Source organism: Alphaproteobacteria bacterium (assembly GCA_016870095.1).
Taxonomy (GTDB): Bacteria; Pseudomonadota; Alphaproteobacteria; order Paracaedibacterales; family VGCI01; genus VGCI01.
Genome location: VGCI01000002.1, coordinates 1 through 57671, shown reverse-complemented (window position 1 = coordinate 57671; position 57671 = coordinate 1). Strand labels below are relative to the sequence as shown.

Annotated in this window: 54 protein-coding genes, 2 tRNA genes and 2 pseudogenes (1 of these 58 running past the window's edge); 35 read left to right on the top strand and 23 right to left on the bottom strand. The window is 40.4% G+C overall.

The annotated features are described in order from the left end of the window. Both FJX03_01780 and FJX03_01775 read right to left on the bottom strand, forming a co-directional pair. A protein-coding gene (locus FJX03_01780; GenBank protein MBM3632424.1) for a YifB family Mg chelatase-like AAA ATPase crosses the window boundary here: on the bottom strand, positions 1 to 339 show its start. The gene continues 1188 nt to the left of window position 1, outside the view; the window shows 339 of its 1527 coding nt (coding positions 1-339); its start codon is at positions 337 to 339; the stop codon falls past the left edge of the window. 114 nt (positions 340 to 453) lie between these two features. Further along, a complete protein-coding gene (locus FJX03_01775) occupies positions 454 to 1977 on the bottom strand; it encodes a hypothetical protein (GenBank protein MBM3632423.1) in 1524 nt (507 codons plus the stop codon). Between the two features lie 240 nt (positions 1978 to 2217). On the opposite strand from FJX03_01775, the gene glmU reads away from it, so the two are divergent. From glmU to FJX03_01760, 3 genes are read left to right on the top strand one after another with little or no spacing between them, the layout of a single operon-like run. After that, entirely contained in the window at positions 2218 to 3558 is a 1341-nt protein-coding gene (gene glmU / locus FJX03_01770; protein MBM3632422.1) for a bifunctional UDP-N-acetylglucosamine diphosphorylase/glucosamine-1-phosphate N-acetyltransferase GlmU, read from the top strand. A 4-nt stretch (positions 3559 to 3562) separates the two neighbouring features. Beyond that, positions 3563 to 5392: a glutamine--fructose-6-phosphate transaminase (isomerizing) gene (glmS, locus tag FJX03_01765; protein ID MBM3632421.1), complete on the top strand. Its 1830-nt coding sequence runs from the start codon at positions 3563 to 3565 to the stop codon at positions 5390 to 5392. Between the two features lie 9 nt (positions 5393 to 5401). Next, complete coding sequence (locus FJX03_01760) at positions 5402 to 6316, top strand: hypothetical protein (GenBank protein ID MBM3632420.1); 915 nt, start codon at positions 5402 to 5404, stop codon at positions 6314 to 6316. Here FJX03_01760 and FJX03_01755 read toward each other — a convergent pair. From FJX03_01755 to FJX03_01745, 3 genes are all read right to left on the bottom strand, one after another. Then, entirely contained in the window at positions 6308 to 8629 is a 2322-nt protein-coding gene (locus tag FJX03_01755) for a hypothetical protein (GenBank protein ID MBM3632419.1), read from the bottom strand. The genes FJX03_01760 and FJX03_01755 overlap by 9 nt on opposite strands. 164 nt (positions 8630 to 8793) lie before the next feature. Continuing rightward, entirely contained in the window at positions 8794 to 9129 is a 336-nt protein-coding gene (locus FJX03_01750) for a hypothetical protein (GenBank protein ID MBM3632418.1), read from the bottom strand. A 96-nt stretch (positions 9130 to 9225) separates the two neighbouring features. Then, entirely contained in the window at positions 9226 to 9942 is a 717-nt protein-coding gene (locus tag FJX03_01745; protein MBM3632417.1) for a triose-phosphate isomerase, read from the bottom strand. A gap of 186 nt (positions 9943 to 10128) precedes the next feature. Here FJX03_01745 and FJX03_01740 point away from each other — a divergent pair, with 186 nt between their 5' ends. Then, the gene (locus tag FJX03_01740; GenBank protein ID MBM3632416.1) at positions 10129 to 12033 is read left to right on the top strand and encodes a hypothetical protein; all 1905 of its coding nucleotides are present in this window, start codon (positions 10129 to 10131) and stop codon (positions 12031 to 12033) included. Between the two features lie 51 nt (positions 12034 to 12084). Continuing rightward, positions 12085 to 12711, top strand: coding sequence for a peptide deformylase (locus FJX03_01735; GenBank protein MBM3632415.1), 627 nt, complete (start codon positions 12085 to 12087; stop codon positions 12709 to 12711). A gap of 72 nt (positions 12712 to 12783) precedes the next feature. Here the strand turns inward: FJX03_01735 and FJX03_01730 are convergent, their stop codons facing one another. The 4 genes from FJX03_01730 to ispH form a co-directional block, all read right to left on the bottom strand. Next, a complete protein-coding gene (locus tag FJX03_01730) occupies positions 12784 to 13305 on the bottom strand; it encodes a hypothetical protein (GenBank protein ID MBM3632414.1) in 522 nt (173 codons plus the stop codon). 307 nt (positions 13306 to 13612) lie between these two features. Then, positions 13613 to 13706: transfer RNA gene (locus tag FJX03_01725), tRNA-Ser, on the bottom strand. An 80-nt stretch (positions 13707 to 13786) separates the two neighbouring features. After that, positions 13787 to 14308, bottom strand: a complete 522-nt coding sequence (rnhA, locus tag FJX03_01720) for a ribonuclease HI (protein ID MBM3632413.1) — start codon at positions 14306 to 14308, stop codon at positions 13787 to 13789. 117 nt (positions 14309 to 14425) lie between these two features. Further along, entirely contained in the window at positions 14426 to 15370 is a 945-nt protein-coding gene (gene ispH, locus FJX03_01715; GenBank protein ID MBM3632412.1) for a 4-hydroxy-3-methylbut-2-enyl diphosphate reductase, read from the bottom strand. Positions 15371 to 15577: 207 nt separating this feature from the next. Between ispH and FJX03_01710 the strand changes: the two genes are divergently transcribed. Genes FJX03_01710 through FJX03_01690 form a run of 5 tightly spaced genes read left to right on the top strand, consistent with a single transcriptional unit; the run spans position 15578 to position 20553 of the window. Then, positions 15578 to 16156 carry a hypothetical protein gene (locus tag FJX03_01710; protein ID MBM3632411.1) on the top strand — a complete coding sequence of 193 codons (579 nt, stop codon included), beginning with the start codon at positions 15578 to 15580 and terminating at the stop codon, positions 16154 to 16156. Positions 16157 to 16191: 35 nt separating this feature from the next. Then, on the top strand, positions 16192 to 17307 hold the full coding sequence (gene gcvT / locus FJX03_01705; protein ID MBM3632410.1) for a glycine cleavage system aminomethyltransferase GcvT: 1116 nt from the start codon (positions 16192 to 16194) through the stop codon (positions 17305 to 17307). A gap of 12 nt (positions 17308 to 17319) precedes the next feature. Then, on the top strand, positions 17320 to 17694 hold the full coding sequence (gcvH, locus tag FJX03_01700) for a glycine cleavage system protein GcvH (GenBank protein MBM3632409.1): 375 nt from the start codon (positions 17320 to 17322) through the stop codon (positions 17692 to 17694). Next, on the top strand, positions 17695 to 19017 hold the full coding sequence (locus tag FJX03_01695) for an aminomethyl-transferring glycine dehydrogenase subunit GcvPA (GenBank protein MBM3632408.1): 1323 nt from the start codon (positions 17695 to 17697) through the stop codon (positions 19015 to 19017). Positions 19018 to 19020: 3 nt separating this feature from the next. Further along, entirely contained in the window at positions 19021 to 20553 is a 1533-nt protein-coding gene (locus FJX03_01690; protein MBM3632407.1) for a glycine dehydrogenase subunit 2, read from the top strand. Between the two features lie 17 nt (positions 20554 to 20570). Here the strand turns inward: FJX03_01690 and FJX03_01685 are convergent, their stop codons facing one another. The 8 genes from FJX03_01685 to FJX03_01650 form a co-directional block, all read right to left on the bottom strand. Continuing rightward, positions 20571 to 20981: a low affinity iron permease family protein gene (locus tag FJX03_01685; GenBank protein MBM3632406.1), complete on the bottom strand. Its 411-nt coding sequence runs from the start codon at positions 20979 to 20981 to the stop codon at positions 20571 to 20573. A gap of 43 nt (positions 20982 to 21024) precedes the next feature. Next, positions 21025 to 21612: a glycerol-3-phosphate 1-O-acyltransferase PlsY gene (gene plsY, locus FJX03_01680; GenBank protein MBM3632405.1), complete on the bottom strand. Its 588-nt coding sequence runs from the start codon at positions 21610 to 21612 to the stop codon at positions 21025 to 21027. A gap of 4 nt (positions 21613 to 21616) precedes the next feature. Next, complete coding sequence (locus tag FJX03_01675; protein ID MBM3632404.1) at positions 21617 to 22795, bottom strand: beta-lactamase family protein; 1179 nt, start codon at positions 22793 to 22795, stop codon at positions 21617 to 21619. Continuing rightward, complete coding sequence (locus FJX03_01670) at positions 22789 to 23391, bottom strand: GNAT family N-acetyltransferase (GenBank protein ID MBM3632403.1); 603 nt, start codon at positions 23389 to 23391, stop codon at positions 22789 to 22791. Before FJX03_01670 ends, FJX03_01675 begins: the two co-directional genes overlap by 7 nt. Before the next feature lie 26 nt (positions 23392 to 23417). Next, entirely contained in the window at positions 23418 to 24800 is a 1383-nt protein-coding gene (locus FJX03_01665) for an NAD(P)(+) transhydrogenase (Re/Si-specific) subunit beta (protein MBM3632402.1), read from the bottom strand. A 23-nt stretch (positions 24801 to 24823) separates the two neighbouring features. Next, positions 24824 to 25234 (bottom strand): NAD(P) transhydrogenase subunit alpha, encoded by a 411-nt coding sequence (locus tag FJX03_01660; GenBank protein ID MBM3632401.1) that lies wholly within the window; start codon positions 25232 to 25234, stop codon positions 24824 to 24826. Position 25235: 1 nt separating this feature from the next. Then, complete coding sequence (locus FJX03_01655; protein ID MBM3632400.1) at positions 25236 to 26384, bottom strand: Re/Si-specific NAD(P)(+) transhydrogenase subunit alpha; 1149 nt, start codon at positions 26382 to 26384, stop codon at positions 25236 to 25238. A gap of 73 nt (positions 26385 to 26457) precedes the next feature. Continuing rightward, complete coding sequence (locus FJX03_01650) at positions 26458 to 28374, bottom strand: DUF3857 domain-containing protein (protein ID MBM3632399.1); 1917 nt, start codon at positions 28372 to 28374, stop codon at positions 26458 to 26460. A gap of 236 nt (positions 28375 to 28610) precedes the next feature. On the opposite strand from FJX03_01650, the gene FJX03_01645 reads away from it, so the two are divergent. From FJX03_01645 to FJX03_01630, 4 genes are all read left to right on the top strand, one after another. Further along, positions 28611 to 29594, top strand: a complete 984-nt coding sequence (locus FJX03_01645; protein MBM3632398.1) for a hypothetical protein — start codon at positions 28611 to 28613, stop codon at positions 29592 to 29594. 12 nt (positions 29595 to 29606) lie between these two features. Then, positions 29607 to 29682, top strand: a tRNA-Thr gene (locus FJX03_01640). Positions 29683 to 30121: 439 nt separating this feature from the next. Continuing rightward, positions 30122 to 30391: a hypothetical protein gene (locus FJX03_01635; GenBank protein MBM3632397.1), complete on the top strand. Its 270-nt coding sequence runs from the start codon at positions 30122 to 30124 to the stop codon at positions 30389 to 30391. 816 nt (positions 30392 to 31207) lie between these two features. Further along, on the top strand, positions 31208 to 31420 hold the full coding sequence (locus FJX03_01630) for a helix-turn-helix domain-containing protein (GenBank protein MBM3632396.1): 213 nt from the start codon (positions 31208 to 31210) through the stop codon (positions 31418 to 31420). A gap of 107 nt (positions 31421 to 31527) precedes the next feature. Here the strand turns inward: FJX03_01630 and FJX03_01625 are convergent. Then, positions 31528 to 31683: pseudogene (locus tag FJX03_01625) on the bottom strand (DNA-binding protein). A 499-nt stretch (positions 31684 to 32182) separates the two neighbouring features. On the opposite strand from FJX03_01625, the gene FJX03_01620 reads away from it, so the two are divergent. Genes FJX03_01620 through traW form a run of 10 tightly spaced genes read left to right on the top strand, consistent with a single transcriptional unit; the run spans position 32183 to position 40532 of the window. Beyond that, on the top strand, positions 32183 to 32452 hold the full coding sequence (locus tag FJX03_01620; protein MBM3632395.1) for a helix-turn-helix domain-containing protein: 270 nt from the start codon (positions 32183 to 32185) through the stop codon (positions 32450 to 32452). Continuing rightward, positions 32449 to 33786, top strand: a complete 1338-nt coding sequence (locus FJX03_01615; GenBank protein MBM3632394.1) for a hypothetical protein — start codon at positions 32449 to 32451, stop codon at positions 33784 to 33786. The genes FJX03_01620 and FJX03_01615 overlap by 4 nt, the downstream gene beginning before the upstream one ends. Then, positions 33776 to 34075, top strand: a complete 300-nt coding sequence (gene traL, locus FJX03_01610) for a type IV conjugative transfer system protein TraL (protein ID MBM3632393.1) — start codon at positions 33776 to 33778, stop codon at positions 34073 to 34075. Before FJX03_01615 ends, traL begins: the two co-directional genes overlap by 11 nt. Further along, positions 34072 to 34632: a conjugal transfer protein TraE gene (locus FJX03_01605; GenBank protein ID MBM3632392.1), complete on the top strand. Its 561-nt coding sequence runs from the start codon at positions 34072 to 34074 to the stop codon at positions 34630 to 34632. The genes traL and FJX03_01605 overlap by 4 nt, the downstream gene beginning before the upstream one ends. Continuing rightward, positions 34625 to 35305, top strand: a complete 681-nt coding sequence (locus FJX03_01600; protein ID MBM3632391.1) for a hypothetical protein — start codon at positions 34625 to 34627, stop codon at positions 35303 to 35305. The genes FJX03_01605 and FJX03_01600 overlap by 8 nt, the downstream gene beginning before the upstream one ends. A gap of 15 nt (positions 35306 to 35320) precedes the next feature. Next, the gene (locus FJX03_01595; GenBank protein MBM3632390.1) at positions 35321 to 35629 is read left to right on the top strand and encodes a hypothetical protein; all 309 of its coding nucleotides are present in this window, start codon (positions 35321 to 35323) and stop codon (positions 35627 to 35629) included. Between the two features lie 18 nt (positions 35630 to 35647). Next, positions 35648 to 36979, top strand: a complete 1332-nt coding sequence (locus FJX03_01590; GenBank protein ID MBM3632389.1) for a hypothetical protein — start codon at positions 35648 to 35650, stop codon at positions 36977 to 36979. Further along, positions 36980 to 37273 carry a hypothetical protein gene (locus FJX03_01585; GenBank protein MBM3632388.1) on the top strand — a complete coding sequence of 98 codons (294 nt, stop codon included), beginning with the start codon at positions 36980 to 36982 and terminating at the stop codon, positions 37271 to 37273. It abuts the gene before it with no gap. Positions 37274 to 37285: 12 nt separating this feature from the next. Further along, positions 37286 to 39910, top strand: coding sequence for a type IV secretion system protein TraC (gene traC, locus FJX03_01580; protein MBM3632387.1), 2625 nt, complete (start codon positions 37286 to 37288; stop codon positions 39908 to 39910). Further along, complete coding sequence (traW, locus tag FJX03_01575) at positions 39882 to 40532, top strand: type-F conjugative transfer system protein TraW (GenBank protein MBM3632386.1); 651 nt, start codon at positions 39882 to 39884, stop codon at positions 40530 to 40532. The genes traC and traW overlap by 29 nt, the downstream gene beginning before the upstream one ends. Positions 40533 to 40536: 4 nt before the next feature. Here traW and FJX03_01570 read toward each other — a convergent pair whose 3' ends face one another. Both FJX03_01570 and FJX03_01565 read right to left on the bottom strand, forming a co-directional pair. Beyond that, complete coding sequence (locus tag FJX03_01570; protein ID MBM3632385.1) at positions 40537 to 40803, bottom strand: type II toxin-antitoxin system RelE/ParE family toxin; 267 nt, start codon at positions 40801 to 40803, stop codon at positions 40537 to 40539. Further along, a complete protein-coding gene (locus FJX03_01565; protein MBM3632384.1) occupies positions 40787 to 41029 on the bottom strand; it encodes a ribbon-helix-helix domain-containing protein in 243 nt (80 codons plus the stop codon). Before FJX03_01565 ends, FJX03_01570 begins: the two co-directional genes overlap by 17 nt. A 56-nt stretch (positions 41030 to 41085) precedes the next feature. Between FJX03_01565 and FJX03_01560 the strand changes: the two genes are divergently transcribed. From FJX03_01560 to FJX03_01535, 6 genes are read left to right on the top strand one after another with little or no spacing between them, the layout of a single operon-like run. Beyond that, on the top strand, positions 41086 to 42060 hold the full coding sequence (locus FJX03_01560) for a conjugal transfer protein (protein MBM3632383.1): 975 nt from the start codon (positions 41086 to 41088) through the stop codon (positions 42058 to 42060). A 22-nt stretch (positions 42061 to 42082) separates the two neighbouring features. Beyond that, entirely contained in the window at positions 42083 to 42721 is a 639-nt protein-coding gene (gene trbC / locus FJX03_01555) for a type-F conjugative transfer system pilin assembly protein TrbC (protein MBM3632382.1), read from the top strand. Next, positions 42718 to 44316 carry a conjugal transfer protein TraN gene (locus FJX03_01550; protein ID MBM3632381.1) on the top strand — a complete coding sequence of 533 codons (1599 nt, stop codon included), beginning with the start codon at positions 42718 to 42720 and terminating at the stop codon, positions 44314 to 44316. Before trbC ends, FJX03_01550 begins: the two co-directional genes overlap by 4 nt. Continuing rightward, positions 44303 to 45100 carry a conjugal transfer protein TraF gene (locus FJX03_01545; protein MBM3632380.1) on the top strand — a complete coding sequence of 266 codons (798 nt, stop codon included), beginning with the start codon at positions 44303 to 44305 and terminating at the stop codon, positions 45098 to 45100. Before FJX03_01550 ends, FJX03_01545 begins: the two co-directional genes overlap by 14 nt. Next, on the top strand, positions 45090 to 46430 hold the full coding sequence (locus tag FJX03_01540) for a conjugal transfer protein TraH (GenBank protein MBM3632379.1): 1341 nt from the start codon (positions 45090 to 45092) through the stop codon (positions 46428 to 46430). Before FJX03_01545 ends, FJX03_01540 begins: the two co-directional genes overlap by 11 nt. Positions 46431 to 46442: 12 nt before the next feature. Beyond that, positions 46443 to 49157, top strand: coding sequence for a conjugal transfer protein TraG (locus FJX03_01535; GenBank protein ID MBM3632378.1), 2715 nt, complete (start codon positions 46443 to 46445; stop codon positions 49155 to 49157). Positions 49158 to 49189: 32 nt separating this feature from the next. Here the strand turns inward: FJX03_01535 and FJX03_01530 are convergent, their stop codons facing one another. Next, on the bottom strand, positions 49190 to 49762 hold the full coding sequence (locus FJX03_01530) for a DUF485 domain-containing protein (GenBank protein ID MBM3632377.1): 573 nt from the start codon (positions 49760 to 49762) through the stop codon (positions 49190 to 49192). Positions 49763 to 49887: 125 nt separating this feature from the next. Here FJX03_01530 and traD point away from each other — a divergent pair, with 125 nt between their 5' ends. Next, a complete protein-coding gene (gene traD, locus FJX03_01525; protein ID MBM3632376.1) occupies positions 49888 to 51597 on the top strand; it encodes a type IV conjugative transfer system coupling protein TraD in 1710 nt (569 codons plus the stop codon). Between the two features lie 329 nt (positions 51598 to 51926). Continuing rightward, positions 51927 to 52997: pseudogene (locus FJX03_01520) on the top strand (IS5 family transposase). A gap of 210 nt (positions 52998 to 53207) precedes the next feature. Here the strand turns inward: FJX03_01520 and FJX03_01515 are convergent. After that, a complete protein-coding gene (locus FJX03_01515; GenBank protein MBM3632375.1) occupies positions 53208 to 53957 on the bottom strand; it encodes a DUF4917 family protein in 750 nt (249 codons plus the stop codon). Positions 53958 to 53986: 29 nt separating this feature from the next. Beyond that, positions 53987 to 54223 (bottom strand): hypothetical protein, encoded by a 237-nt coding sequence (locus FJX03_01510; protein ID MBM3632374.1) that lies wholly within the window; start codon positions 54221 to 54223, stop codon positions 53987 to 53989. Between the two features lie 412 nt (positions 54224 to 54635). On the opposite strand from FJX03_01510, the gene FJX03_01505 reads away from it, so the two are divergent. The 3 genes from FJX03_01505 (at position 54636) to FJX03_01495 (ending at position 57564) form a co-directional block, all read left to right on the top strand. Next, positions 54636 to 55151 carry a hypothetical protein gene (locus tag FJX03_01505; GenBank protein MBM3632373.1) on the top strand — a complete coding sequence of 172 codons (516 nt, stop codon included), beginning with the start codon at positions 54636 to 54638 and terminating at the stop codon, positions 55149 to 55151. Between the two features lie 966 nt (positions 55152 to 56117). Further along, the gene (locus FJX03_01500) at positions 56118 to 56966 is read left to right on the top strand and encodes a hypothetical protein (protein ID MBM3632372.1); all 849 of its coding nucleotides are present in this window, start codon (positions 56118 to 56120) and stop codon (positions 56964 to 56966) included. A 1-nt stretch (position 56967) separates the two neighbouring features. Then, on the top strand, positions 56968 to 57564 hold the full coding sequence (locus tag FJX03_01495; GenBank protein MBM3632371.1) for a hypothetical protein: 597 nt from the start codon (positions 56968 to 56970) through the stop codon (positions 57562 to 57564). The last annotated feature ends 107 nt before the right edge of the window (positions 57565 to 57671 follow it).

The following is a 57671-nucleotide window of genomic DNA, read 5'->3' as shown; positions in this document are numbered from 1 at the left end:
ACCATCCAACCCAAGCTCGCCTAATGCTGTATATCCGGCAATATCTTCGGGACTCAAAATGCCCATAATAACCATAAGTCCAAGAGCAACGGGTAAGTCATAATGCGACCCTTCTTTTTGAACATCTGCTGGTGCTAGGTTCACGGTAATATGTTTGGCGGGAAGAGCAATGCCCAGTGTATAAAAACTGGCGCGTATGCGTTCACGAGATTCTGTGACGGCTTTATCTCCCAAGCCGACAATGTGAAAGGCCGGAAGGCCAGTGGATGTTTGGACTTGTACGTCAATTTCCAGGACATCAACGCCTTGAAAAGCAACCGAATAGACACGACCTACCATTCCGGAAACTCCTTTTTTTGTTCAGAGAATAACGAATAGGTATCGATTCGGCAAGACACAAATACATCCTATGGATGTGTGAATAAATAAATAGGAGTAACAATTGGCTAACTTTTAAAAGAGATCAGATCTTCGAGGTTCTTCTAATTTTTGACGCACGGCTTCGTGTTCAATAAATTTATCAATAATTTCATATTGCGTTTCGGCAGCTTCTTTCAATTCTTGAAAAATTTCAGAATTTGCTTCGTCAAGAGGAATAGTTCTCTTGAGTTTTGGGTTCAATCTAAAATTGTTTTCTGGTTTCAACAGAGTGACCATGGCTTGCTCTGTTCCTTTGACTTGACTGTTAATAGCAGCATTCAAAACCGGTTGCGCGGCACGCAACAGTCCCGCATTTGTTGCAAGTTTATTCTCAACATCTGCCCAACCGGTGCCAACAGACCAGAGAACAACGTTATCGAGGTTAAATCCATTAGGATTTCTTCTTTTTTCTTCTAAAATTCCAAGCATTGCTGGGTTGTTATATACAAGTCCGCCGTCACCAAGATAAGGTTGTCCATCAACGTTTCCATTGATATCGGGGCGAAATAGATTCCAGTAGGTGGGAGCTGCTGAAGTTGTACGGGCAACTTGCCAAGTTTTATAAAAGGGTGTTTTGTCGCTTGAAAAGATAAAAGGCGTATCATTATTGGGATCAAATGCAGTCGTTGAGGTTGGGATCAGGCAATCTCCTAAGGTATAATCCCCATAGTTTTTGCGACATAGGTTTTCAATAGGGGCAGAGGGATACTTTGAATAGAGAAGCCCCGATGCAGCATCATAAAATTTTCCGAGGTAATTATATTGCCAACGTGGATTCAGTAATTCTTCAAATTCTGCTTCAAACATAGCTTGTGTGCTGTTTCCATCCAGGATGGGTTTTTTGCCATCAGCAGATGTTGTATAACCAAGAACCATCATGCCTCCAATGGAAGTTCCGACAGCGCTATCCCCTATTTCACTAATATATCTATTCGTTAGTTTTTCTAACCTTTGGGTTAGGTTAGCTCCAATAGCTCCGCGAACACCTCCCCCATCATAAGAAATGACAATCCGTGAGGGTGGTTTCGAGCGCCTACTTCTGGAAGACAAATTTTCATAATTTTCATCAAGTGTGGGAGAGTAAAATGAAGTAGCTTGAGGGATCATTACAAAGTCGGAGCTAAGATCTGAGGAAAGAATAGGGGTTGATTGTGAGCGAGGAGGTGTTGTTTGTCCATATGGCAAACTATTTATAAAATAAGCTACTACCTTTCCCGGTACTGAAGCGAGAGAACTTAAAGAAGATGTGCGTGGGGGGGTTGAGACAGCTGTTTTGTCCCCTTCTAAACTGGAGCGTACTGTGGCAACTGTCGTATCGTGAACTATCTTTGCGCCATTTTGTATTGCACTTTCGAGTGTTGTCGGTGTTTTAAAATGGTGTTCATCAAATTTTAGGGTCGTTAAAACGTGACATAAATGATGGTGATGTTGCCTATCATCCTGTTCATGGGGATCTTTTGAGGGTAATAAATTTTCAGTAGCATTTATAGAAGATGAGGCATTTGCAAAAATATAGATTAGGGTAAAAAGTTTAAAGAAAATTAAATTTGTATTCATAAACTTGAATTCTCCTAGAAAATACTTATAATATTGATTCTTTATCTGGTTTATATTGTTATTATAATTTATTATTTAACTCTTATTATTACTTAAAAAGGTTAAGGATTAATTAACAATTGAAAGTTATTAAGATTTTGCTAGGGAAGCGAAATCTTTTGTCACAATTTTACTCACTTACCTGAATATAGGTTATGCTAAAACTAGGAATTAAGAGATACATCAATTAAAGGAAAAGATATGGATGCAATTTTAATACTTGCTGCGGGTCAAGGAACGCGTATGGTTTCTGATATGCCCAAAATCCTTCATTCCATTGGCGGCAAGGCAATGATTCATCATGTGATTGATGCGGCCTTAGGTGTGCGATCTGAAGAATTAGAGCCGCAAATTGTTGCCATTATTTCCCCAACTCTGGATCCGTTGATAGTGAAAGGAGGCCGTGCGATTCATACGGCTATTCAAGTAAAACCTTTAGGATCCGGTGATGCCGTTAAAGCAGGATTAGCCGTTCTGGCAGAAATGCCGAAAACTGTATTAATTTTATGTGGGGATACGCCGTTATTAGAAGCTTCCTTTTTGCAAGAGATTATAGCATCTCATAAAGCACGCCCCAATCCTTGCATTACGGTTGTTGGGATGAAGGTTGACGTACCCAATCAGTATGGTCGCATCCTGACAAATGATAAAGGTCAAATTGACCGGATTGTTGAGTATCGTGATGCTTCAAATTCGGAGCGTACCCTATCTTTATGTAACTCGGGAGTTATTGTTGTAGATGGGGAGCTTTTAACAAGACTGGTTGCTAAACTTGTTCCGCAAAATGAAGCAAATGAATATTATTTAACGGATATTGTGGCTTTGGCAAGAGATGAGGGCATTCCTTCTTGGGTTGTGACGTTTCCCTGTGAGGGCCTTCAAGGCATCAATACACGTGTTGATTTGGCATCGGTAACGGCTCTATTGCAGAATAGGTGGCGTCGTCGCTTTATGGAAAATGGGGTAACCTTAGTTGATCCTTCTAGTGTTTACTTCTGCCATGATACGAAAATTGGGCGAGATGTAACACTCCACCCTAATGTAACTTTTGGGTTGGGGGTTAGTCTTGGGAATGGCGTCACCATTTTGCCAGGATGCCATATTGAAAATTCAACATTGGCCCATAGAGTCACTGTAGGTCCTTTTGCTCATATACGTGAAGGAACGATTATAGGAGATGATGTTGTCGTTGGCAATTTTGTTGAAGTAAAGGGCACGACAATTGGCGCAAAAACAAAGGCAAAACATTTATCATATCTTGGAAATGCCATTATTGGTGAGAACGTTAACATTGGTGCCGGTACCATTACCTGTAATCACAACGGATTTGTAAAGTCGCAAACGCAGATTGGCGATGGTGCCTATATTGGATCCGATAGTTGTCTGGTTGCGCCTGTTTCCATAGGGGCTGGTGCCATTGTGGCCGCGGGAAGTGTTGTGAGTGCGGATGTACCCGATGATGCTTTGGCGATTGCTCGTCAACGACAAGAAAATAAACTGGAATGGGCATCTACCTTCAGAAATAGATATAAAAGGAGCTAAATTTATGTGTGGTATTGTGGGGATGATCAGTCAAAGCAGTGTAGGGCCAAAGCTATTAGAAGGTTTGAAGCGCCTTGAATACCGCGGCTATGACTCTGCAGGTATTGCGACCCTCACGCAAGGTCGTATTGAGCGTCGTCGCGCGCAAGGCAAACTCCAGCAACTCCAAGATTTGGTTGAGCGAAGTCCAATAGTAGGGACCTTAGGTATTGGTCATACGCGCTGGGCTACCCATGGTGCTCCAACGCAAGAGAATGCTCATCCCCATGCAACAGATCAGGTTGCTATTGTTCATAATGGTATTATTGAAAATTATGCCGACCTAAAAGCAGATTTAATCTCAAAAGGCCACGTATTTCATAGTCAGACCGATACGGAAGTTGTTGTTCATCTGTTAACCCAGTATTTGGATGAAGGCAATCCGCCCCTTATAGCTGTGCAATATGCATTAAAACAGCTTACAGGAGCTTTTGCGTTTGCCATACTATTCCGAGATTATGCGGATCTTATGATTGTTGCGCGCCGAGGAAGTCCTCTTGTTATTGGATATGGCGATGGTGAGATGACAATTGGATCAGATGCTTTGGCTCTTGCGCCTTGGACACAGCAATTATGCTATTTAGAAGAAGGGGACTATGCCGTTGTTACGAAAGACGGTGCAGAGATATATGATCATACGGATAAGCCTGTTGAACGCCCCATTCGTATTTCTGTTCTCTCGAGCGACACCGTGGGTAAAGGATCTTATCGACATTTTATGTTGAAAGAAATTTTTGAACAGCCTATTGCCATTAGCGATACGCTCAACTCCTTAATTGATCAATCTACGGGAACCATTCATACACCTAATCTTTCCTTTGATTGGGCCCAAATCCCAAGATTAACGATTATTGCATGTGGAACAGCGTATTTAGCGGGAATGACGGCTAAATATTGGTTTGAAAAGTATGCCAATTTGCCTGTTGATGTTGAAATAGCTTCTGAGTTTCGTTATCGGGATCCTTATCTGGTACCTGGAGGAGTTGCTTTGTTTATTTCCCAGTCTGGGGAAACGATTGATACTCTGTCAGCCCTACAATTGGCCCTTGAGAAAAAGCACCAAACCATTGCTATTGTTAATTCACCAGAAAGTTCCATGGCACGTCAGGCTAAAAACGTAATTTTAACGCAAGCTTGGCCGGAGATTGGAGTGGCTTCCACAAAAGCATTTACGTGTCAATTGACAGTATTAGCTTGTTTAGCCATTGCTGCGGGACGTGGACGGGGAAGTCTAACAGTAGAGCAAGAAAGCACGCTGATTCAAAGTTTATTCTCCGTTCCCGCCCATATTGTTAAAGTCCTTCAAAAGGATGATCAAGTCCACGCATTAGCAAATTACATTCGCTTAGCACATAGTTCTCTTTATTTAGGCCGGGGCACAAGCTACCCCATTGCTTTAGAAGGAGCTTTAAAGTTGAAAGAACTCTCTTATATTCATGCAGAAGGATATCCCGCAGGGGAAATGAAACATGGACCTATCGCTTTAATTGATGAGACTGTTCCTGTTATTGTGCTTGCCCCTCGAGATTCTTGGTTTGAGAAAACAGTCTCTAATATGCAAGAAGTCTTAGCGCGGGGTGCTTCTGTGATTTGCTTTACCGATGAGGCGTGTGCCAATTCTATTAAACTGTTGAGCGGTAAAATTACAACTTTTACTCTTCCCCTTATGGATGCATTTATTGCACCAATTATTTATACCATCCCTCTTCAATTATTGGCCTATCATGCCGCTCTGCTTCGGGGAACGGATGTTGATCAACCTCGAAATTTAGCCAAATCTGTGACAGTGGAATAGGGTTAATAGGTGGAAAATGACGTCCTGATCATTGTGCATAGGGGGTGTCGGGGTTTAAGAATTGAAAATACCCTAACATCTTTTAAACATGCGTTGGATATGGGTGTTGACGGCATTGAATTCGATACGCATTTGACGAAAGATGGTCAAGTGGTTGTTCATCATGATTATAAGTTAAACCCTGACTTAACCCGAACAGCTGCAGGAACATGGCTTAAGAAACCTGGTCGTTCTATAGATGCTATGACTTTTGAGGAAATCCGCTCCTACAAATTAGGAAAAATCCACCCCTCGACTTCCTATCGACATACCTTCCCAGATGTCAAAGAAACGGAAGATGAACAAATCCCAAGTCTGAAGGATGTCTTAAATTTAGCAAAAGGATATCCGAAAGCTAGAATTCTCATTGAAATGAAAACTATGCGACACGCAACCCCCGCTTTAAACGTTGTTTTACATTCCCAGGCTGTGCTGGATGCCATACAGAAATCAGGCTTAAAGAGTCGGTGTGCAGTTTTGGCATTTGATGTGCGCGTATTAAAGCATATAAATCAGATGGATCCGAGCTTATCCTGTTTTTTGAATTTTATTGATTTAAACCGGTCGAACAGCTCTTTCTCTAAGGTTGTAACGGCCCGTTGGTTTCAAATTTTAGATAAGCATTATAATATATCTGGTCCTATGATAGCGCATACGTTGGGCGCGGAGTCCTGGTCATCCCTATATAATCAATTATCTCCCGATAATATAAAACAAGCCCAAGATTTGGGTTTGAAAATTATGGCGTGGACAGTCAATACGATTGAAGACGCTAAAAAACTAATCAATTGGGGAATTCATATAATTGCAACGGATCGGCCAGATTTGTTACTGAGGGGCTTAAAGCGTAAACAAAACTCCTTACCTGATGAGACTTTACTTTAATTTTTCTAATGATTCGTGATAGTGTGCAAGTTTTTTAGCAACAGCTTTAAAAACCGCTTTTGCCGGTGTGCCCATTAAGATTTCTACGGCTTCTTTAATATTAGAAACGGGATAGATAGTAAAATCACCATTCTCAATGGCTTGAGCAATCTCGTCACGCAGAATGACATTGTTGATGTTGGTGTCAGGAATAATGACACCTTGCTTGCCTGTCAGCCCTCTATGTTTGCAAGTACGAAAAAAGCCTTCAATTTTATAGATAATTCCGCCAACCGGTTGAGCTTCACCAAACTGGTTAATGGACCCCGTAATCGCAATATCTTGACGAATAGGAATCTCTGCTAGTGAAGAAAGAATGGCTACAAGTTCTGCCAGGGAAGCACTGTCTCCTTCAACACCGCCATAGTTTTGCTCAAAAGTTATGGAACATCCGCAAGACAAAGGGAAATTTTGGGCAAACATGCCATTTAAGAACCCATCTAAAATCAAGACGCCCTTTTGTTGAATAGGGCCGCTCATTTCTGTCAGGCGTTCAATGTTAATTACACCAAGCTCTCCCGCATAGGTGCGGGCACTAATTCGACTTGGTAGTCCATATTGATGGTCACCTGTTGATAAGACCGATAAACCATTGACTTGACCAATAACATTACCAGTTGTATCAATGAGGACCTGTCCAGACTCAATGTCTTCATGAGAACGATCCTCCAAACGATTGGTTCGTTTACGCCGTTCCTGAATAACAGTTTTGATATCGTCAATCGTAATTAAGTCTGTTGAACGTTCAGTCGCTGCGGTGGCAACGGCGCCGGCTTCGTTCAAGACGTCCGCTATTAATTCAAACTTTGAGTTGAGTTTGTTTCTTTGACCAACCCAGCGTGAGCTATATCCCATAATATATTCAATGGCTTCAGGGGCAATTTCTTGTCCTGTGTGTAAGATAGAAGCTTGACGAATCAATCGAGAATAAATGCTTAAATTGTGAGGTGTGGTTGGTAAATCAGGATCAATTTCCGCTTTAATTTTAAAGTAAGTTTTAAAGTCTGGATCATGAAAAAATACAGAGTAGTACCACATAGGTGCACCAATGAGGAATACTTGAAGGTCTAAAGGAATGGACATAGGTTCAGGGGCATCTAGAAGTGGTAATGAGGAATCACGATGATGTTCTTCAATACGAATGCGTTGATCCCGTAAAGCAGCTTTCAAAGAGTCCCAGACTTCTGGAGTTTGAGCCAAGGCTTCCGCTCTTAAGATTAAAATTCCTCCATTCGCGCGGTGAAGGGCGCCGGGACGAATCATGGTGAAGTTCGTTTCCATTCCCCCACTCCCCATAGTGCGATACTTAATGGAGCCAAACAAGTTTTCATAAGTTGGCGAGGGTTCTAAAATAACTTCTGGATGGTTTAGGCCTTTATTATTAATCAAAAGGTTAACGCTATATCGTTCTTCGATAAGCGATGGAAGTTTTGATTGCGTTTCAGGGTCTTCAGACAGCAAATCGTCAATATGATTAAGAATGTCATCTGTAAATTCATCAATCCAGTCTTTAATATACTTGTCAAAATCATGGCGAAAGCGTTGAAGAAGTGGTTCAACCACTTGAGCAGCAATATTTTTCTTAGCTTCTTTAATTTGAATAGTCAGTTGGCGACCTGCTAAGTGTGCTGAAGTTGTAATGCGATTTAATCGGTCTTTAATTTCTTGAATATCTTTGGTTGAATAGGGGAGGTCTTCTTTTGTTGCCCCTTCATTAGATTCAATAAGCTGGATACTGAATCCTTCACTTGTTTCTTCAATAGATAAGCCCTTAGTCCGTGCAAATTCTTGGACAGATTGGAGCTCTTCTTGTACTTGCGTTTCAAGGGATGTGGTCATTGCATCAATTTGACTTGTGTAGTGGGGATGAGAAAATGTCTTTCCCAAAACAGAATGGAAACTCACAATGAGATCTGACAATGCTTGTTTTAATTGACATCCTTTGCCATTGGGCAATCGAAAGGGTTTGGGGCGATGCGGGGAGGCAAAATTATTGAGATAAACCCAATCAGACGGTGGGGGTAACTTTTGGATATATTGTTTAAGAAAAGCTAGGGTCGCAGTCATGCGTCCACTTCGGTCTTCGCCCACAACAAAAACATGAAAACCCTTGTTGCGCATTTTTAAGCCAAAGGCCATAGCTTCATTGGCACGAGCGTGTGAAGATAAGTCAAACAAGGTGACAGGACGATGCTTTCGCACCCCTTTGTCAGCGGCTCGAAGCGGGAATAAAGGAATGCCAACATCTTTGGCTTTTAAGGTTTTCTTTTTCATACCTTAGTGTATAAAAATAACTCTTAAAGCGGGGTTAAGAGAAAGAGAATGAATTAATAATTTTTTGTGATGAAGGTAATATTATAAAAGCTGAGCATTTGCCCCTCGTTTTACCAAAATGAGGGGCAAATTTGAAGTCCTTGAGGAATGGTGAATGGAGTTTTTTACCATCCCTTCATATTTTTTTTGACATGTTTTAATACGTCTTTAACTGTAGAAATTTCTAAGTAGTCGAAATTATTATAGGATTGAGACCAAAAATACTTGGGTTGTCCCTTACCAAGGGGGTGAGCCATTCTTTTATGAATTTTAATTTTGTTCTTTGATGAACTCGTCGCTTTTCCTTGTTTAAAACCAAAAAGATGAGGAGTATCGGTATCGGAAAACACGTCAATGATTTCAGAGAAGTCATTGAAATAATAGTATTTATTTTCCTCAATATTCTCCAAAATATATTTGTGAACGTCATCTTTGGCTATGGAATAAATTAATTTTTCCAATGGAGCCTCCTCATGGTTAGTTCGCGGTTTGTGCAGGGGCATATATTCAAAATAGTTTTGGGAGAAGATCCGTCAAGGGAGGGGAAAAAATATTTTTCAAACCCCCCTGACTATTTTTTGAAAAATTTCTACGTTCAGGCTTGCTCCTCCTACCAATACACCGTCGACATGCGGAAGAGATAAGATATCGGCAGCATTTTTTTCAGTGACTGAGCCACCGTATAGTAAAGGAATCGGTGACTTTAGAGCTTTGTAAAGGGCCGTATGCATTTGTTGAATCTCGTCTAGAGAAGGTGTCAATCCTGTTCCTATGGCCCAAATGGGCTCATAAGCTATAAGAGTATTTTGTGCGGTGGATGAGTCTGGTAAGCTGGCTTTGAGTTGACCAATGACTTCCTCTATAGCTTCACCTGACATGCGGACAATCTGGTTTTCTCCAATACAAATAATGGCAGTCATACCATTTGTATGAACAGAAGAAGCTTTGGCATTAACAGTAGCATCAGTTTCACCAAATAACGAACGCCTTTCAGAATGACCCACAATAACAGCTTGGCAGCCTATATCTGCCAACATGGTAGCACTGACTTCACCAGTAAAAGGACCCTGAGGTTCGGTATGGCAATTTTGGGCCCCCAAACGACTCTTTGTTCCCTTAAAAGTATCACGAAAAGATGCTAAAAAAGGAAAGGGAGGGCAGATGATAACCTGATTTTCTGTAAGGGGCAGAGTAAAGTCAAAACGGGCTGTAAATGTGTTAATAAAATCATGCGATCCATGCATTTTCCAATTTGCTACAATGATTTTTCCCATTTAAATCCTCCTATCTATTAACATGCCGTGCCAAAAACCATTGCATTTGCTAAATTCCTTTATTAGAGTATGGATAGTTTTTTATATCTTGCTCTCCCCTTTTGCGCAAGTTTATGTGCTCCAGGTGTGCTTGGTGATAAAATCCTATTATACATTAGCGTCTATATGAATGAGTTGTAAAAATCCATGCTACAAAAATTACGTGATCACTCGGGTCGTTGGTATGTGAAAGCACTTTTTGTGCTATTAGTGATTAGCTTTAGCATGTGGGGCGTTGCTGATATAGCCCTTAACTATGTAAACATGCGTCCCGTAGCAACCGTAGATGGTCATAATATTACTCAAGAAGAATTTACGGCTCGTTTTCAAAATATGTTAACGAAGGCACAAGAATTATCAAAAGGACAACTCAACTCTGAGCAAATTAAGGAAATGGGAATGCCTCAAAAAATTCTCGATTCTTTAATTGATCATAGTTTGATCATTGCCGACCTAAAGAAACGATATCTTGTTTCAACTGACGCAATTGTGCGTCGGCACATTCAAACGATTCCGACTTTTTTGAATGAGCAAGGAGCTTTTGATAAGCGTGCATTTGATTATTTGTTACACACAAATCATATTACAGAAAGTCAGTTTGTGGCGGATGTCCGTCAGCAATTGCAGCAGCAACAAGTATTTGGAGCGCTCTTTTCAGGCTTAAAATTGCCAAAAACATATGTAGAACTTTTGTTTCAAGGCTTTTTTGAACAACGTGTCTTTGCTGTTGTGACAGTTCCCTATAGCAAAATGGTTGTCAAAGATTCTCCGAAGGAAGCTGATTTAGAAAAATTCTACCAACAAAACCAAGAGCAATTTAAGCTTCCAGAGATGCGAAAAATTATGCTTTTGGAAATTGATCCTAAACTGTTAAAAGACAGGGTTATTATGACCCAAGATAAGTTGCAAGAAGAATATGAGCGACGAAAAGCTGAGTTTGAAATTGCTGAAAAAAGAGAAGTTAAACAAGTTAACTTTAAAGACGAAGAGAGCGCTAAAAAAGCTGTAGAGTCTATGAAAAAAGGTCGCCCTGTTCCCGCTGTTGCTCGGGATTTTTCTGCAGAATTTAAAGATTTAGGCATGGTTACTAAGCAACAATTACCCGATTTAGTCGCTGATAAATTATTTGAGTCCGAGCTAGGCCAGGTGACAGGGCCCATTTCAACGCCTTTTGGTTGGCAGGTCTATGTTATTTCTAAAATTGAACCCAGCTTTACAAAATCCTTTGGCGAAATGAGAGCTCAATTGGAATCAGAGCTAAAGATTCAGCTTGCAAATGATCAAATTTATGAATTGAAGAATAAAATTGAGGATGCGCTAGCGGGTGGCTCCACGGTGGCTGAAATTGCGAAAGAGCATGGCTTTAAGATACAGACCATAGAAGCTATATCTAAGTTTGGCAAAGACATGAATGAGAAATATGTAGTTCCAGAGATTGGAAGAACTGAAATATTAGAGCAAGTCTTCTCTCTGCCTGAAAAGACGGATAGTACAATGATTGATACGAAGGAAGGAACATCCTACCTTGTACATGTCGATAGCATTAAACCCGCCCATATTCCCCCGTTTTCGGATATTAAAGATAAAGTTTCTAAGGCATGGTTAGAGAAAAAGCGGCTTGAGTATAGTTTAGTTGTCGCCCAACAGCTGGCTACGGATGCTCGATCGGTGGCTGACCTTTCTCGTATGGCACTCAGTCGTAAGTTGTCGATTAAAATGTTAGATCCATTGAGTCGTGTGGATTCAGAAAAAGATGAAAAGATTCATAAACAATTTGCCCCTCAATTGTTGAGCCAGATGTTTGAATTGGCTTCTGGAAAGGCAATTTTTGGAGTTGCACCAGAGCCAAGCGGGTCTATACAGGTTGTGATGTTGCAAAAAGTTCTTCCCTTCAATTCTAAGGCATTGAAGGAAAAGAAAGAGCAAATGGAGAAAAAATTATCTGAATTGATTTTCCAGGATGCAACAACGCTTTATGTTAAGAACTTGCGTTCACATGCTAAAATTACAATAAATGAATCAATCTATAACTCAATGATAAACCGTGGATAAAACGCATTGCGTAATGGATGTCATTTCCTCTTAACTTTTATAGGCGTGATTATGGCGATAACGTTATCTTCCTGTACATATGTTCCGGGTGATCCTCTTCCAGATTATTCAGTGTTAAGTTATGAAAAAAATGAAAAACCGCAAGTTTTAATAACGCCTGCAAAAAAATTGTCTTTTCCCTTAGTTCCTGAAGATTTAAATGACGTAAAAATTCTTGAGGGAAAATTTGATAACGAAAAGAATTGCGCGGGTTTGGCGGCTCCTCAAATTGGAATTGCAAAACAAATTATTGTTTTTGCAGCTCCTTACAATCCTGATTTAGCAAAATGGCGTCAAGATTTCACACAAACGATGGAAAAAACGATTTGGATTAATCCGACTTACGTGGGTGTTGGGGAAGACAAACATGAGGATTATGAGGCTTGCTTTTCTGTTTTGGAAATGGCGGGCCCTGTGAGGCGTTTTAAAATCATAAAATATCAAGCTTATACAATTGATGGGGATTTGGTAGAGGGGCAAGCGGAAGGATTTCTGGCTCGCATTATTCAACATGAAGTGGATCATGTGAATGGAAAACTTTTTGTAGACTATGTTCCCAAAGATAAATTGCTCAAAATTGAAGAATATCGTCAACGGAGAGCCCAAGCAATAAAAGAGCAAGTGCAAAACAGCGAATAGACGTATCTTTGAAAAAAAATTGCCGCTTTTACGGCAATTTTTAAAGTCAAAATTAAGTTTTTGAAATATTTCTTATTTATTTATAGCTTCAAGTGCTGCTGCCATATTTCCTTCTTGGGCTTTTAATGCTGTTTGCTCATTTTTTAAGGCTGTCATCTCTTGCCGGATAGCCGCTGCACATAATTCATCCTTAGAAATTGGTTTTGCTTCATTTGGTTTTGTTATCTTATCCTTTTCATCAGTCTGAGGGAGAGCTTTTTCAACAGGTATTTCTATCTTATTCATATCAAGACATTTTGCGATTTCACTGCTAAAAAGCATCATATTTTTCTTTTTTTCATCTTTTGTCGTGCGAAATTCTTTATTGTTCTTGCTCAATTCAAGATTTGCAATCTGTTGCCAATCATTTGAACATCGTTTCTTACAATCGGATTTAATTGCCGCGTTCGTACCACATTGCGTTGTTGTACATATATTTAAACAGAAAGAGAAGTTATCAATTTTTTCTGCTAAAGCTTTATTAGCCAGGAAGAAGGAGGCAATGAGGAATAAAAATATCTTAGCTTGTGTTATGGGAAAAAACGTATTTTTCATGTTGGAAATAACTCCTTATGAAGTGAATTCGTAAAATAGGGTCATCCATAATATTAAAACAGAGATAAATTAATAATTCGTTATATAAGGTGATTTTGAAAACATATTTTTAACACTAGAAGATATTGGGGATGATGAGGGAACATAAGCAAACAACGAAGGGAGGTTGAAAGTTTTAAAAGAAAGGGATAACGTACGTAAACTCCCCTTATTTTGCATAAAAAAAGTTTTGCAGAAAATTTATTTTTTATAATTAAGTATACCCGAAGCACCCATTTATATTCGGGGCTAGGCCCCCAATATAAATTGGCGGAGGGAGAGGGATTCGAACCCTCGATACGGCTTTTCAACCGTATAACGGTTTAGCAAACCGCCGCCTTCAGCCGCTCGGCCATCCCTCCGTTACTTTGTTCTTTTCTAAAGCCCTTTATAAGCATTGTCAACAGGACTTACTCAAGAAAGGCTCAATCGCATTGTTAAATTAACCGACCCCATTTACCCTTTGGGCAATAATGGCGTTGCGGGCAAGAGCATCAGCATACTCATTTTCTGGGTGTCCGCTGTGTCCTTTAATCCAGTGCCACACAATCTCATGTTGAGTGGAAAGTTCGTCTAGTTGCAACCATAAATCTTTATTTTTTACAGGCTTTTTATCGGATGTCATCCAGCCATTTTTCTTCCAATTTACCATCCATCTTGTTATACCATCTCGCAAATATTGGCTGTCTGTATAAATCTCAATATAAGATGAATGGGGCAAGGTTTGTAAAACACCAATTGCTGCACTCATTTCCATACGATTGTTAGTCGTTTGCGGGTTTCCCCCGGATAAGTCTTGCTGAAGACCTTGGTAATAGAGAACGGCTCCCCAACCTCCTGGCCCTGGATTGCCACTGCAGGCACCGTCTGTATAGGCGGTTAAGCGTGGTTTTAGTGTAGCAGGGAGGTTTTTTAGAACATCAATGAGATTTGGAGTTTCTTTATGCAAGTTCGCGACCACCATTCCTATGTTCCTTGAGACAATTTTCTCTTAATTATTAATTTTATATTACGAGAAAACAAGGAAATATGCGATGTTAAAAATGGATATGACTTCACTTTTTTGCCTAAATTTTATTTTTTAAGAAGCGAGACTTTTGGGAATATTGAAGTGAATATTTTCTTCAATAACCCGAATTTCTTCTACCGTAATGTTAAATCGGTCCCGACAGGCTTGAATTAATTCATCAACTAGAATCTCAGGAGCGGATGCCCCTGCGCTGATGCCGAGTCGGTTTGCTCCTTCTAACCAGGACCAATTAATTTCAGATGCCCGCGGATAAAGACGGGTTTGGGAACATCCATGCAGCTTAGCTGTTTCAACGAGGCGTACGGAGTTTGATGAGTTGGGAGCACCAATAACAATTAATCTATCCACCTTAGCGGCAAGCGTCTTGATAGCAAGTTGACGATTTGTTGTGGCATAACATATATCTTCTTTTTTTGGCCCTTGAATGGCAGGATAGCGCTTTTTTAGGGTTACGATAATATCTGTAACTTCATCAACAGAAAGAGTGGTTTGTGTGGCATAAGCTAAGTTTTCCCCAGATTGAAAAGTTAGGTTGGCAACGTCAGCTGCTGTTTCAACTAATACAACGGCTCCTTCGGGAACTTGCCCCATGGTTCCAATAACTTCTGGGTGACCTGCGTGGCCAATTAAGATGACAGTGCGTCCAGATTCTTGATGATGTTCGACTTCTCGATGAACCTTACTGACTAGGGGACACGTTGCATCTAAATAATAAAGCGATCTAGCTTTTGCGGCATGGGGGACAGCTTTGGGAACACCATGCGCGGAAAAGACAACAGGGCGATCGTTCGGGACTTCATCAAGTTCTTTAACAAAAATAGCCCCCTTTTTTTCAAGACTTTCTACCACAAAGCGGTTATGAACAATTTCATGGCGAACATAAACAGGTCTTCCATGTTTTTCAATAGCTTTTTCGACAATTTGAATGGCACGATCCACACCCGCACAAAAACCTCTTGGGCTTGCAAGAATTATTGTAAGGTTGGGAAGTGTCATTTTGGTGCCTTTCTTCGCGTACAAAATGTGAGCGGTCTTTAATAATCTTGCTTAAAATGAGGTTAATATATCACAAAACTCATAAAAGAAGCCATTCTTTCTAAATTGAAGATAACTATATTTTGGGAAATTGATTTCACCTCTTGCTCTCTTGAACAAGATTTTCTAAAGTTTAAAGCATATCTTATCAAATTGAGGAATAGATTTATGACTTTTGCTCGCCCTTTGACTTGCATTGTTTGCTTATTTCTTTTTTTGGTGGGGTGTAGTTCTGTTCCGCCTAAAGATCCCGGCTGCATCAAAACATCAGTCATATCCACCTTATCTCGAGTTCCTTTATATACGGCTTTGGAAGAAGATTCACGTATAGCGACCCTTGCTGTAGAGAAAGTTGAGTGTGATGAATTGAGAATAGCTCCCTCTGAAGGAAAAGCTAATATAGGAATGAATCTCAAATTAACAATTCCTGCCACTAGAAAAGATAAGGGGAGCAATAAAAATGTGGTATTTCCAGTATTTGTCGCATTGATAAATTGTGAAGATGCTGTCATAGATCGCCATGACGAAATGATTAAAGTGCATGTAAAAAGGACAGCATTAAATCACACGCATAAAATAAAATATGAGCTTCCGGAGGGCGTAAGTACCCGTAAGCAAGATTACCGGATATTGGTCGGCTTTAATGGAAGCGTCCATACGATCTCAGTAGATGAAAAATCTTTATTAGAGGGTAAGAAAGTTATCCATAAAAATGTTAGCAAAAAGAAGAATAAACGAAAAAAATAGACAAAGAACTTATAAAAATGGCAGATAGTCTCAAAATGCAAAATGAAGCGCTTAATGCGTCTGATATTCTTTTGGCCAAAACACCTTTAGAAAAAATTCATCATCGTCTGGGTGCAAAAATGGTCCCCTTTGCAGGATATGAAATGCCTATCCAGTATCCTACAGGTATTATGGCAGAACATCATCATACGCGCCAATCAGCGGGTTTATTTGATGTATCTCATATGGGAGCTGTTGAGATAATCGGAGACCAGGCAACGAAGGCTTTAGAAAATTTGATCCCGTGTGATCTTGCTGAGATGTCTTGTGGGGAGATACGATATGGGGTTTTTCTATTAGAGTCTGGCTGCGTGTTGGATGACCTTTTGATTACTCGGCGAGAAAATGGATATTTGCTTGTCATTAATGCAAGTCGTAAAAGTGAAGACATAAAGTATTTACAATCACATTTGCCAGCGGACGTTATTCTTCGGGTTTGGGAAAATCCTGTCATGATTGCCTTGCAAGGGCCTAAAGCAGCAGATGTTTTAGAACGTTTTTATCCCAAAGTTTCCTCGCTATTATTTATGACGGGAAAGGCATTTGAGAATACTTGGATCAGCCGTTCAGGTTATACAGGGGAAGATGGATTTGAGATTCTCGCACCACAAGAAGAAGGTATTTCAATGACTGAAAAGCTGCTTGCAGAGTCAGAAGTTAAACCCATTGGCTTAGGCGCGCGAGATTCTTTGCGTCTTGAAGCAGGATTATGTTTGTATGGTCATGAATTAAATGAAAATACCACACCCGTTGAAGCTGGAATTGCCTGGTCAATTGGCAAACGAAGGCGACAGGTCGGAGAATTTTTGGGTGCTGATAGAATTTTAGCACAGCTTAAAGAAGGTGTTTCTTGTCGACGAGTCGGGATGGCTTTATTGCCTGGGAGCATTCCCCGTGAAGGAGCTGAAGTTTTGTCCGAGAAAGGGAATGTTATAGGATTTGTATCAAGCGGGGGTCACAGCCCAACATTGGGACATCCCATTTCAATGGGATATGTGGACCAGGTTCAGGCGGCTATTGGGACGGATGTCTTGATTCAAGTTAGGGGTCAGGCGAGGGCGGCAAAAGTGGTGAAAATGCCATTTGTTCCCCACGCATATTTTAAAAAATAAATGAGGAAATACATAATGATGAAATATACAGATCAGCATGAATGGATTCGAATTGAAGGGGATACGGGTACCATTGGGATTACAGAATATGCTGCCCATCAATTGGGTGATGTCGTTTTTACTGAATTGCCTTCATTGGGAAAAGTAATGGCTCAAGGGAGTGAAGCTGCCGTCGTGGAATCAGTCAAAGCAGCCAGTGAGATTTATGCACCCGTGAGTGGGGAGGTCATTGAAATTAATAAAGCTCTTGAAGGGCAACCAGACTTAATTAATACAGATCCTGTGGGTGCGGGGTGGTTTTTTAAAATCAAAATCTCAAATTTTGCAGAACTTGATAAGTTAATGGAAGAATCCGCCTATGAAGCTTTTATCGGGACGAGCCATTAAATGCGCTATTTAGCTCACACAGCTGCCTCTCGCAAAGCTCTTTTAGATTCGATAGGAATATCGTCTGTCGATGAATTATTTGTGGATGTGCCAGCACAGGCACGCTTAACAAAATTATTGGACCTTCCTTTACATCAAAATGAATGGGAAGTGGAGCGAGCATTCCAAAGCTTAGCTGCCAACACCCGCCAGGCTGGCGCAGGGCCTTTTTTTATTGGCGCTGGAGCCTATCGACATCATATTCCTGCAGCCGTAGATCATTTAATCCAACGGGGCGAATTTTTGACAAGTTACACACCCTATCAACCAGAAATTTCGCAAGGTACCTTGCAATACTTATTTGAATTTCAGACGCAAGTTGCCTTACTTGCGGGAATGGAAGTTGCGAATGCGTCTATGTATGATGGGGCCACGGCCACAGTGGAAGCCGTAATGATGGCCAATCGTGTAACCGGGCGTCGTAAAGCTCTCCTATCAAATAACGTTCATCCTCATTATCAAGGTGTTATTCAAACCTATGCTCGGTTTTGTGGCTTTTCTGAAGAAAAATGGGAGGAAACTCCTTTATTAGATGATCAGGTTTCGTGTGTCGTTGTTCAATATCCCAATTTCTATGGTGAAATAGAAGATTTTCGAAATCTAGCTGCCAATTGCCAATCAAAAGGCATTTTATTAATTGTTGTCGTGACGGAAATTATTGCGTTGGGTTTGTTGATGTCTCCAGGAGAAATGGGGGCAGATATTGTTGTGGCGGAAGGACAATCTTTAGGATGTGGGTTAAACTTCGGCGGGCCAACCGTGGGTTTGTTTGCTACACGGGAAAAATATATGCGTCAAATGCCGGGGCGCGTTGTTGGACAAACTGTCGACTGTGACGGGAAACGAGGTTGGGTTTTAACCCTCTCAGCAAGGGAACAGCATATTCGACGCGAAAAGGCGACCAGCAATATATGTACAAACTCAGGGTTATGTGCTTTGGCATTTACGATTCACCTCACTCTTTTGGGAGAGGTGGGACTTCAACGCTTAGCAAAATTAAATCACCAAAAAGCGATGGTTCTTGCAACGGAATTATCAAAAATTTCTGGTGTAAAACTTTTAAACAAAACTTTTTTTAATGAATTTACAATTCAATTGCCGATACCAGCTGAAACTGCTGTCAATGAGCTTGCTCAACAAGGTATTTTGGGCGGGGTCCCTGTCTCACGATTGCTTCCTAATCATCGACCCAATGATCTATTAATTGCCGTTACAGAAACAGTGACGGAAATAGATCTACAGCGATTGATTTTGACTCTAGATACGATGTGTAAGGGGTTATAATTTATGCCAAAATCACAAACTCTTCATTCCTTAAATCAGGATTTGCCTCAATCACAGTTAAAACACACTTACACAGGAAATCATGGGCTTGCCATTGAAGAGCTATTGATTTTTGAGCAAGATACACCCAGCTTAACGGGAGTCGATTGGCCAGACGTAACGTTGACAGAAAATCGCTTTGGTGGATTAGTGCGTAATTCGATTGGGCTTCCGGGGCTTTCTGAACCGGAAGTCGTGCGTCATTATACGCGGTTAAGTCAGAAAAATTATTCTATCGACACAGGTTTATATCCTTTGGGGTCCTGCACGATGAAACACAATCCAAGACTTAATGAGAAGGTGGCAAGATATTTTGGAGATGTGCACCCCCTGCAACCCATCTCAAGCGTGCAAGGTGCATTGGAAATCATTCATCAGTTGTCAGGTTGGTTAATGGAGTTGACAGGACTTCCAGCTGTGGCCATGACACCGGCTGCAGGTGCTCACGGGGAACTTTGTGGAATGATGACCATTAAAGCCGCTCTTGAAGCTCGAGGAGAAAAACGCTCCCTTGTTCTTGTGCCCGAATCGGCTCATGGAACAAATCCAGCAACAGCCGCGGCTTGCGGTTTTAAAGTGCAAACAATTAAAGCAAATAATCGAGGGCGTGTAGATTTAGAAGCCTTCAAGGCCGCCTTGTCGCCGGATGTTGCAGCAATTATGCTCACCAATCCTAGCACTTGTGGTTTATTTGAGTCGGATATTGTGGAAATTTCGCGTGCAATTCATGATATTGGGGCTTTCTTCTACTGTGATGGGGCAAATTTTAATGCGATTTTGGGCAAAGTACGCCCCGTTGATCTCGGTATAGATTGTATGCACATCAACTTACATAAAACTTTTTCAACCCCCCATGGGGGCGGAGGGCCTGGTAGTGGTCCTGTCGTATTATCAGAGGCTCTTGCACCCTTTGCTCCCCTGCCATTTGTTGTGAAAAATGCTAAAGGGCAATTGACTCTTGTTGAACAGGAGCATGATGCGCCCCAATCCATTGGAAGATTAAAAGCCTTTCATGGTCAAATGGGAATGTTTGTACGGGCCCTTGCTTATATGATGAGTCACGGTGCAGATGGATTACGTCAAGTTGCCGAAGATGCGGTTTTGAATGCCAATTATATATTATCTCAATTGAAAAATGATTTGACTCTTTCCTTTGAGGGTCCGTGTATGCACGAAGTTTTATTTGATGAGCGCTTTTTAAAAGGGACGGATATTACCACGTTAGATTTTACGAAAGCACTTATCGAAGAAGGGTTTCATCCGATGACAATGTATTTTCCGCTTGTGGTCAATGGAGCTCTTCTCATCGAACCCACAGAGTGCGAGAGTAAAGCAAGCCTAGATTTGTTTATTGGGACATTAAAACACTTAACGCAGTTAGCCAAAAACGGCGAAAAAGCCTATTTTGAAGGTGCTCCTTACTCAACACCGCGGCGCCGCCTCGATGAAACATTGGCTGCCCGTCAGCATGTATTGCGGTGGATAAAGGGAGAATAAAGCCTAATTTTTATTCGCTAGATCTCAGCTGTTAGTGTGTCTGTTTTTCCCTGTTTCAAATCAGCCCGTGCTAGTGTAGCTAAGTTTTCATATTTTTTTCTTATGTTATCAATTTGTTCTTGTGTTAGTTCTTCAAGGTCAAGAAGGACATTGTGTGCTCCAGCATGTGAACGAATGAGTTCATCTAATTTAATTTGTAAGGCAGCACTATCGCGATTTTGGGTATTTTGTATAAGGAAGACCATAAGAAAGGTGATGATGGAGGAACCTGTATTAACGACCAATTGCCAGGTGTCAGAATAGGCAAAGTAAGGTCCGGTTAATAGCCATACAATAACAGAACCGATGGCCAGAGAAAATGCGCGTGGGTGCCCCGTGGAGTCAGCGATAAAACGAGAAAATTTTGCAAAATTATTGGTGATCGACATTATAATTTTTCCTTTCATTCAACCTCATATCTAAGAAACATGTTTAGTCAGTGATAATCTTTATTTCCTTTTCCTCTCCTGAGATTAATCGTTGGATGTTGGATCGGTGAGTCCAACAAATAAGAAGAGTAATTGCTAGGCAAAAAAGGGCGATCGGGTATGAGACTGCTAATGCTGCAAAAAGCGGAGCCATTACAAACATACACAATGAAGATAATGATGAGATTTTTACGAATCGGGTAATAATGAGCCATGTGAGTATTGAAAATATTCCCAAAGGCAGTGATAAAGCCCAAAAAACGCCCAAAGAAGTCGCAACACCTTTTCCACCTTGATACTTGAGCCAGATGGGAAATACATGTCCAAGGACTGCTGCATAGGCGATGAAAAGCAAAGAACTACCTTCAATACCTAACTTCGATGCAAGATAAACGGGCAAAAATCCTTTAAAAAAATCACAAAATAAAGTTGCTGCCGCTATGCCTTTATGGCCCGTTCGTAAGACGTTGGTTGTACCTATATTGCCGGACCCAATTTTTCTTATGTCTACGCCCCGGAAAATTTTAGTAAGAATTAATCCGTAAGGGATAGAACCTGAGAAATAACTAACGAGAATAAAGAGATATTTCATAATTTTACTTAATCCATTCTTTTTGAGGTAATCCTAAGGCCCAGTCAAAAAATTGCATAGATAAATTATAGGCCAGAGAAGACTCTGCATTTTGTAAAATAACAATACCAAGTTGCTGCTCGGGTAGAAAAGCCAAGGTGCTACAAAATCCGCGAATCCACCCGCCATGAAATACTAAAGGATAATCCGCAAAAATTAAATGTCGCCAGCCTAAACCATATTCTGTTTTGGAAATTCGATCTCGGTGCTTTTGTGAACGCTGCCATTGATCGGGTGTATGAATGGTAGGTTGAATAAAATCTTTCAAATCGTTCTGGCTAATGATGTCCGGTCGGCTGCCCATAACGGCACATAAGAATTGGGCCATATCATGGATGCTGCTACTAAATCCTCCGGCAGCTGGAAAATTTGTATATTCTTTGCGGTACGGGACTTTTTGGACAGTACTTTTCGTCAAAATCTTTTTCTCTTTTCTCTTACCCTTTTTGGATTTTTTAGTCGCCAAACTTGTAAAAACGTGAGGAGAGGCGCGATTTTCTTGTGCGATAAAAGCTTCCCATGTTGAAGAGGTGCGCGTCATGTTAAGGGGATGGAATAGCTTAGATTGTAATGTCGCTTCAAAAGATGTTCCGACCACTTGTTCAATAACATTTGTTAAAAGATTGTAGACAACATTGTGATAAATAAACTTAGTTCCCGGAGGATCTTCAACATTCATGAGTTTAATTTTTTCAATGGATTGGGCAGGAGACATACCTTGTTCAATTAATCTGTTAAACCCACCAGAAGTGATACCCGTCGTATGGCTTAATACATGGCGTAATGTTCTTCCGGGCAAACAGTCGATGGGGTGTTCTAAGTTGAGGACTTGCTCTTTTGCTAAGATAGCAATCAATGTTGAAGAAATTGCTTTGGAAACTGACCCCAATTGGAAAAGTGTTTGTTGGTCAACTCCTTCAGACTTTCCAACTGTGCGGATACCAAAACCTTTAATATAGATAATTTTGCCCTTATGAACGATAGCAACAGCCAAACCGGGAATTTTTTTAGCATTCATTGACTTGTGGATAAGAGATTCAAACTTGGGTAAAATAGAATCAATAGGAACCGTTATTGCAGAATGCGCAGGGTTTGATGTTATGCAATAAAGTAAAAAAACAAGACCCCGAACGAAAATTACCATTTAACTTCCCATTTAGGCAAAGCTTCTTCGGAAAATAAGGAATAAATCTGCAAGTCAGCAAGTTGTCCCCCTAATTTTGGCCAGCCCCCTTTTTTAGAATATTCTAAAAGATAACCCAGGTCTTGGGGCACTTTCTGGCTTGCAATATTATCGGCATCACAAACAATTTCAACTTTTTTTGCTCGCAAATTCTGAAATGTTAAAAGGGTTAAAGCATGGATGGCTTCTTTTGCATAACCTTGATTGCGTGCACTTTTGCGCACAAAATAACTAATAGCAAATTGAGGAATTTCCCAAAGTGCATATACGGCCGGGAGTGCACATCTTCCCACAATACGATTTGTATCTTTTTCGACAAGCAGGTAACGAATAAAATCTCTTAAAATGAATTCTGAGTGGTGTTTTCGACAATCCTTTTCGACCTCTTCAATAGTGGGTGGCGTTTTGGGCCAATTCAGCCACTTTATTCCATCATCATACCCATCAATTATCGCTTCATGAAGATTTTTCCCATATCCTGCTTTTGGTACTTTTAAAAGAAGCCTGGATGTTTCAATAGATTCGGGTACGTCTATTAAAATAGGGTTAACATACATTGGGAACCGACTCCTTGAAGAATTTTCTAAAGACCTTTAGTAATATCTTCGCAAACTTTTTTGGCGTCGCCAAGTACCATAAAAGTATTGTCGCGATAAAAAAGGTCATTATCGACTCCTGCATACCCCGAAGCCAGAGACCGTTTGACAAATAAGACTGTCTTCGCTTTTTCAACATCTAAAATGGGCATGCCATAAATAGGGGATGAGGAATCTGTTTTGGCTGCAGGGTTTGTAATATCGTTGGCCCCAATAACAAATGCAACATCAGCCATTGCGAAATCATTATTAATTTCTTCAAGTTCATGAACTTCTTCGTAAGGTACATTTGCTTCTGCTAAAAGAACATTCATGTGGCCCGGCATACGGCCCGCAACAGGATGTATAGCATATTTAATTTTAATACCTTTCTTTTTCAAAAGATCACACATTTCGCGCAAAGCATGTTGAGCTTGAGCAACGGCCATACCATAGCCGGGGACTATGATAACGGATTGGGCATTAGCGAGAATGAAGGCCGCATCTTCACCACTACTGACTTTTACAGGGCGGTCAGGAGCGTCACTGGCGCCAGATGTTGTCGATGCGGAATCTGTACCAAAACCTCCAAGAATGACGTTGAAAATGGAGCGATTCATTCCTTTACACATTATGTAACTCAAGATTGCACCGGAAGCACCCACAAGTGCGCCTGTGATAATCAATAAATTATTGCTTAAGGTAAAACCAATTCCAGCTGCTGCCCATCCTGAATAGGAGTTTAGCATGGATATGACAACGGGCATGTCCGCTCCGCCGATGGGTAGAATTAATAGAAATCCTAATGTTAAAGCAACGGTGGTTAACAGCCAAAAAATGAAGTGTGATTCTGTCAATAAAAAGACAATGAGCAAAAAGACAATCGCTCCCCCTAAAGTAGCATTAAGAAGATGTTGACCATTAAAAGTTAATGGTTTGCCGCTAATGAGGGCCTGCAATTTTCCAAAGGCAACCAAAGAACCGGTAAATGTTATGGCGCCAATTGCGCTGCCTAGACCCATTTCAAAAAGGCTAGAACCTTTAATGAAACCAATCTTTCCAATTCCGTAGGCGTCAGGTGCATAAAGGGCAGCAGCGGCAACAAGAACAGCTGCCAATCCAACAAGACTATGAAACCCTGCTACCAGTTGAGGTAAAGCGGTCATGCGAATTTTTCGAGCAATCGTCGCCCCAATACCTCCCCCAATGGCAATGGCTAACAAAATGATGCCATATCGGGAAATGTGAGGCGTTAAGAGAGTCGTTAAGATGGCGACGGTCATTCCAAATATGCCATAGAGATTGCCCAGGCGGGATGTCGCCGCTGACGATAAGCCTCGCAAAGCCATAATGAAAGAGACCGCTGAGATAAGATATAAAAATGATGACATATTCGCAGACACAATTGTGCTCCTTATTTATTTTTTGAAAACATCGCCAACATTCTTTGTGTGACAATAAAACCACCAAAGATGTTGATTGAAGCGAGAATAACGGCCAAAAACCCAAAAGTTGTCGCAATGCCGCCTGTGCTTGGTCCCGCAGCAAGCAAGGCTCCTACGATGATAACGCTAGAAATGGCATTGGTTACAGACATGAGAGGCGAATGAAGAGCAGGGGTTACCTTCCAAACGACGTAATAGCCCACAAAACAAGCAAGCAAAAATACAGTTAGACCCAGGATGAATGGATCTACATCCGCACCGATAGGTGTCTTTTCAAGTGCAATCTTAGCTGTCGCACGTAAGGCGCCCGCGTCATCAAGTAAAGTTTGAGCAGATTCTTGAATCTTTCCTGCTTTTTCAATAATATCCTTCATTTCCATCTTAAGCTCCTTTTGCTGCTTTTGGGCTCGGCTTGACTATAGGGTGAACGACAGCGCCAGCATGGCACAAAGTTGCCCCTTTAATTATTTCATCATTCCAATCGATTGCTAGAGACTTGCCGCTTGACTCTAAAAGTAATTTTAAAAAGTTCAAGACATTGCGAGCGTAGACTTGACTTGCATCATAGGGAATACGGCTTGGGAAATTCGAATACCCAAGAATTTTGACACCATTCTTTTCAACAACTTTGCCCAGTTGTGAATAGGCGCAATTTCCTCCAGATTCAACAGCTAAATCGACAATAACAGATCCTGCCTTCATTTCTTTGACCATTTTTTCTGTAATTAAAAGAGGAGCTGGTTTGCCCGGAATAAGTGCGGTTGTAATCACAATATCTTGTTGACGCATAACTTCTTCAAGCTTCATTTGTTGGCGTTTCTTATAGTCAGCACTCATTTCTTTTGCGTAGCCACCTGTGCCATCGCCACTTTCAGTAGATTCAACTTCGACAAATGTGGCTCCTAAGCTTTCAACTTGTTCTTTTACAGCTGGACGAACATCAAATGCGGAAACGATACCCCCTAACCGTCGCGCAGTGGCAATAGCTTGTAAGCCCGCAACCCCCGCACCTAATATGAGAACCCGCGCTGGGGGGATCATTCCTGCCGCCGTCATCATCATCGGCATAGCGCGCCCAAAAGCGGCTGCCGCATCAACAACGGCCTTATAACCGGCAAGGTTACTTTGTGATGACAATACATCCATGCCTTGTGCTCTTGAAATACGAGGAATTAATTCCAAAGCAAATGCGGATATTTTTTTCTTTGCCAATTCTTGGGCCAGCTTCTCATTGCCATGTGGCTTTAGCATTCCAATCAAAATACTGTCTTTAGGAAGGCTTGTAATTTCTGTTCCTACAGGAGGATTTACGCGCACTACAATATCAGCACCTTGATAGAGGGACTTCGAATCTTTCGCAATTTGACAACCGACAGCTTCATAAAGAGTATCGGGCATACCCGCTGCAACGCCCGCCGCTTTTTCCAGGACAATTTCATGCCCTAAATCAATCAATTTTTTGCAAATTTCTGGTGTAATTGCTACACGAGACTCAAAGTCGGCAGATTCTCTGGGCGCAACAATTTTCATAATCATCCTCTACGTTAGAAATATAACTTTTTTAGAAACCTACCATATCTTACCTATCCCTGACGAGGGGGGATTAATTGATTTTTTTGGAATCAATTTTTGTCATGATCATGGCTGATCTGCGACAATACTTTTTCAGAAAGTCTTTCAAGTCTTTGTATTGTTTTGATTTTATATCATCAGCTGTTATAAAACTTTTCAGAATGGAGACTTGTTCCTTTAGTTCAATGCCATCTGAATTGACCCGAAACTCCCGTTTAGCTTCTAACCAGGGAGATTTAAATTGAAAATTTAAGACTTCGACTTGTTTGGCTTTCATATTTTTAATGAACGCTTTTTTGATGAGGGTGAGGGGGGAACTAACAAATAAGGTTCCAATCTGGGAGGGAGACGTATCCAAGAACATATGCGCCCAGGAGGCTTTTAATAAAAAGCCAAGTCCCTCATTCGTCAAAAGTAAACTGTGATCTTGCTCGAAAGCATAATCAATTTTAAAGTTTTTAACAAATCGTGAGTTGAGAGGCGGGATGCTAATTTTCTTCTTTATGGGGGTTGTTTCTCCCGTAAGCTCTTTTACAAGGGCTTCCTCGATTGATTGAAGAGAAAAACTTAATCCCGCTCCCGTAGAGTCAATGGCTTGCTCCCCAAAAAATTCCATGAAACCTGTATCACTTAATATGTCTCCATCTTTAATCTCGATTATATCTTCAGAGATGATTTTTGAATGATTCGCATCAATAGGGGGAATCTGCTCATAAGACGAGTTTTTAGAATCTAAGACGAGGGCAGGTCTTTCGGCAATATCTGGATAAATGCCATCAGCCATACTGGTAAAATTCGTGGGATCAATCCAATATATTTTTCCGGACTTATCGATAGCTTTTACAATCGCATGATTAGTGTTTAAAAAGCTGGGAAGTGATTTTTCTGGAGTTAGGTACGCTAAACCTCGAAAAACAATAGCCACTTTTGCTTTATAACCCAAAACGTTGAGAATGGCACATGTGGATGCTGAAAAATCCTTACAATCGCCAACACCACTTTCGGCAACTGTTTTTAAAGAGCGGGGAGAAAGCCTTCCTTCTATGGTACGCCAGTCGCCCATGTAGCGAATTTTGTCGGCTAACAAAGAAGTCACTGTGTTGATTTGATCCACTGGATGGGTAACTTTCGCTGCTTCTTGTCGAATTGATTCTTGCAAAGGCGGTAATTTTTGCTGCAGCACGTCCTCGTAATCTTTCGATAATGCCGTGGCAAATTTTTCAAATGAGTCAAAGGTAGAAAGTTCAACCCATGTTTTTAAACTTTCCGGAATTTGCGTGCTGGTGGATTCATTTGTTAGCTCTCGATAAGTTGGTTTTTTTGATGTTACCCTCAAATTGTAATAGGGACCCTCTTTGTACTCTTTGACCACTAGCTCATCGTGAGGGTCATTAATAATCATCTTGAAAGGCAATTCAGATTTGACGGTAAATCTCGCTTCTTTCCAATATGTGCCGCTGCCGTAATAAAACTTTACGGCAAAATATTTCCGGAGGGGTTGTTTGGTGATTGTGTTTTTGTATTTTAAATAAATGCGAGATCCAACATTAATGTGTGGGTAGGAAATAAATATTTGAAAGAGTTGGTCAAAGGCATTAATTTCACTGGCTAATGGCTTAATCTCAATCATGTTTTTGGGGACTATGAATTCTTTTCCATCTATGATGGTTTTTGCTTCAATGATATCTATTTTTTCAATATTTTCGTTAAAGTGAATTCGTTCCACCCCAAAAGAATTACGCCCTGATTCTTTTAGAATTTTGATCTGTTTTTCTACAGTCTCTATGGTTTTGCCATCTTTATCAACCACAATATCGCTATTAAGAAATTCGATTTCAGCTGAGGCGTCTTCATAGGTTGCCCACCGGGCATGGGAGGGGATTGTGCTAAAATAGGGGAGAATAAGAACTATAAAAATAAGGGTGCGGGAGATTAGGAATTGCGACATAACATTATTTTTCACATTTGAATTTTTGAGACGTATTTTAAAGGTAGTATAGAGAAGTTTGCCATCAATTCAACGGTTATATTCGAGCGAGAAGAGGGTTTTGGTAGCCCTTAAAAAGCACTTCCCTTGAGCTGTTCATTTCAAATTTTTGACTGTTGTTTGTTAACCTTTCTTTAAGGACTTTCCTCACACCATCAAGGTAAGAAGTGTTTTGAATAGGGGTAAGGAGCAAGACCGTGACCAATAAAATTACAACAAATGCGTTTACAATGGTAAAGGACGGCGAGAAGGATCAGGCCTTAGCACCGAATTGGGCAACGTTTTTGTATCAAGACCCCAGTCTTCGAAAGTTTGAGGAAACTGAAGCTATTGGATATGGTATTGAGCGATGTCTTTATGAGTTAAATCCCGAATTGACCTGTCTCAGTCCGTCGCTCATTCATGCCGCTGTCTTAACGCCCGCTGAAGCTCTTTTGGCTTTAGAGGAAGTGGCCGCACAACCAAATCGGCCTTCTTTTCCCGTTGATCGTCACTTAGCTGCCTTTTTAATGAGTCGATGGCGGGAAATGAATTTTTTAGACATGAGAGATATGGGGAAGCCTCAACGAGAAACAAAAAATCTGGCAACTTTAAGAATTTTGGCGGGTATTCAAACCCAAATGAAAATTAAAGAATTGCCAAATTTGTGCCTTTGGATGGCTGAGCTATGTGTCCCCCTGATTACACAGTACCATAACTTGAAAGCTCGGGCAGTCGTGCAAGGAGAGCTGAGTAAAGCCACAAGGTCGGGTCAATTGTCAAAGCTGATGCAAGTTTTAGAAAATCGACAAGCTTTGACGCAAGATCGTGAAGATTATCAAGCCGCTAAAATTGAAGTATTATTAATTGAAGCTGAACTACGGGAAATTGAGTCAAAGATTTTAAACCGCAATCGATTGGCCTCAAAAAGAGATCAAGGTATTTGGGGAGGGGCCGCCACATTTTTCTATTGGCTCAAGACGGCCTATCCAATGCGTACAAGCAGTGCCCGTATGGCCCAACTTCATCATCAATCGGAACTGTTAAAAGAAACGTGGGGCACAAATCTTGTGCCCCAACGAAAAAGACGCTCAGCCCAAATGTGGGAACGATTCAAATCATCTCTGAAAGGCGGGGCAGGTGCTAAACCGCAGCCAACTTCACTTCAAAAGTCCGTTGACGCTCCTATAAAATATGACTAATTTCGAAGAGTTGCTGAAGTAGCTCAGTTGGTAGAGCAACTGATTCGTAATCAGTAGGTCGGAGGTTCGATTCCTCTCTTCAGCGCCATAGAAATAATGTGGATAGGCGGAATTAAAAAATCTTCAAAAAACAAATTGTCGGCAAATTGTCGGCAGTTAGTGAAATTTTAGAGACTTGCAATAAAACTTCAAAAATAAATTTCAATGATAAAGTTGTTAAGTTGTCGATAGTACATCTTGATTTTTAACACAATTATTTCCTAAATTTTCTCTTATCTATGGAATCGCCGTCACAATCAAAGTACAAATGATAGCTAGGAAGATTTCGTATAGTCTCACCGGTTTAAAGGTTTTTGATTTTATAGAGAAATGATTTGAGTTGACCACGTTTACAGCCGTTTATTCTTAAGTGAGTTGGCATTAGTGGAATGATGGTTGGAGGGAATTTGTTTTCTAGCAATCTGTCTTTGAAGGTACATCGATAATGTGCTACTCTGTCTATCTCTGAATCCTTCTGGAAGTAACTTATGAAAAGTAAAATCCAAAGAAATTCTGATGATTGCGCTGGCACAGAAGCAATGAAACTTATTTTTGAACCCCTTGTGTCCCTTTGTCTCAAATATCCCGACCTTGAGTTCACATTTGTTTTTATCACGGATGCCTTTCAGTTTCAGACTGGAGATGCAGGATTAGTCTCCTCTTTGTTTTTTGATCTCAATATTGCCCAGCACCATCTTTCGAATGGTGATCTTAGATTTTATGCTTCTCCCTACTACTTAAAAAACATTCTTTACTGAACACACTTGATGATCTGAAATATCACAAGTTGACTCTCTGCAAGGTGGAAGATTCATAAATTAAAAGAACTCATAACGTATTGATAAAATATCACTCTTTAAATCTTTTCTATCGTCACTATATTGAAGTGAATAATGGCATAGCGCTTCAAGCAGCTTTGATTCAAGGGTTTGGGATTGGTAGTTTATTATATACCGTAATACTATGGATAAAAATTACTTGTAGATGTGTTACCTAACGTGCCAAATCACAACATTTCCTACTATTAAACCTATCATAAAAGTCTAGAAGGTTCTCCCAGAGTTCAAGTTTTCTATGAATTTAAACGAGATTTTAAAGGCTTGGGGGCGACCGGAAATATAATAGTGAAAGATTGAACTCTAAGGATCTTCTACCTGGAAGAGTGTATTCTTGAATTAGGATTGAAATATTGTAATTAGTAGAGATTAAAATTAAATTATTTTGCCAATAAATAATCTGCATATTTTTTTATTATTTAGATATATAAAATTTTTGAATTTTATAACATTAATATAATGACTTGCACCATTTTAAATTTTCATATATAAAATTTTGGTAAGCTTATATTTATTCATTACTATGCAAAATACGTATAGAAAATTTAGTATTTTATTTATATTATATTTGGCAATTTTTATGATTTCTTGATGTTCCATTCAACCATAGAAATTACGGCTTAGGATTATAATGAATTTTAAAGGCGAATATGAAAAATATCTTTGGCAGAAAAGACTAGAGATAACTAGGTAGACATAACAAAACAAATATAGGTGTAAAAAAGGTAGAAAAAGAGGATGGAAAAAAGAAATTTATCTGCAAATGAGTTATCTGTCAGATGGAGTGTTACTGTCAAGACTTTAAGACAATGGCGGTGGAGTGGAAAAGGCCCACCTTTCTTTAAAATAGGGGGTCGTGCCATATATAGGCTTGAGGAAATAGAAGATTTTGAAAAGGCAAGAGAGTCAAGAGGGAAAACAAAAAACAATCATTTTACCTGTTATGATTAAATTTCTTAAAATTTAAGCCTCAACCGCGACTAATGGGTTTTCTGAATTTTTTTTTTACCCTTTAATTCAGGAGGATACTCAGCCGTACTTTGAAAGGTTCTGCTATCCTCGTAAGACTCAATATCCTCAAGCTTGTAAAAAATACCACTTTCTGTTTTAGAATATTTGGGACCGGTTCCTTTACGTCGCCACCTTGCCAAAGTACCACTTGTCAATATCCATCTTGCTGCCAATTCTTCTGGTGTAAGAAATGATGTTTTCATGTAAAATCTCCTTCGGCTATTTTATCTAAAAATTTACAGCAATTGTTATTTCGATAAGATTTATTTTTTAATTATATGCATTGTGCTTTTTGACATCTTTAATTTCTACTACAAACTTTTTCTGTTGTGAATCGTTTTTTATAAACTGAGTCTATATGTTCTTATTTCACTAAAAACCCATTCTCGATGATCGGTAAGTTTTTCCCCTACTATTAATCCTCTGCTCACGTAACTTGTGAGAATTTCATATATTCGTTTGTTGTTCTGACTTTAACTTCATATTTTTTAAAAAAAAGTTCATAGACTTTTGGATACGTTTATAGATGAATAAAGACGGTTTAAAAATAAGTATTATGTAATTAATAGACGTTTGTAGATGTTTATATAATAATATAGACTATGAATAACTATTGTTATCACGATTGACAAAACAACTTTATATTGATTCAATACGATCTGCAAAAAGAAATGCAGTAATTAAATTGGAGAGAATAATTTTATGAACCCATCATTTTTAACTCCAGATCAAGTGGCTAAACGGTGGAACGTTACCACTAAGACACTTAGCCGGTGGCGCTATACGGGTCAGGGACCTCATTATTCTAAAGTGAGCAGACATGTAACTTACTGGCTCTCCGATATTGAAGACTTTGAACTCAGGCATCGATGCCGATGCACTTCCGAATATCACACCAAACTTCCTTTAGTTTCTGATCAGACAGATAACTCACAAATTGTTCCTTCAGCAAAAAGAAAGGCTCGCAAATGATTCCACAACTCCTTATCAATGAACCCCCCCTCCAGGTTCTTCCTACACTTGCTAAAACAATTGGACTGAATGAAGCCATAGTGTTGCAACAAGTGCACTATTGGCTTAATCCTCAATTTAATAAGAATTTCTTTGAAGAACGGTACTGGGTCTACAACACCTTTACGCAATGGCACCAACAGTTTCAATTTTGGAGCAAGAAAACAATTAAGCGTACCATTGCGAACTTGGAAGAATCAGGTCTTCTGATATCCTTTGTGACGCGTGGGTTTAAGAGAACAAAATACTATACCCTTGACTATGACCTTCTCAAAAAAATTAGTCTTTCTGTATCCAACATCCAAATTTTAGATCGTGTTCTTCCAAAGAGGAACGAAGTAGTAAATGATTCAGTATATTCAGAAAAGCAGGAGACTCACTCATGGGGTCAAAATGACCCTCTCGATGAGCCCAAAATGGGTCAATCGATGAGGTCAAATTGTCTCTCTCGACAGGGTCAACTTGTCCCCAACGATGGGGTCAGAATGACCCTCTCTCATTATACAGAGAATACACAAGAGATTACTTCAGAGACTACTCTTCCTCCTCTTTCTCCTCCTTCAAGCAATTTTGTGGATGTAAAGTTCAAGGAAGAGGAAGAAGAAAAAATAAATCGTTTTCAAAATTTAAATTCCAATTCCAATTTCAACCACACCCTCAAGCAGACTCACGAGGAAATTCTGGAATTTTGGAATCAAACAGTTCAATGCAAAGTTTATTCTGGAAAGAAGGTTCATCTCACCAAGAAGCGAGGGGAGCGGTTGAAGACGCTTCTGGAAACGGTTTTCGAGGGGAATATAGATTCCTGGAGGGATTATTGCACCCTGATTGCAAACTCTCGTTACCTTGCGGGAGAGAACCCCCGAAGCTTCAAAGCTACCCTGGATTGGGCTTTAGTTCCGGACAATGCCTATAAAGTTTTGGAAGGGGTGATTTATGACCAACCTCAACCGGCTAAGATGCTTTCGGAAGTTCTACCTTGGGAGGAATTCTCAGAAGAACTTGTCAGGAAACTACCAAGCCACAAGTGTCTTCTGCCTTGGCATAAGATCTCACTCAATCTAGCCAAGCAGATCGGTCAAATTAAATACAAAGATTGGTTTTTGAAGGTATCTTTGATCGACTTGACTGAATCGAAGGCAACTTTGTCCGTAGAGGGAAGGTTCATCAAGGATTATATTGCGACCAACTTCTCATCAGAAATTTTAAAAGCGATTCAATCTGTACATCCCGAAATAAAGCATATTGATTTGAAAGTTGTTGAAACAATCAGAGGAAATCGCTGTGAACATTAAAGAACACCGGATTTATACCTTCATGTCCGAACCGCTCAGAATTGGAGGGATGACGGTGGATGAGCTTTGTTTCATCATCGTAAGCATTTTCTTATTCTTTGTACTGGAATCCCTTTCTATCAAATTATTTTTCATTATTGCGGGGTCTCTGGGTGTCTACCTCATCAAACGATTCAAGAAGTTGGTCACAGGATTTTCTTTGGTCTCATATCTTCATTGGACTCTTGGATTGAGGTTTGGCTTGCCCAGAATTTGTCCTAAATCATGGAAGAGGGTTTGGTTGCCATGAATTTCTCAACCACCCAATCAACATTAACAGGCATTTTGAAACAACGAGACTTTACTCTCTGGAGCTGTCTTGGGTTAGCTTTTACAAACATACTCTTGGTCTTAAAATTGATTAATACGGAAGAACATTGGGTTTTGATTCCGCACTATGATGTTGACCACAGATTGGAGATGACCGCGTCCAAGTACTCAGACGACTACTTTGCCGATTGGGCAAATGGAGTGGTGAACACCATCCTTTGTGTTAATCCCGATAGCATTGATTGGAAGATCCAGCAGATTCTAAAAATCACAGTTCAAAATGTCGGAACGCTAAAGGAGAAGTTGCAGGCTGAATCCAAGAAGATCAAGGCAGACGAGATCAGCACGGTCTTTTATCCTAAAAAGTTTTTAGTAAATCAGTCCGCTCAAACTATCGATGTTGCTGGGCAGCACATTGCTTATTTCGGGAGAGATTCTAATCCTGTCACCACCGAAAAGAAATTCCGCCTCGCTTGGGCGGTTCGAACTCATGGTGTCATCCTATTGAAAGATTTTGTGGAGGTTAAAGATGAATAAATGTTTGATGAGTTTTGTATTTGTGATCTTGTTTTCTTTAGATGTTTGCAATGCCCATACTCCCCTAAATTCTGCTGAGGTATTGGAGTTTCCAATCTCAAAAACGGGGATGACGCGAATCACGATTGAAAAAGATGGTATTGAGGATATCTATGCCTTTCCAACTGAATATGGAGATAATATATCTCACCATAAAAGCGGTCATATTTTTGTGGTTGCTGAAAATTTGAACAGTCCCCTCTATGTAACAGTTATCACGAAGCGCGGTGCTGTCCAGGACCTTAAACTCATTCCTAAATCCAAAAAGACGGAACCGATTCTCCTTACATTTGAGAATGCAGAATCACAGTTGCAACAGAGTCAAGAGGATGCAGGTACAATTCTTGCCAGCTTCGTTCAAGGGATTGTTCCAAAAGGGTTCTACGCCATTAGCGTCGAGGAGGTGAGTCGTGAGCATGTCGGCAAAAGCTCATTAGAAGCAATGGTCGAGAATGCTTATCAAAACGAGCATTATCGTGTCTTGGTTTTCAAAATCAAGAACGTTAGCCAAGAACAGATCATCCTAGATAATAGGGTGCTTTGGGAGGCTAGGGATTTGGCATCTGCTTTCGATCAACCCCAATTAAATCCTGAACAATCGGGGAAACTATTTGTCATTCAAAACCGTAAATAGAGTGGAGAAACATATATGAAATTATTGATATCAAAAGCGGAATTAAAGGTATGGGGTAAAGCTCTTTGTTATGTATCCTTTGGAATGCTTACTACGACGGGGTTTGCTCACGCCACCTTAGATGCACAAATCACCAAGGTAAGCGACATTGTCCTTGGCAATCTAGCATCTCTATTGATTGGTGGTGGGCTTGTGGTTGGAGGGGGATATTCCTGTTACCAGGGGGATATTCCAAAAGGTTTAGCGCAGATCGGTGTTGCCGGGGGGATTGGCATCGTCACTGCTCTCGTTAAGTCAAAAGCAATTTTTAACATATTGAACTAATACTGAAGAGGAATCCCTATGAAAGAGATATTCAAAAAATTGGAAAGGCTCAAAAGAGGCCTCTCAGAAAATCTGTACCACAAGATCGGATTATCTGGACATTCTGGCTCACAGGCATTAAATGCTTCCTCAAAGAAACTAAGGGTAAAGCAGCTACTTCTCTCTGGTGGGGGAATAACAGTGTTTCTGTTCGCAGGACTTTATCTTAGCTTCTCGGGAGATAACAATGCATCCTCTTCTAAGAGCGGAAACCCAGTTGAGAAAGTAATGAGTGCTTTAGCAACACCATTAAGTCCGGTCGATGAGCGAGAAACTTGGGTCAATAGAGTTGAAAAGAAGGCGGAAAGCCTTCGCAAAGAAACACACCAAGTTCACCAACAAAATGAAATGCTGGAAAAGCGAATAGATGTTCTTGAAGCTCTCTTCAAAGCACAACCCTCACATGAAGCGCCTATCGCCGAAACGACAAATCAGACAATTGAACAACCCCAAACTTCCCATAAGGCTCAACCAGAATTTATTACCTCGCCCCTTTCTATTGAGGCAGCAAATAATCCTCTCCCTAAAAGCCGGGGTCCAAAAATTGTCCACATTACTGGACATCGCCTCGCGGGCTCTTCTTTAAAATCGTCTGACTTATATCTGCCAGGGGGAACTTACTGTAAAGCAGTTGTGGACATGGGTGTTGCAGCTTCCACAGCGACGAACTCTCAAGGCAATCCAGAACCGATTAAATTGCGATTGGTTGATGATGGCAATCTCCCCGGCGGCTTAAAAGGTCAGGTACGAGATGCTGTGCTTATCGGTGCATGCTATGGGGATATTTCCAGTGAGCGGGCGCGTTGTCGGCTCGAAAGCTTAACCTGGAAGGATAAAAATGGCACTCAAATTGAGAAATCGATTGAGGGGTGGGTTGTTGGTGAGGATGGGTTGGCAGGCATTCGGGGCCAAGTTGTGGATCGTTCAGGGGCCGTTGCACGAGAGGCTTTTGGAGCGGCGATGCTGTCAGCGGCAGCAAACTTCTTAAAGTTTGAAGCAACTTCGGGTACATACGCATCTTCCCCTTTTGGAACTCCCTTTGGTCAAACCAATGCATTAAGCAAAGAAGATGCACTAAAAGGGGCTGCCGCTTCAGGAGCAGGTAACGCCCTAGATAAGCTAGCCGAATTCTCAATTAAACGAGCAGAACAAATGCAGCCGGTGATTATGGTGGCTAGTGGTCGCGTCGTCGATGTGCTTCTCAAGAGCGGTGTCTCTTTAACGTCCGAAAGTGATAATGACCTGAAAGTTGTCGGGGCATCTTTAAATAACATACAAGATATTTCAAACCAAGAACATCAGGAGGGTTAAATGAGTTTTGAGAAAATACCAAAAGGGCTCTCTCTATTGGGTTACTTGTTTTTGAGTGCTTGTAGCGGTTCTACTTATTCTAGTCACTTTGATTGTCCTTATGGGACAGGAGCTGGGTGCGCCTCACTTTCTAAAGTGAACAAAATGATTGATCGTCGTGAAATTGATTTAGACAAAGATGAATCAGTTTGTAGCTCTGGTACGTGCCACCTCAAAAAGAAGCAATTGCTCATTTATTATGGTCCGGATCAGATGAGCAAAGTTATTTCAATTGATGAGTCACCTGTCATTTGAGAGGAAGAGCTAATGTCGTCGAACAAAGATGATACCTTTGAAAACTTGATGAAAGAGTGGATCAACATTCCGCGTCTCAATGATCTTTTGCCTTATGAGAGTTATGAACCTCAATCTCAACTTTTTTACAATGAAGGGGCAACAGGATTTGTGTTAAGCGCCAATCCCATTGTTGGGGCAGGTCTTGAGGATCAACAGCAAATGGCTCAGTTCTTTCGAACACCTGGAAATTTGACTGAAGGTACATCAATGCAATTTCTCTTGTTTGCGAGTCCTTGCATTGGCCCTCATCTCGATTATTGGAAAGATGCCCGAAGTGAATCTTTGCGAAATGATCCCATATTCCAAAAACTGGCCTTGCGTCGCTCAGAATTTTTAAAAGCCAAAGCATACAACGATCTAGGGGGATTTTTGATCCGAGACTATCGATTGCTAATCTCCTATACCCTTCCCGGACATATCACTCAACCTTTTGAGAAAGACAGATTGTTGCGTCTTCGAAAAGAAATGAAAGCCGTCCTCGAGACTTTAGGCATTCAAGCAACAACACTTGATGCAGATGGTTTGATCCGAGAAGTCGGTACCATCCTGAACATCCATCAGGATGTCTATCCACAGTTTAGTCAATGGCAAGAGCATGATTTCTTGAAGAAGCAATTTTTTGATTTGGATAAGAACTTTAAGGCAACGGAAAACGAACTGCTGTTGAACGAGGGTCAAACCATATGCCGTAGCTATATCCCAAAGGTTTGGCCGAAACGGTGGTCTTTAGGGAATATGGATCGGATGATTGGTGATCTTTTAGAAGTACGTCAAAAGATTCCATGCCCCTTCCTCATTCACTTTGGTTTGTTTGTAGATAGCAACCAGGGAAAGATCAAAGCTAAGGCGTATGCAAAGCGCCAAACTCTCGAGAACTCTTTAAAGAAGGGGATGTCCAAGTTTATGCCAAACTTGCAGGAACAATACGATGAAAGCGTTGAAACGGTCGAAGAGCTTCAGCTTGGCGGGCAAGTTATTATTGAGTCCTTGAGTTATACGATCTTTTCAAGACCTGAAGAAATCCAAGAAAATGAGCAGCACTTACGAGCGTTATGGGGAACTTCTGGCTGGGCCTTTCAACCCACCAAATACGATCATTTATTCGTTCTCCTTTCCTCATTGCCGATGACATGGACGATTGGGACATCCAAAACAGGGTACTTCTCAAAAAAGGCTTATGGAGCTGCAACGGGCTTAGAAAAGTTATCAAAAGCCAAGAAGACTGTAACCAAAGAAGCTCAGAATCTCTTACCCGTTGTTGGGGAATGGAAGGGCCAAGCATCTCCTGGTATGCCGCTTGTGGGACGACGAGGACAGCTCTTCTTTTGGAATCCTTTTGGCAAAGCCTTTTTGCCAGGAGAAACGAATGCCCAAACTGATCATAACTATAATGTTTGTATCGCTGGGCAAAGTGGATCAGGAAAATCTGTTTTTATGAACGAACTCATGTCAACGGTCATGGGTGTCGGGGGTAAGGTTTTTGTTTTGGATTTGGGAAGAAGCTTTAAGAAGACATGCCAGATCCTCAAAGGACAGCACATCGAGTTCGATATTCGGAATCCCATAAGCTTGAATCCCTTCACTCATATTCCTGAAAGCAATAGCCCTGAAGAGATACTCCAACGAGAAGAAATGCTGGCTATGATTTGTCCAATCTTTCAAGTCATGGCGGCTCCAAAGAACGGCACAACTGATTTAGAAAATGCCTACATTGAGCAAGCCATCCGCGGGTCTTGGGAGACCTACAAATCCAAGAGCTCTGTTGATACAGTGAGAGAGTTACTGGAGAACCATGAGCAGATGGTTGCTAAAAATCTTTGTCAAACTCTATATGCATTTTCCTCTCAAGGCTCTTATGGGCACTTCTTTAATAAGGCAGCTAATACAAGCTTTAAGGAAAAGCTGGTTGTTATCGAAACTGATCATTTGCGCAATTATCCAAGCCTCATGGCCGTAGTCGTGCAAATGCTCATCATTCAAATCAATCAAGAAATGGCGAAAGGCGATCGCGTAACCCCATTCCTCATTATCATCGATGAAGCGTGGAAGCTCCTCAGTGGCAAAAACACGGGAGACTTTATATCTGAAGCGAGCCGTACCTCTCGTAAGTACAAGGGTTCGATTATTTTGGGAACGCAACATTTGACAGACTATTTCAAAGAAGAATCTCCCGGGGCTACTGAGGCGTTTAATTGTTCAGCATGGAAATGCATTCTCTATCAGGAAGGTGATGTCATCACTTCTCTGAAGCACCACGATCAGCTTCAAGGTTTTGTAGACAATGAATATAAGGAAGCGCTCCTACGATCTATCCACTCCAATCCGCCCCATTATTCAGAAGCTGCAATTTTTGGACCGGGTATTAATGGAATCGTGGGGCGTCTGCGACTCGATCCCTTTAGTCGCCTTCTTTACTCAACCAATGCCGAAGAATACCAAGCCATTGAGAGTCATATTAAACGCGGCACCTCGATCGAGGAAGCTATAGAAACTGTCATCGAAAGACAAAATAGCTCAACACAAAGGGTCGAGACCCAAAATATTGTGACCCGAGGTGTCGCGACCAATGTTGGGGAGAGCTGGGTTGAAGATTAAAAACATCCTCTTCATCGTTTCTATTCTTCCTTGCTGTGCCAAGGACTTGGGTACCATAGGGACAACCTTTGAAATTGTTGAGAAAAGTTTATTAAAAGTCATTGAAGAAAAACTCCATGATTTACAAGTTTCTGGAAAACTTGCGGAACATCAAAAAGAACTTCAGATGAGAGTCCGTCAATCTATTGATCGGCCAAGACCTGTTGAAGGTCTCCAAAAGACGACCACTTATCAGTCAAGAGATTATGACCCTTCCTTTGTTTTGGATAAAGACATCAAAGATCATGAGGGCAACTTAATTGCCATAGCTGGAACCAGATATAAACCCCTCGATTATTACTCATTTGGGAAACCACTACTTCTGATTGATGGGGATGATACTTCCCAAGTCAAATGGGCCTTATCTCAAGAGGGAAAGATCGTCCTGACACGTGGAAAACCAATGCTATTAACTAAAGAGCATAAGAGAACATTCTTCTTTGACCAAGGTGGGTTGCTAGTAAAGAAGTTTGATATTTCTAAAATTCCTGTTCGTGTATCTCAAAAAGATAAGGTTCTTTTGATCGAAGAAATTCCTATAGAAACTCTATTACAAACGAAAGGTCACTTAGATGGTGAGTGAGGGGTTAAATATAAACTTGGCGACGGTGGTTGATAGAGACGGCAACAACTGTAAGGTGGTGATCTTGAATGTCAGCGATAATACGGTAATCTCCAACTCGATAAGACCAATAACCGCTCATACGTCCTCGCAATGCTTTACCAAACTGTCTTGGGTTATTGCTTGGCAGAAGGCGCTTGTAAAGAAAACTCAAAACCCTTTTCTGTACTTCTCGATCAAGCTTTTCCAGCTGCTTTTCCGTATTGGGACGAATCTTAATCTTCCAAGTCATCTTTATCGATCTTTAGCTTCTTCATTACTTCTTCCAAAGAATAAGTCACTAAGGTTCCATTTTTCTTTTGCTCTTCATAATCAGCAATGGTAGCAAACATTTCCTCATTCTCATCCAAATATGCCTCCAAAGCTTCTTTTACATAAAAGCTCTTTGGGCGATGGGTTTTTTGAGCCAATTGACCAAGCCGTTGGTCAAGAGACTCGGGAAGGCGTACACCTAACATCATTGTATTTAACTCCTTTTAAGAATGATCCTATTCTTAAATATAGCACGTTTTACATGTTTTACAAGTGCCTTTTCCTAATTTGTGCAATGATGCAGCCAATTTGTAGCACCTGTGTAGGCCGTTTTGTCAATCCAGTGACTGATATTTGTTGGAAGTGCGTGTTTCCTTTAACTATCATGGGAATGAATGTTGTGAAGGGGAACGCGAGCCCACCTGTACCCAGTTCACCCATATGTGTCTGTAACAGACCTCCCTTAAATTTGCCGGTTCCAGGCATCCCTGTCGGATTTTGGGAACCCGTCAGAATGGTGGATGTTACCCGCACGCCCTATTGTCTGGTAAACATGGGCGGGATGCAAGTCGCTAGTTCTGGTATTAGTTATCGGGGAGATGTTGAAGAGAATACTGATGATGGCACACACCACAGCTTCTATCAGGTACATTGGTATGTTTATCCAATCATGTATTGGCTAGAAGTCTTGATGGATTTTGTCTGTCTTGAAAATACTTCCATAGACTTGGCCTATTTAACAGAGCTCGACCCCTTATGGAATGATGACGAAAAATCCTTCATTTTAAACCCAGAAGCTGTCTTGTTTGGCAATGTTCTTGCGCAAAGTTCTTGTGCAGCGGACTGTGTGGCCTCCTCTACCAGCTTGCCGCTCGATTCCTTGTTCTGGTGCTCTGGGTGTCAAGGAGGACTTTATCCTTTTACAGGAACATTGAGTGATCATTCTGGGGGTGTTCAAGCAAGTCTTCTCATTGCCGGTCGGTTTATGGCCAAACTTCATAGAGAGGGGCTTCTGTGGGGGACTTATGGGCAACAAGGTTTATGCTCAAAATACCCTATGCCGATCATTAAAAAAAGCCAGTATCGCTTTCAGATGACCTACCCCATTCCCACGGCGTCTAATTGCTATCCCTTTGGCCATACAGAAGTATTGTGGCAAGGAGGGAAGGAATTTCCCTATAAGGGATCGGATTTTGGGTATTTGGTTTGGAGGCGTCGCGATTGCTGTCTCCTTTGATTAGTTGATTTGAGGAAAGCTTATGAAAAGAAGAATTATTATAATTTTTTTGGGTACGATTCTCGGCTCTTTATGTGCTGGAAAGGAAGCTCAGGAAATTATTAGTCAAGCAGAGCAAGCATCAAAGTTTGGGTCAATTGACGCGAAAACTCTGATCCATTCCCTTAAAGATCCGACAAGAAAGATCTCTAAGATTCTCGGAGGTAAAGCTGGAAAGGCTTGTACAGGTGCGCATTCTGACCACCCATCCGGAAAATGTGGCATGAATCTTAAATCTCAAGATGTTGATAAACCTCTTGCGCAACTCTACATCTTCGTCTCATCAAGTATGCCTCAAGAATCCATCAAAGTCTTAGGTCAACAAGCTCAAAAGATAGGAGCTCACATCGTGTTTCGGGGGCTTGTTGGGGGAACTTTTTCAAAAACCCAAATTTACATGCAGGATTTAGGCATCGCTGCTGAGATTGATCCACCAAAGTTTGATGATCATAACATTACCGTCGTTCCTACATTTGTACTGGTTAACAAACAAACCATTGATCGAGTTGAGGGGCACATATCTTTAATTGAAGCGCTAGATCAATTTAGGAAAAAAGCAGAGTTAAAGACAGAAGCACAGAAACTATACCAAAATCTCCAAGGTATGTGGAATAAATCATGAAGATGCCCTTCATAATACTGGCGGTGATTCTATCAACGATTTCAATAGTTGAAGCCATGAACAAGTCCTTTGACCAAGGCAGTTCATGGGCTCAAAGTCTTCCCATCCCCAAACCTCAAAACCCTCAAGTTGTCCCAGGATATGGGGGAATAGACCTGCCTCAGTCAAAAATCAAGAGTCATGACCTTGGAAGTGAAACTCAGAAAATAATGTACGACAACGAGGCCGCCAAACTGATTAGGGACACCTCTGATTCTCGACAGCACTACGTCATCGATTCACAAAAAGATCCGTTGGTTGTATCGGCCAATCAAGCCATTGCTGACCCTCAAAAAACCCTTAGTGAACATATCACCGAAATTCCCATGGAAACCCCTGGCTCTGAGAGTCCCTCAGAAGAAATTAAAACTTGCACAGAGGGTGGTGAGGAATATCAACAAGGTTGTTTAAAACATTTAGAAATTGCCCTTAAAATCACCCCTGAATTGAGAACAAATATTGCCTATTGTCCAGGGCACGCACGAAAGGAAAGAAGTGGATGGAGTCTGCACTATAGCCATTGGACAGAATACTGCGGAGGATGTGCATCTCGGGTAGATGTTGCCCCCAAAAAAGTAGATGTTATCAGTGAAAAATGGGTTGATGGATGTACCCACCTTGAAAAGCTCGTAGAGCAAGGTCTTTGTCGTTATGTGAGTGTCACCAAAAGCCCTCAAAATGAAACACGAACCATTCAAGGCGAGCCTCTTACACGTGATCATTTTGAAGAACATTATCAATATGCGTGTTTTAAGAGTTCAACTAAATCTTGTGCAGGTTTGCGAGAAAAAGGCTGTTATCAGACTAATTCTGTTTGCCAAGAGAAGGTTGGGAACACGTGTGTTCTTTGGGAACAAACTTTCCGCTGTCCTGCCAGCAAAAGATCTATAAAGTCTTTTCAATCATCCAATAAAGAGAACCCTTTTTGTTTAAGTGTTGACTGTACAGATACCACTTATAAACCCAATCAAGATTTATTTGAAGTATTGAGTCAGATGTCGGTGCTGAAAGAAGCTCAGAATGATTTGCGGAACTTTTCTACTATCTTCAAAGGAACAGATCGGCGGTGCACACGCAATTGTTTAGATTTTCGAGATTGTTGTGGGTCTGGCAAAGGATGGGGTGTATCTCTCAAATTGTCTTCATGTGGTGCTGAAGAGAAAGAGCTGCGAGAATTACGGGATAAAAACAGATGTGTGATGGTGGGAACATATTGTGCTGAAAAGCTCGCAGGTCAATGCATTCGAAAGAAAACAACCTTTTGCTGCTACGATAGTAAACTTGCCAAAATTATTCAGGAACAAGGAAGAGCACAATTAGGACTTAGATTCGGGTATCCTCAACAACCTCAATGCCAAGGACTTACGGCTGAGCAATTGTCAAAAATGGATTTTTCTAAAGTCAATTTCTCGGACCTTTTTCAGGATATTGCAGTCAGCACAAAAGTACCGAACGTTCAAAAGATTACCCAAGGCATTCAACAATCAATGAAGGATAAAACAAGTCAAATAAACAAGTCACAAAAAATACAAGGACGTGATCATGGGGATTTTTAGATCAATTCTTTTTCTTCTGATTTTTCTTATATCACCAGTTCATTCAAACTGGTACTCAGGTGAGCAAAAAGGGTGGCTTTGGTATAAGCGCTCTCTGTCCATCATCAAGAAAGAAGAAAATGATTCTGCTATCAATAAAAATGAGCTATCAAAAAGGCTTTCTTACCCCGGAAGAATAGAGACATTGCGAAAGAACTTTGAAGAGATCCAAGCTAAGGCAATTTTGGAGCCCACCCTAGATAATGTTCAAATGATGCAGCAGGCTCAGAATGCCATTATGAATCGTGCAACAGAGTTCGAAAAAGCTTGGATGCTCGCTTCACTTCTTACTACCCAAAACTTTCGCTCATCCGATCAACCAAGCCCCCAACATCGAAAGGTTTATCAGGAGCAACTTGATCATCAACTCGATCAGAAAATAAGGACTTTGACTAAAACATATGGATTATTCTTTCTCTTTAAAGAGGACTGTCCCTACTGTCATGAATTTGCCCCCATCGTCAAAGACCTGATGAATATTTATGGTTTTGAGTGTAAGGCTATCGGGGGTCGACCGTCGACATTCGCAGAAAGAAAGGCCCTTGAGTTGTTCACTGATGCGGAAGTTGATAATGGAACCATTGCAGTCCTTAATCCGGAGGGTATCTTTCCGGCTTTGTTCTTAGTCAATCCGCAAACTCGTCAAGTGATTCCTTTGGCTCGGGGGTTGGTGAACCAGTCTCAGCTTCGAGAAAACTTAAAAGTTATCATTCGATTTTTAGAGGAGGCGCCACATGTTTCCTAAAACCATTAGCACCTTGTTCTTTTTCTTTTTGTGTTGTTTCCCAAGTCCTATCGAAGCCAGCGCTTTAGATACCTTTTTCCAAAGCTTAGGCGGCCAAGTGAATAGAACAACCCCCGGAGCGTTTCAGGATCAGGCTGCGGGTTATTATACTGGTGGTGGCTATGTATTGCGTCAAAATAATAGTGTGGTTCAACCGATCAATATCAGCCTGCCTCAGTTGGGAGCTGGGTGTAATAATCTTGATTTATACTTTGGATCATTTTCCTTTTTGCAAGGGGAACAACTATCCCAGCTTCTTCGTCAGATTGGAACGGGGGTTCCAACCTATGGCCTTCAGTTGGCTATGAAAACCATGGCCCCTCAAGTTGAAAATCTTTTGTCTCAACTTCGTAAATCTGTTCAAGACATGAATAATATGATGCTCAATTCTTGCCAAGCGAGTCAGAAGATTGTCGGTGGTCTATGGCCGAAAGGAACGGCAGCGAGTGAACAAATCTGCATGAACGAGAGGCGTAGTGGCGGTGAAGATTGGTTTGGTGCACGTCAACATTGCGGGAAACCCAACGCCATTCATTCTAACGTTCAAAATGCCCAAGTAAAATATAAAGACCTCATGCTGGGTGAATACAACCTTGTGTGGCATGTTCTCAAAAAAATGCCAGAATACGCCGAGAATAAAGAGCTGGCTTCTTTTATTATGTCTGTTACCGGAACATTGATTTCCAGACGAGAGGGTGAAACTATTCGCCTCAAGGTCATCGAACCAAAGGCTGATCAGAAGGATTTTATTGCGGCTTATCTAAAGGGAGGAACGACCTCTCAGCTCACTTGTGATGAAGATCAGAAATGCCTTGCGCCGCGTCTTACACAAATTACCATCCAAGATAACAGCGATCACCCCAACATGACAATGAAAGCGAAAGTCATCCATAAAATCTCGGAATTGCGGGTAAAATATATCTCTAAAGAATCGATCGCAGCAGAAGATATTGCGTTTCTGAATGATGCAGTCAATGTTCCCGTCTATCGTTATATCCAAGTGAGTGTGGCCGCTGGTACGCCTTTCCTCATGCAGGATGCGGCTGAATACATCGCGGCCAATGTGATTCTCACACAATTCGATCGCGTGATGAGTGAAGTCCTTGAGGCTGTTGATGCATTGCAAAAGATTCAGCTGGAAGATACGGCGATCGAGAGTTTCAAGAAAAACTTGCAAAGGTCTCGGTCTCGCGTTCAATCCTTGTTGATTGGAGCCAATGGCGGTTCCATCACCATTCTGAACCAAACCATACAAGCCATAGAGCAAGCCATTGTTGCAAAAAACAGTTAAGGAGCGTGTTACATGGAATACGTTGTTTATATCTATGGGGGCGGCAAGATTCTCTGGACCATCTTCAATGGGATCAGCTTAATCTTTGCAAGTCAGAATCCTTATTTTACATCTGTTGGTAGCTTAACAATTGGCATTGCTTTACTCTATACAGCCGTCAGGTCAGTTCCAGGTGGATCATTGCCAATATTATTTAAAGAGTGGATATTACCGACATTTCTTCTGGTCGCCTTGTTCTATGGACCTAAAGCTTCCGTCAATATTATCGACAAGGTTGACCTGAATTTTAAGTACAGCAAAATTGATAATATTCCCCTTGGCATCGCAGCGGTGGCAAGCCTCTCCAGCACAATCAGCGAATTTTTGACAGAGCATATCGAAACGGTATTCACGTCAAGCGACATGGAGCGGTTTTCCAGGGTTGGACCGATGTTCGGTGCAAAGTTGATTCAAGCGGCTCACACCTTGAGTATCCGAGATCCCCTTATCCGTGAGAACTTGAAAGATTTTACCCGACAATGTTTTGCATGGCCGTATGTATTCTCTAACCTGGAGCCCGGCAAAAAGGCGGCATTAGAAACAGAAGATATGCTCGGGTTTATTGAGGCAAATCCCCATCCACTTTTAGGGATTTATTGGCGACAACTCAATGGCCAATCTGCCTTCATGAACTGTCGAGAGTGTGCCCAAAAGGTGAGAGCAATCATTCCCATCGAAGTAGAGACGGGTTTCAAATCTCTAGCTATGAAGATGTTCGACGTGAAAGGCGATGCTGAAACCCAGACGCGCCGCTTGAAACAATATTTTGGGGATGCATGGCAATATCTTGCACGAGGATCAAGCGATGCGGCTCACATCATTCAGCAAGAGCTGATGTTGAATAGCTATCGCGGTGCTCTTCAAGACAAGCGTGATGAGCTCGGTTTAAGGCGCAATAGCGCTGAACTCGCTCATCTGAACGCAGACCGTGGCATCGCGCAGCAGGATAGCTCATTTCTCGTCAAAGCTGCTTTGGCGGGATCTCAAATTCCTATTCTTCACACCATCATCTTTACGCTCGCATTGATCTATTTTGCGGTTATGGCTCCCATGACTTTCTTACCAGGTGGAATTGGGTTGCTTGTCACATGGGTAAAGGTGATGGCATGGCTGGCTACCTGGCCAATCTTATTGGCAATCCTCAATGCCTTAGGCCATATGTTTGCAAGTCAAAGTATGGCTTCTCAAACAATTGGATACGGGCAAGGTCTTAATCTCATGACTCAGAATGGGTTGGCTGATGCTGCCTACAATGCATATTGTTTTGTGATGGGATTACAATACTCGGTTCCTTTCATTTCCTATGCGCTTCTCTGGAGTGGGGGCTATGCTTTTTCTCAATTATCTTCTTCATTCACCCAAGGCGGAGAAACCTTTGCAGGCAAAGCAGGTGCTGAAGTTGTTGATGGCAATGTGTCATTTGATGCACAAAATTTACATACACGTCATATTGCTAACTCTCAAGTTGCTCAACAGCAGTTGGGTTCTTCCTTCAATTATGGATCTCGCTTTGATGATGGGAAGATGGCCGCCCTCTATGGAACCGAAGGGCAACTAAGTTTACAAGAACATCAAACACAACTCGGTACGAATGTCTCTCAAAACGATGCTGTAAGTGCAATGTCTGGACTTCAAAGTCAGGTAGCTCTTCAATCTTCACTCAGCCACACAAAGGCAGCAGGTCAGCAGGTTCAGATGGGAATGAATCAGTTATTTTCCTTAACCAAGAGTCTTGCTGATAGCCAAGGATTTACAGAAACGTTTGGCGAGAGTGGTTCAGCAAGTGCCCAAAAATCCTTATCAAACTCCATGGATATTGCTAAGCAATTTGCCAAGGATCATAACTTATCTGAAGATAAGGCTTTTAATATATTGCTAGGTGCTAGTGGAGAAGCGGGTGTGGGGTCAGGGGGCCTATTTGGAAGAATAGCAGCAAATTTAGGCGGCCAATTCCAGGCTTCTGCAAAAGATAGTGAAGGAATGTCTCAGCATCTTAAAAGCGGTGTTGCAAAACAATTTGCCGATAACTTAAGTCATGGATTGCAATACGTTGAGGATAATAAAGGAGCCATTAGTAACACTTCATCAAGTCAGATGCTCGATCAAGTTCAAGAGCATTTTAACAAGGCTGAAAGCTTCTCAGAGCAAGCTGCTGCAAGCCTTCAAGAATCTCAAATGTGGAGCGAAACTGCCTCGCTTCAGCGACAAAAGGGAATCGCTTCCGGAAGCAACCTCAATGACTCTTCATTATCCTATATTGCAGATAAACAATTTAGTGGAGACAAGTTGGCAGCAGCAGCTTGGCAAACCCAAAATCCAACTGCTTACCAAAAGGAAATCGAAGGATTCCTTGATAACAATCAATCCGTTATGCAGCCAAAAGAGCTTTCATCAAGGGCAGATATTCAACAGCACAATACTGACTCGAGGCAAAACATAAACTCAATGCCAACAAGCAGTTCTGGCCTTGAGGAGATGCGGCAGAAGCAGAATCTCAATCAAGGAGGTTATGAGCTGGAAGCAAAATTACAGGCTCGTCGTCAAGAGACAAGACAGACCATAGATCAATACAAAGTCCCTCTTACCAATGAAGAGTTCCGTGGAGAATTTGATGCAAACGAGCAGGCATTTGAAAGTAAAAAGAGTAAAGGTCTTATAAAGAAGTCTTGGAATAAAATATGGAAATAATTATGAATTTATCCTTCATAAATCCAATTCCATCAAGAGTAGGGATTTGCCAGCTTGTTATTCGAAGCCGCATTGTACATCGGACTGTGAATAACGCTCATCGGATAAGACCATTGGTACTCTTGATTCTTACTAAGTGGTGGATAGGGATATTTAATTTTTCCAAGCAGCATCGCAATTCCAGAGGGGATGACAACGATACCAAGATATGTGAACAGAAATGCAGTGTAGTAACCCACATCTTCTACAAAAAAATAAAACGTGAGGGCCATGAAAATACTCATTGGAAATGCTATTCTGCGCAATTTAATCATGAATGCATTAAACTCATCCATTTGCTGGGGAGTCACTTGAGTCCATTGGAAATAGGCTTCAGAAGCACGCAAAGAGTCTTTATAGCCTCTATAGGTAAAGAACCACCATTCCCAAAAAAGGGTCAACATCACATGAGACAGAAGGGAAAGGAAGAGGTTTTCCGTAGCAACAAAGATGCAGAAGCTCATCAAGGCCGTAATGTAAATGCGTTTATCGCGATAAAACTTCACTTTGAACTTAGGAACTTCTTCCAACGGAGTTTCGATAGATGTATTGGCTGTATCAGTCATCTTTTCCATCCTTCCATGATTAACTTTACCACAAAATATTTAAAGCAAATGGAAATTCTTCAATCTTTTCTTCAACAAAATCATAGATGTGTGGCACTTTTAACAATCTCAAAGGAGCAAAGCTCATGATGAAAACTTTTACTCGAGGTGGTCAGGTTACCCTCCATAATCTCCATATGATTCGTCAAGTGCTGGTTGTCACGATTATCACTACAATGTTGATAGGCATATTGTTCTTTGGAACGAAGAGCTGGCTTGATTACACACCTTACGAACGCTCAGCAGCATGGGCTTATCATTGGGCAGAGTTTAAGCTAGACCTTCCTTTTGTGAAGAAAAACAAACTCACACAATTTTACACTGATCCGAATGGAACTCAAAGAATCGTTCGTTCAATCAACATCTATAAAGACCGCAGACATCAAATTCATGCCAAAAATGTGAAACAACAGATTATCGACAATGCGTGGCTTTCGCTTAGAGTGATGGTTTGGGTATTCTGCTTCATTTGTGGAATTTGGATATGGAGAGGACATTCTACAGCCCGTAAACGCATCCTATCGGGAACGGAAGTTGTTTCGGCTAAAACACTCAAGAAGTTGATAAAAAGGCGCAAAGAGACTTCGGACTTCACTTTAGGGGGTGTTCCTCTCATCAAAGATAAGGAGAAGCAGCACACGTTGATAATTGGAACGACGGGATCAGGTAAAACCAATTGCATACATGAACTTTTACAGCAGATTCGAGCCAAGAAACAGCGCGCAATCATTGTTGATATGACGGGTGGTTTTATTGAAAAGTATTATCGATCAGAGAAAGACATCATATTGAATCCCCAGGATGCACGCTCAAAACCTTGGAATACTTGGGGCGATTGTCCGAAACTTCATCACTTACGCCTGATATCATCGGTTCTCATACCTGCGGACGGCAAAGGTAATGAATCTTATTGGACGAAAGCCAGTCGGGTAGTTTTTATGGCGACGGCTGAAAAGCTGCACGCACTCCATCGGCTGACCAATAAAGACTTCTTCCGTTATGCAACCAACGGGCCCATACGTGAAATCGAATCATTTTATAAGGATAGCAATGCTGCAGCCATTATGAATGCAGATGCGGCTGAGACAGTGATGGGCGTGCGATCAAACTTGCAAGCCCATACAGAGTGTTTAACATTCTTTAAAGAAACCGAGCGCCCCTTTTCTATTCGAGAATGGGTAAAAGATGAAGAGAGTGAAGGTTGGCTGTTCTTATCCTCGCCACCCGAATTGCGTGAGGAAATTGCGCCGCTTATGTCCCTATGGACGGCCATTGCGACGGAGGCACTGATGGGTCTTCCCGATAGTCAGGAACGCCGCCTCTGGATCGTCGTTGATGAGCTTCCAGCCATCAAGAAATTGCCGAAGTTGCAAACTATGTTAGCCGAAATTCGAAAGTATGGAGGATGCGCGATTTTAGGCACCCAGGATATGAGTCAATTAGACGAGATTTATGGCCAACATATCGTCAAATCCATCGCTAACCTATGTAGTACAAAAGTGGTGTTTCGCATAGAAGGAGCAGAGATTGCCGAGCGTATGTCTAAGTGGCTAGGTACTCAAGAAGTCTCCGAAACAATGGAGAATATCTCGTATGGTGCTCACCAGATGCGAGACGGGGTCTCTCTCAACGACCAACGCAAAGAAAAGCCAACGATCCATCCTGATCGTTTGATGAAATTGCCGGACTTACAAGCCTACCTAAAGCTTCCAGGAGACTATCCAATTGCGAAGGTGAAATTCAAAATTCATAAGCTACCGAATGTAGCAAATGGATTTAAAGAAAGTATAAATTAAACTTTTCATAAAATAAATTATCGATCATTATGGAATTACGCAATTTGGCTGAGCCTTAAAAGAATTAAATATAGAGATTATTTGTGCGAAATCTCAGCAAGCTAAAGATCACGTAGAACGCGCGCATTAAGGCACTACAAGCCGATCTAGAAAAGGCGTTTAAAGTTAAGAGGCATAATGACTATTGAGGAAGTTAAGCATTACTTACTAGAACTCCCTAAGGTTTGATACATGCAAAGTTGAGCACCTCTAAAAACCGCCTGAAGGATGGAAGGATCTGTGATAAACTCGGCTCAGACTAAGTAAGAAGAAGCAAGGGTGAGTTTAGGATGAGTCATCCTGGATTTTTTGATTTATCGAATCGGTGCGAGAGTTTATCAAAGTTTGGAGATCCTCTTGAGAAAATAGAAGAAGTTGTTGATTTTGAAGTGTTTCGGGGTGAATTAGAATCTAGCCTTTGCCTAGCGCCAGATCGTTCCAAAGGAGGTCGTCCTCCTTACGATAGCGTCCTGATGATTAAGATTTTGATTTTACAGAGTCTCTATACCTTATCTGATGACCAGATTGAATTTCAAATTAAAGACCGCTTGAGTTTTATGAGATTCTTGGGGCTTCATCTATGGGATATAATTCCTGATGCCAAAACAGTTTGGCTTTATCGGGAACGATTAAAACACCAAGAGTTGGACAAGAAGCTTTTCGGGATTTTTGATCAGTTATTAAAGGACTAGGGTTCTCTTGCCATGAGTGGGCAAATTGTTGATGCCAGTATCGTATCTGCTCCTCGTCAACGCATGACTGTATCAGAAAAAGAACAAATTAAAGCTGGCAACATTCTTGAAGATTGGAAAGCTAATCCTGCCAAATTAGCCCAAAAAGATCGAGATGTGAGATAGATTGTTAAGTACAAAAAATCAAAAGGGTCAGACAATCTTGTTGATATTGCCATTCCTTTCTTTGGCTACAAGAATCATATCTCAACGGATAACCGTTATGGGTTTAATCGCAAATATCAGGTGACAGAGGCAAGCTGCTATGATGGTAAAGTTCTCAAAAAGATATTAGACAAGAATAATACAGCTCGCCTGATATGGGGTGATACAGCCTATCGTTCGGGAGAAAATGAACGATTTTTAGCAGATCAAGGATTCCGTTCTCAGCCTCATCGCAAGAAACCAAAGAACAAGCCTGTTTCGGTTTACTTACGTCAAGGGAATAAGACAAAGTCTAAGATTCGGGCTAAAGTTGAACATGTTTTTGCGGTGCAAAAAGAACAAATGGGGTTATTTATCCGAACGATCGGGTTACAACGGGCTACAGTCAAAATCACTCTTGCGAATATGGCTTATAATATGAAAAGGCTTGTTTTTTGGGAAAAACGAAGCGTCTTAGCAGGATAACTGCGCCTTGCTTGTCCTAAAAGAGACCAAACTCCTTACAAAAAAGGCTTAAAAGCCAATCAAATTAACAGCTATCAAACAATTATCATGGCTTTTTTTGCAGCGTGAGTCTTTTGATGACTTCTATCCATGAAAATATGGCTTTTTAGAGATGCTCAGTTTTTAAGTTAATATGCTGCTGAGTAAATAAAATAAGATAAACTAGGATAATTATATTAAATTTAATCCATAATTATCCCATCGCAACAACTTCTTCTCAAATGGTGTTCTTCTAGCTTTCTCCCAAAGAATGTGTTTACTATGCTTTGATATTTTGTAAGGATATATTCTTTGGATAAAGTTATGATATCCGTTATCGGCTAACAATTTAAAAAAATATTTGTATTCATGTTTCTGGAAGAATGTAATGAAAATTTTTTCAGCGTTACTTTCCGAAAGCAATTTCAGAATATGATTATCATTTCTAAATGACATCCCAAATATTAAGAGTTTTCCTTTAGAAACTTTAAGATGCTCATGAGCAGCTTTTAAAAAATTATTATTGTTAATTATTTCTTGCTTACGCTCAGAATTAACTTCAAATACTAATAATGGCTGTTCTTCCTTGGTTTTGAAAAGGTTTCGAACCGTTCTACGAAAGTCGTTATTAGTCCTGTAATACCTTATTATACCTGATTCTCTAATGAATAAATGAAACCCACCATGCAAATAAAGAAGCTTTCTAGTGCTCGAATCATTTAAGCGGCTAATAACTCTGTCTTCGGAGTTATTATAATCTAAATAGTTTCCATCAAATAATATACAATCGGTATATTTTCTGCCTTTTTTCTTAATAATTCTCGAAATTGCCAAGTATGTGAAAGGATCATAGTTAACGGTATAAACATTATGGAAGCTTGTTAGAAAATCCGATATATAATATTCCCTTATTAACATGGGCTTACTATATATATCTATCATATATTTATTAATGATGTGTTTTTTAATTATTAGCCAAGATTTCTCGAGAAATTTCTCAGGACTATTAATCTTTTGATTTCCAAGGCTTCTATAAGCTTATTGTCGATGAATTTTTTAGCGACAAACGTAAATACCTCATTAATTTTTGGATTAGGATGTGAAAGGCCTAACCCATTACCAATCAATAAATTTTGAAACACAAGGCTTTTATTGTTTATCTCTCTAACAAGTTGATAAAAATCTGCTAATTCATTAAATGATTTCATGAGTTCTCCAAACATGCATTTTGATAACTCATCTTAATCAATCATTATAAACAAATCATTAATGGGCCTCTACGTACACCAGTCCTGCTTTAAGTTTTTTATGTAAATGAGCTCTTACTTTATATTCAGATATTGTCAATTATCTATCGTTCTTAGGTAAGAAGTTTTTTTAGGCAATTACTTAAACGATCTCGAAAGTGCTATCCCTTAAGACTGGACAAGTGAGGTGTAACTTAATCGGCTAATTCAAGGTGTCCGGTTCTTGTGGGGGGCACTTCACCTTATCATGTTTTAATCAAAATATTCAGTTTAATTTCATTATTATTTATGTTAATTTATTTGACCTGAAGTGATATTTTATTAAGATTATCATGTAAGTAACCCTCAGAAATAAGGAAGGATCTTAATCACAATGAAAATATCAAGTAATGTCATATTAAGAGTGGTATTTATATGTACTATTCTTTTAGAAAATAACTTCGCAAGCGATGAAAAAGAGAAAGTTGATAAAAACTTATCATTAAACCAAAATAACATTCAACTCCATATGAATTTAAATACATTAGAAGAAAGTAATAATGGTAATAATGCTCCTAATTTGCAACTCAGAAAGAATGACCCCACTGATTTTTATGATGAAGAAGTAGAGGAACAAGAAAGGGAGAAAAGACATAGGATTATGTTAGAGGAATCAAAAGAAAGAAAAAAAAGAATAAAGTCTTTAAAAACTGAAATAAATGAAGAGGCAAAAAAGCCAGGTGAAATAGCTCCTGAATGGTGGGATGAAATATCATATACATCTAAATACCATGCGTTAACTAAAGAACTTGAGGAACTTAGAGATCAAGAAAAGGAATTATACTGGCATCTTTTAGAGATACACCCACCAATATCTGATGAAGAGGAGGAAGAAGTAGGCCCGATGTAAGGATTCGTTTGAAGGGCCGCTTGCAAAAATACATCCTTAAATTGGAAGTTTTGTAATAACGTTTTCTTACTCATATTGAGCGTCAGGAATGGAATGTTTTCAATATATTGTATGAAATTGCAAACTTTCATGACCGGAATGAAATTGAAGCAGAGTATCATCGATAGCTTATTTTTTAAGCAGGCTAAATAGTGCGACGCTTGGATTCTAGAAAGAAGTGCAACAATCTTACTTTTTGATAAAAAAGAAAAGGATTGTTGCCATGAAAAAGTATCAACAGTTGAATCAAAAGGAAAGGCTTAAGCTGGGCCGCGTCAAATTGTTTGGAGTAAAATGTTGGAAGAGGGGAGTGTTCACAAGACTGTGTTATTGAGTATAACATGAACTCAAAAAAGGAAATGACACATGAATATAACAGACACCAAAAAGCTCGATTCCGGAACAAATGATTTTGAGGACGTAGCAGCGTTCGTTATGAATTAATTTTATCGCAAGCAGCTTTTTCTTCTCTTATGGGTATTAGCATGCGTACTTTACAACAATGAGAGCAAGGTAGGCATAAATCCACAGGTCCTGCCGTATCCTTGTTAAGGATAGCTCATAAGCACGAGGACCCCAATTACACTATTTACGAATGGTCTCATAAGGAACTTTCGGGCCTTGCTCCATGAGCATTTCACTTACATCTCTTAAGCTAAACTTATAGAGATAGTGATGCCTCACAGTATATTCGATGATACTTTTAGGTTCCCGGTATCTATTATAGTTCTCTGCCATAGATAGAGCCAGCCTTTTTACAAAACGACTCTACTTCTTCTTCCAAACTTTCTCAATAAATTCAGCATATCCATAAAACTTAGGTGATAAATGGTCTACTAAGATTATTAAATTTGAAAATTAAATTTTGACTATCCTTATTCTGTTAAAAGGATTAGAATACTATGTAAATTACGAAAGGTTACAAAAATGAAAAAACCTATAAAATTTTCCCTTTTTTTTGTATTATGTGCTTTTTACATTGATGCAGTTGTATCTATTGAAAATGAATTAGAAGGCCTAGAAAAGAGGCTAGAAAATATGTCTTTCTCAGAAGTTAATGTGCCTGTAAAACGTGAGCTTTCTCATGAAGAAAGTTTGATACGGACAGTTATTGGGAAAGATTATGACAGAGAGCTAGTAATACGATTTATACGTGCGTGCCCTTCGCAAGATGTTCTTGCCCAGGCATCAAGTATTAGCGCTAGCACAATATCCAAATTAAAAAACCCCCAAATCTACGGAATGTTAGAACCTAGTGCTCGACGTTTATGGGCGTGGGTACAATCAAAGGGGATTTTTGGACTTGAACAAGAATTAGATCTTACAGAAAAAAGAATTAAATCAATGTTTAGGTCTTTAAGTTTCCTTGATCTTTCTAATAGAGCAATTGTCTTCGACAAGTTAGGTTCTGATATACGTTCAGAAAATAATCTCGGTAATTCAAGTCCGCGTATAACTAGTGAAGTTGCATCATATTTAAATCGAATGCGAGGTACATTTATATCCTTAACCCTTGAAAATAATTTGCTTTCAGATGATGGACTTCTTGTTGTTGTAAATGAATTAGCGAATCATGTTTTGCTTGAAGAAATTAACATACGCAGCAATAAAATAAGCGATAATGGTCTTAGATGTTTAATAAATTTATTTCATTTAGAACATTTAAGAAAAATAAACATTGGGAAAAACTTTGGACCCGGAGAATTAACCCTTCAATACTTACGCGAATATATCCCCCTAAAAAACCGGGATACTCTAAAAATAGTTATTAAATAATATGCGAAATATACCCTTTTTCTTTAGAATTTGGGCTTTTATCTTTTTATTACAGTCCCATATTGCTATATGTGTTGACTCTATTCCAAGTGTAACATTAGAAAATTTAGCATTAGAAGATGAGGGCTTTCTATGGAAAAGAAGTTTAATTGTTGATAAAGAATCAAGCGACCTCTCTTTTGAACAAACTCACGCAAAATTATATCACTCTTTAAGAACATTCCAAGAGCAACTCAATAAAATAAATATTGTTGAGCTCGTTCAAGGAATTATTTTAGATCCTTCTTGTCCATTTGAACTTAAAACATTTTTTATGGAATTAAATGATGATGGTCAAAAGATTGCAGATTATATGGAACAAAATTTAGATCCCACGGAAGATTTATTCAAAAATGAGAAAGTTCGTACAATTTTAAGAAGAAACTTTGAACGGTTAAAACATCGCAATGCATGCAATGCCGCATTAGAATATATTTCAGAAACAGGTGAAAGAGTTGAAATACCAATCCTAAGTGAGGATAAAAAAAAGCCAATTATATTCTTAAGTGGTATTGGTAATGAAATAATAAGAATTTTACTGTCAAGCCCCCCACAATAGGTCCAGTTTTTAATTTAGGATTTCTGTTTAATGGAGAGAGCTTATGTTTCCCTGCAACACAATAGAATCATTGATTGATCTATGTTCTTTCGGTGCTGAAGCTATCA

Coding starts and splice junctions, on each gene's coding strand:
- FJX03_01775 (MBM3632423.1), bottom strand. CDS start 1,977: ATGAATACAAATTTAATTTTCTTTAAACTTTTTACCCTAATCTATATT.
- glmU (MBM3632422.1), top strand. CDS start 2,218: ATGGATGCAATTTTAATACTTGCTGCGGGTCAAGGAACGCGTATGGTT.
- glmS (MBM3632421.1), top strand. CDS start 3,563: ATGTGTGGTATTGTGGGGATGATCAGTCAAAGCAGTGTAGGGCCAAAG.
- FJX03_01755 (MBM3632419.1), bottom strand. CDS start 8,629: ATGAAAAAGAAAACCTTAAAAGCCAAAGATGTTGGCATTCCTTTATTC.
- FJX03_01745 (MBM3632417.1), bottom strand. CDS start 9,942: ATGGGAAAAATCATTGTAGCAAATTGGAAAATGCATGGATCGCATGAT.
- FJX03_01740 (MBM3632416.1), top strand. CDS start 10,129: ATGCTACAAAAATTACGTGATCACTCGGGTCGTTGGTATGTGAAAGCA.
- FJX03_01735 (MBM3632415.1), top strand. CDS start 12,085: ATGGCGATAACGTTATCTTCCTGTACATATGTTCCGGGTGATCCTCTT.
- FJX03_01730 (MBM3632414.1), bottom strand. CDS start 13,305: ATGAAAAATACGTTTTTTCCCATAACACAAGCTAAGATATTTTTATTC.
- rnhA (MBM3632413.1), bottom strand. CDS start 14,308: ATGGTGGTCGCGAACTTGCATAAAGAAACTCCAAATCTCATTGATGTT.
- ispH (MBM3632412.1), bottom strand. CDS start 15,370: ATGACACTTCCCAACCTTACAATAATTCTTGCAAGCCCAAGAGGTTTT.
- FJX03_01710 (MBM3632411.1), top strand. CDS start 15,578: ATGACTTTTGCTCGCCCTTTGACTTGCATTGTTTGCTTATTTCTTTTT.
- gcvT (MBM3632410.1), top strand. CDS start 16,192: ATGCAAAATGAAGCGCTTAATGCGTCTGATATTCTTTTGGCCAAAACA.
- FJX03_01695 (MBM3632408.1), top strand. CDS start 17,695: ATGCGCTATTTAGCTCACACAGCTGCCTCTCGCAAAGCTCTTTTAGAT.
- FJX03_01690 (MBM3632407.1), top strand. CDS start 19,021: ATGCCAAAATCACAAACTCTTCATTCCTTAAATCAGGATTTGCCTCAA.
- FJX03_01685 (MBM3632406.1), bottom strand. CDS start 20,981: ATGTCGATCACCAATAATTTTGCAAAATTTTCTCGTTTTATCGCTGAC.
- plsY (MBM3632405.1), bottom strand. CDS start 21,612: ATGAAATATCTCTTTATTCTCGTTAGTTATTTCTCAGGTTCTATCCCT.
- FJX03_01675 (MBM3632404.1), bottom strand. CDS start 22,795: ATGGTAATTTTCGTTCGGGGTCTTGTTTTTTTACTTTATTGCATAACA.
- FJX03_01670 (MBM3632403.1), bottom strand. CDS start 23,391: ATGTATGTTAACCCTATTTTAATAGACGTACCCGAATCTATTGAAACA.
- FJX03_01665 (MBM3632402.1), bottom strand. CDS start 24,800: ATGTCATCATTTTTATATCTTATCTCAGCGGTCTCTTTCATTATGGCT.
- FJX03_01660 (MBM3632401.1), bottom strand. CDS start 25,234: ATGGAAATGAAGGATATTATTGAAAAAGCAGGAAAGATTCAAGAATCT.
- FJX03_01655 (MBM3632400.1), bottom strand. CDS start 26,384: ATGAAAATTGTTGCGCCCAGAGAATCTGCCGACTTTGAGTCTCGTGTA.
- FJX03_01650 (MBM3632399.1), bottom strand. CDS start 28,374: ATGTCGCAATTCCTAATCTCCCGCACCCTTATTTTTATAGTTCTTATT.
- FJX03_01635 (MBM3632397.1), top strand. CDS start 30,122: ATGAAAAGTAAAATCCAAAGAAATTCTGATGATTGCGCTGGCACAGAA.
- FJX03_01630 (MBM3632396.1), top strand. CDS start 31,208: ATGGAAAAAAGAAATTTATCTGCAAATGAGTTATCTGTCAGATGGAGT.
- FJX03_01620 (MBM3632395.1), top strand. CDS start 32,183: ATGAACCCATCATTTTTAACTCCAGATCAAGTGGCTAAACGGTGGAAC.
- FJX03_01615 (MBM3632394.1), top strand. CDS start 32,449: ATGATTCCACAACTCCTTATCAATGAACCCCCCCTCCAGGTTCTTCCT.
- FJX03_01605 (MBM3632392.1), top strand. CDS start 34,072: ATGAATTTCTCAACCACCCAATCAACATTAACAGGCATTTTGAAACAA.
- FJX03_01600 (MBM3632391.1), top strand. CDS start 34,625: ATGAATAAATGTTTGATGAGTTTTGTATTTGTGATCTTGTTTTCTTTA.
- FJX03_01595 (MBM3632390.1), top strand. CDS start 35,321: ATGAAATTATTGATATCAAAAGCGGAATTAAAGGTATGGGGTAAAGCT.
- FJX03_01590 (MBM3632389.1), top strand. CDS start 35,648: ATGAAAGAGATATTCAAAAAATTGGAAAGGCTCAAAAGAGGCCTCTCA.
- FJX03_01585 (MBM3632388.1), top strand. CDS start 36,980: ATGAGTTTTGAGAAAATACCAAAAGGGCTCTCTCTATTGGGTTACTTG.
- traC (MBM3632387.1), top strand. CDS start 37,286: ATGTCGTCGAACAAAGATGATACCTTTGAAAACTTGATGAAAGAGTGG.
- traW (MBM3632386.1), top strand. CDS start 39,882: ATGTTGGGGAGAGCTGGGTTGAAGATTAAAAACATCCTCTTCATCGTT.
- FJX03_01570 (MBM3632385.1), bottom strand. CDS start 40,803: ATGACTTGGAAGATTAAGATTCGTCCCAATACGGAAAAGCAGCTGGAA.
- FJX03_01565 (MBM3632384.1), bottom strand. CDS start 41,029: ATGTTAGGTGTACGCCTTCCCGAGTCTCTTGACCAACGGCTTGGTCAA.
- FJX03_01560 (MBM3632383.1), top strand. CDS start 41,086: ATGTTTTACAAGTGCCTTTTCCTAATTTGTGCAATGATGCAGCCAATT.
- trbC (MBM3632382.1), top strand. CDS start 42,083: ATGAAAAGAAGAATTATTATAATTTTTTTGGGTACGATTCTCGGCTCT.
- FJX03_01550 (MBM3632381.1), top strand. CDS start 42,718: ATGAAGATGCCCTTCATAATACTGGCGGTGATTCTATCAACGATTTCA.
- FJX03_01545 (MBM3632380.1), top strand. CDS start 44,303: ATGGGGATTTTTAGATCAATTCTTTTTCTTCTGATTTTTCTTATATCA.
- FJX03_01540 (MBM3632379.1), top strand. CDS start 45,090: ATGTTTCCTAAAACCATTAGCACCTTGTTCTTTTTCTTTTTGTGTTGT.
- FJX03_01535 (MBM3632378.1), top strand. CDS start 46,443: ATGGAATACGTTGTTTATATCTATGGGGGCGGCAAGATTCTCTGGACC.
- FJX03_01530 (MBM3632377.1), bottom strand. CDS start 49,762: ATGACTGATACAGCCAATACATCTATCGAAACTCCGTTGGAAGAAGTT.
- traD (MBM3632376.1), top strand. CDS start 49,888: ATGATGAAAACTTTTACTCGAGGTGGTCAGGTTACCCTCCATAATCTC.
- FJX03_01515 (MBM3632375.1), bottom strand. CDS start 53,957: ATGATAGATATATATAGTAAGCCCATGTTAATAAGGGAATATTATATA.
- FJX03_01510 (MBM3632374.1), bottom strand. CDS start 54,223: ATGAAATCATTTAATGAATTAGCAGATTTTTATCAACTTGTTAGAGAG.
- FJX03_01505 (MBM3632373.1), top strand. CDS start 54,636: ATGAAAATATCAAGTAATGTCATATTAAGAGTGGTATTTATATGTACT.
- FJX03_01500 (MBM3632372.1), top strand. CDS start 56,118: ATGAAAAAACCTATAAAATTTTCCCTTTTTTTTGTATTATGTGCTTTT.
- FJX03_01495 (MBM3632371.1), top strand. CDS start 56,968: ATGCGAAATATACCCTTTTTCTTTAGAATTTGGGCTTTTATCTTTTTA.